Origin of the sequence: Methylophaga muralis, assembly GCF_001720165.1 — a bacterium.
GTDB lineage: Bacteria > Pseudomonadota > Gammaproteobacteria > Nitrosococcales > Methylophagaceae > Methylophaga > Methylophaga muralis.
Window position 1 is genome coordinate 1 of record NZ_MCRI01000019.1, and the last position, 47966, is coordinate 47966.

Annotated in this window: 48 protein-coding genes, 1 tRNA gene and 1 pseudogene; 27 read left to right on the forward strand and 23 right to left on the reverse strand. The window is 46.0% G+C overall.

What is annotated here, in order from left to right:
• Positions 1 to 147: 147 nt before the first annotated feature.
• The 3 genes from A9E74_RS08705 to A9E74_RS08715 form a co-directional block, all read right to left on the reverse strand.
• Complete coding sequence (locus A9E74_RS08705; RefSeq protein WP_069296243.1) at positions 148 to 999, reverse strand: OmpA family protein; 852 nt, start codon at positions 997 to 999, stop codon at positions 148 to 150.
• A 176-nt stretch (positions 1000 to 1175) separates the two neighbouring features.
• Positions 1176 to 2318, reverse strand: a complete 1143-nt coding sequence (locus tag A9E74_RS08710; protein ID WP_069296244.1) for a PilT/PilU family type 4a pilus ATPase — start codon at positions 2316 to 2318, stop codon at positions 1176 to 1178.
• 9 nt (positions 2319 to 2327) lie between these two features.
• The gene (locus tag A9E74_RS08715; protein ID WP_069296245.1) at positions 2328 to 3365 is read right to left on the reverse strand and encodes a type IV pilus twitching motility protein PilT; all 1038 of its coding nucleotides are present in this window, start codon (positions 3363 to 3365) and stop codon (positions 2328 to 2330) included.
• Positions 3366 to 3455: 90 nt separating this feature from the next.
• Here A9E74_RS08715 and A9E74_RS08720 point away from each other — a divergent pair, with 90 nt between their 5' ends.
• From A9E74_RS08720 to pyrE, 6 genes are read left to right on the forward strand one after another with little or no spacing between them, the layout of a single operon-like run.
• Complete coding sequence (locus tag A9E74_RS08720) at positions 3456 to 4151, forward strand: YggS family pyridoxal phosphate-dependent enzyme (protein WP_069296246.1); 696 nt, start codon at positions 3456 to 3458, stop codon at positions 4149 to 4151.
• A 50-nt stretch (positions 4152 to 4201) separates the two neighbouring features.
• Positions 4202 to 5038 (forward strand): pyrroline-5-carboxylate reductase, encoded by an 837-nt coding sequence (proC, locus tag A9E74_RS08725; RefSeq protein WP_069296247.1) that lies wholly within the window; start codon positions 4202 to 4204, stop codon positions 5036 to 5038.
• Complete coding sequence (locus A9E74_RS08730) at positions 5010 to 5606, forward strand: YggT family protein (RefSeq protein ID WP_245652122.1); 597 nt, start codon at positions 5010 to 5012, stop codon at positions 5604 to 5606. The genes proC and A9E74_RS08730 overlap by 29 nt, the downstream gene beginning before the upstream one ends.
• A gap of 24 nt (positions 5607 to 5630) precedes the next feature.
• Positions 5631 to 6779, forward strand: a complete 1149-nt coding sequence (gene metX, locus A9E74_RS08735) for a homoserine O-succinyltransferase MetX (protein WP_069296249.1) — start codon at positions 5631 to 5633, stop codon at positions 6777 to 6779.
• Positions 6779 to 7381: a methionine biosynthesis protein MetW gene (metW, locus tag A9E74_RS08740; RefSeq protein WP_069296250.1), complete on the forward strand. Its 603-nt coding sequence runs from the start codon at positions 6779 to 6781 to the stop codon at positions 7379 to 7381. Before metX ends, metW begins: the two co-directional genes overlap by 1 nt.
• On the forward strand, positions 7378 to 8019 hold the full coding sequence (gene pyrE, locus A9E74_RS08745) for an orotate phosphoribosyltransferase (protein WP_069296251.1): 642 nt from the start codon (positions 7378 to 7380) through the stop codon (positions 8017 to 8019). The genes metW and pyrE overlap by 4 nt, the downstream gene beginning before the upstream one ends.
• Positions 8020 to 8022: 3 nt before the next feature.
• Here pyrE and A9E74_RS08750 read toward each other — a convergent pair whose 3' ends face one another.
• Complete coding sequence (locus tag A9E74_RS08750; RefSeq protein WP_069296252.1) at positions 8023 to 8784, reverse strand: sulfite exporter TauE/SafE family protein; 762 nt, start codon at positions 8782 to 8784, stop codon at positions 8023 to 8025.
• Between the two features lie 24 nt (positions 8785 to 8808).
• Here A9E74_RS08750 and A9E74_RS08755 point away from each other — a divergent pair, with 24 nt between their 5' ends.
• Positions 8809 to 9483 carry a hypothetical protein gene (locus A9E74_RS08755; RefSeq protein ID WP_069296284.1) on the forward strand — a complete coding sequence of 225 codons (675 nt, stop codon included), beginning with the start codon at positions 8809 to 8811 and terminating at the stop codon, positions 9481 to 9483.
• Here the strand turns inward: A9E74_RS08755 and hisC are convergent.
• Genes hisC through A9E74_RS08805 form a run of 10 tightly spaced genes read right to left on the reverse strand, consistent with a single transcriptional unit; the run spans position 9480 to position 17003 of the window.
• A complete protein-coding gene (gene hisC, locus A9E74_RS08760) occupies positions 9480 to 10535 on the reverse strand; it encodes a histidinol-phosphate transaminase (RefSeq protein WP_069296253.1) in 1056 nt (351 codons plus the stop codon). The genes A9E74_RS08755 and hisC overlap by 4 nt on opposite strands.
• The gene (gene hisD, locus A9E74_RS08765) at positions 10535 to 11839 is read right to left on the reverse strand and encodes a histidinol dehydrogenase (protein ID WP_069296254.1); all 1305 of its coding nucleotides are present in this window, start codon (positions 11837 to 11839) and stop codon (positions 10535 to 10537) included. The genes hisC and hisD overlap by 1 nt, the downstream gene beginning before the upstream one ends.
• A complete protein-coding gene (gene hisG, locus A9E74_RS08770; protein WP_069296255.1) occupies positions 11836 to 12477 on the reverse strand; it encodes an ATP phosphoribosyltransferase in 642 nt (213 codons plus the stop codon). Before hisG ends, hisD begins: the two co-directional genes overlap by 4 nt.
• Entirely contained in the window at positions 12470 to 13756 is a 1287-nt protein-coding gene (murA, locus tag A9E74_RS08775) for a UDP-N-acetylglucosamine 1-carboxyvinyltransferase (RefSeq protein ID WP_069296256.1), read from the reverse strand. Before murA ends, hisG begins: the two co-directional genes overlap by 8 nt.
• 29 nt (positions 13757 to 13785) lie before the next feature.
• Positions 13786 to 14010 carry a BolA family protein gene (locus A9E74_RS08780; RefSeq protein WP_069296257.1) on the reverse strand — a complete coding sequence of 75 codons (225 nt, stop codon included), beginning with the start codon at positions 14008 to 14010 and terminating at the stop codon, positions 13786 to 13788.
• A gap of 21 nt (positions 14011 to 14031) precedes the next feature.
• Positions 14032 to 14325, reverse strand: coding sequence for an STAS domain-containing protein (locus A9E74_RS08785; protein WP_069296258.1), 294 nt, complete (start codon positions 14323 to 14325; stop codon positions 14032 to 14034).
• Positions 14325 to 14951 (reverse strand): MlaC/ttg2D family ABC transporter substrate-binding protein, encoded by a 627-nt coding sequence (locus A9E74_RS08790; protein ID WP_069296259.1) that lies wholly within the window; start codon positions 14949 to 14951, stop codon positions 14325 to 14327. Before A9E74_RS08790 ends, A9E74_RS08785 begins: the two co-directional genes overlap by 1 nt.
• Position 14952: 1 nt before the next feature.
• Complete coding sequence (gene mlaD, locus A9E74_RS08795) at positions 14953 to 15417, reverse strand: outer membrane lipid asymmetry maintenance protein MlaD (RefSeq protein WP_069296260.1); 465 nt, start codon at positions 15415 to 15417, stop codon at positions 14953 to 14955.
• Positions 15418 to 16200: a lipid asymmetry maintenance ABC transporter permease subunit MlaE gene (mlaE, locus tag A9E74_RS08800; RefSeq protein WP_069296261.1), complete on the reverse strand. Its 783-nt coding sequence runs from the start codon at positions 16198 to 16200 to the stop codon at positions 15418 to 15420.
• Positions 16197 to 17003: an ABC transporter ATP-binding protein gene (locus A9E74_RS08805; RefSeq protein ID WP_069296262.1), complete on the reverse strand. Its 807-nt coding sequence runs from the start codon at positions 17001 to 17003 to the stop codon at positions 16197 to 16199. The genes mlaE and A9E74_RS08805 overlap by 4 nt, the downstream gene beginning before the upstream one ends.
• A 201-nt stretch (positions 17004 to 17204) precedes the next feature.
• Here A9E74_RS08805 and A9E74_RS08810 point away from each other — a divergent pair, with 201 nt between their 5' ends.
• Genes A9E74_RS08810 through A9E74_RS08820 form a run of 4 tightly spaced genes read left to right on the forward strand, consistent with a single transcriptional unit; the run spans position 17205 to position 19521 of the window.
• A complete protein-coding gene (locus A9E74_RS08810) occupies positions 17205 to 17768 on the forward strand; it encodes an SRPBCC family protein (RefSeq protein ID WP_069296263.1) in 564 nt (187 codons plus the stop codon).
• Positions 17768 to 18517 (forward strand): YncE family protein, encoded by a 750-nt coding sequence (locus tag A9E74_RS08815; RefSeq protein WP_245652123.1) that lies wholly within the window; start codon positions 17768 to 17770, stop codon positions 18515 to 18517. The genes A9E74_RS08810 and A9E74_RS08815 overlap by 1 nt, the downstream gene beginning before the upstream one ends.
• On the forward strand, positions 18469 to 18759 hold the full coding sequence (locus A9E74_RS14765; protein ID WP_245652124.1) for a YncE family protein: 291 nt from the start codon (positions 18469 to 18471) through the stop codon (positions 18757 to 18759). The genes A9E74_RS08815 and A9E74_RS14765 overlap by 49 nt, the downstream gene beginning before the upstream one ends.
• Positions 18760 to 18786: 27 nt before the next feature.
• Positions 18787 to 19521 carry a class I SAM-dependent methyltransferase gene (locus A9E74_RS08820; protein ID WP_245652125.1) on the forward strand — a complete coding sequence of 245 codons (735 nt, stop codon included), beginning with the start codon at positions 18787 to 18789 and terminating at the stop codon, positions 19519 to 19521.
• 5 nt (positions 19522 to 19526) lie between these two features.
• On the opposite strand, the gene A9E74_RS08825 is transcribed toward A9E74_RS08820, so the two are convergent.
• The 3 genes from A9E74_RS08825 to A9E74_RS08835 are packed head-to-tail and all read right to left on the reverse strand — an operon-like array spanning position 19527 to position 23842.
• A complete protein-coding gene (locus A9E74_RS08825; RefSeq protein ID WP_069296264.1) occupies positions 19527 to 20849 on the reverse strand; it encodes a replication-associated recombination protein A in 1323 nt (440 codons plus the stop codon).
• Positions 20849 to 21481 (reverse strand): outer membrane lipoprotein periplasmic chaperone LolA, encoded by a 633-nt coding sequence (gene lolA, locus A9E74_RS08830; RefSeq protein ID WP_069296265.1) that lies wholly within the window; start codon positions 21479 to 21481, stop codon positions 20849 to 20851. Before lolA ends, A9E74_RS08825 begins: the two co-directional genes overlap by 1 nt.
• Positions 21482 to 21541: 60 nt before the next feature.
• Positions 21542 to 23842: a DNA translocase FtsK gene (locus tag A9E74_RS08835; RefSeq protein ID WP_069296266.1), complete on the reverse strand. Its 2301-nt coding sequence runs from the start codon at positions 23840 to 23842 to the stop codon at positions 21542 to 21544.
• A gap of 134 nt (positions 23843 to 23976) precedes the next feature.
• Here A9E74_RS08835 and trxB point away from each other — a divergent pair, with 134 nt between their 5' ends.
• The 3 genes from trxB (at position 23977) to A9E74_RS08850 (ending at position 26561) form a co-directional block, all read left to right on the forward strand.
• A complete protein-coding gene (gene trxB, locus A9E74_RS08840) occupies positions 23977 to 24915 on the forward strand; it encodes a thioredoxin-disulfide reductase (RefSeq protein WP_069296267.1) in 939 nt (312 codons plus the stop codon).
• 53 nt (positions 24916 to 24968) lie between these two features.
• Positions 24969 to 25418: a universal stress protein gene (locus tag A9E74_RS08845; RefSeq protein WP_069296268.1), complete on the forward strand. Its 450-nt coding sequence runs from the start codon at positions 24969 to 24971 to the stop codon at positions 25416 to 25418.
• A 105-nt stretch (positions 25419 to 25523) separates the two neighbouring features.
• Complete coding sequence (locus A9E74_RS08850) at positions 25524 to 26561, forward strand: GGDEF domain-containing protein (RefSeq protein ID WP_069296269.1); 1038 nt, start codon at positions 25524 to 25526, stop codon at positions 26559 to 26561.
• Here the strand turns inward: A9E74_RS08850 and A9E74_RS08855 are convergent, their stop codons facing one another.
• The gene (locus A9E74_RS08855) at positions 26562 to 26837 is read right to left on the reverse strand and encodes a c-type cytochrome (protein ID WP_069296270.1); all 276 of its coding nucleotides are present in this window, start codon (positions 26835 to 26837) and stop codon (positions 26562 to 26564) included.
• Between the two features lie 3 nt (positions 26838 to 26840).
• Complete coding sequence (locus A9E74_RS08860) at positions 26841 to 28088, reverse strand: M48 family metallopeptidase (RefSeq protein WP_069296271.1); 1248 nt, start codon at positions 28086 to 28088, stop codon at positions 26841 to 26843.
• A 109-nt stretch (positions 28089 to 28197) separates the two neighbouring features.
• Here A9E74_RS08860 and orn point away from each other — a divergent pair, with 109 nt between their 5' ends.
• The 7 genes and pseudogenes from orn (at position 28198) to A9E74_RS14775 (ending at position 33773) form a co-directional block, all read left to right on the forward strand.
• Entirely contained in the window at positions 28198 to 28749 is a 552-nt protein-coding gene (orn, locus tag A9E74_RS08865) for an oligoribonuclease (RefSeq protein WP_069296272.1), read from the forward strand.
• A gap of 85 nt (positions 28750 to 28834) precedes the next feature.
• Complete coding sequence (locus A9E74_RS14065; RefSeq protein WP_084003018.1) at positions 28835 to 28987, forward strand: DUF2256 domain-containing protein; 153 nt, start codon at positions 28835 to 28837, stop codon at positions 28985 to 28987.
• A complete protein-coding gene (locus A9E74_RS08870; protein WP_084003019.1) occupies positions 28984 to 30432 on the forward strand; it encodes an exonuclease domain-containing protein in 1449 nt (482 codons plus the stop codon). The genes A9E74_RS14065 and A9E74_RS08870 overlap by 4 nt, the downstream gene beginning before the upstream one ends.
• Positions 30429 to 30842, forward strand: a complete 414-nt coding sequence (locus A9E74_RS08875; protein WP_069296273.1) for a DUF3429 domain-containing protein — start codon at positions 30429 to 30431, stop codon at positions 30840 to 30842. The genes A9E74_RS08870 and A9E74_RS08875 overlap by 4 nt, the downstream gene beginning before the upstream one ends.
• Positions 30835 to 32367, forward strand: a complete 1533-nt coding sequence (locus A9E74_RS08880) for a cryptochrome/photolyase family protein (RefSeq protein WP_069296274.1) — start codon at positions 30835 to 30837, stop codon at positions 32365 to 32367. Before A9E74_RS08875 ends, A9E74_RS08880 begins: the two co-directional genes overlap by 8 nt.
• 9 nt (positions 32368 to 32376) lie before the next feature.
• Positions 32377 to 32813 (forward strand): annotated as a pseudogene (locus A9E74_RS14770) (deoxyribodipyrimidine photo-lyase); the annotation flags it as partial.
• A 408-nt stretch (positions 32814 to 33221) separates the two neighbouring features.
• The gene (locus A9E74_RS14775; protein ID WP_245652126.1) at positions 33222 to 33773 is read left to right on the forward strand and encodes an FAD-binding domain-containing protein; all 552 of its coding nucleotides are present in this window, start codon (positions 33222 to 33224) and stop codon (positions 33771 to 33773) included.
• 94 nt (positions 33774 to 33867) lie between these two features.
• On the opposite strand, the gene A9E74_RS08890 is transcribed toward A9E74_RS14775, so the two are convergent.
• Positions 33868 to 35751, reverse strand: coding sequence for a PhoX family protein (locus A9E74_RS08890; RefSeq protein ID WP_069296275.1), 1884 nt, complete (start codon positions 35749 to 35751; stop codon positions 33868 to 33870).
• 72 nt (positions 35752 to 35823) lie between these two features.
• A complete protein-coding gene (queG, locus tag A9E74_RS08895) occupies positions 35824 to 36888 on the reverse strand; it encodes a tRNA epoxyqueuosine(34) reductase QueG (protein ID WP_069296276.1) in 1065 nt (354 codons plus the stop codon).
• A 48-nt stretch (positions 36889 to 36936) separates the two neighbouring features.
• On the opposite strand from queG, the gene A9E74_RS08900 reads away from it, so the two are divergent.
• The 5 genes from A9E74_RS08900 to A9E74_RS08920 all read left to right on the forward strand — a co-directional run bounded on the left by A9E74_RS08900 (position 36937) and on the right by A9E74_RS08920 (position 43262).
• Entirely contained in the window at positions 36937 to 38427 is a 1491-nt protein-coding gene (locus A9E74_RS08900; protein ID WP_069296277.1) for a bifunctional ADP-dependent NAD(P)H-hydrate dehydratase/NAD(P)H-hydrate epimerase, read from the forward strand.
• Between the two features lies 1 nt (position 38428).
• A complete protein-coding gene (gene tsaE / locus A9E74_RS08905; RefSeq protein WP_069296278.1) occupies positions 38429 to 38881 on the forward strand; it encodes a tRNA (adenosine(37)-N6)-threonylcarbamoyltransferase complex ATPase subunit type 1 TsaE in 453 nt (150 codons plus the stop codon).
• A gap of 101 nt (positions 38882 to 38982) precedes the next feature.
• On the forward strand, positions 38983 to 40395 hold the full coding sequence (locus A9E74_RS08910; protein WP_069296279.1) for an N-acetylmuramoyl-L-alanine amidase: 1413 nt from the start codon (positions 38983 to 38985) through the stop codon (positions 40393 to 40395).
• 47 nt (positions 40396 to 40442) lie between these two features.
• The gene (mutL, locus tag A9E74_RS08915) at positions 40443 to 42116 is read left to right on the forward strand and encodes a DNA mismatch repair endonuclease MutL (RefSeq protein WP_069296280.1); all 1674 of its coding nucleotides are present in this window, start codon (positions 40443 to 40445) and stop codon (positions 42114 to 42116) included.
• Between the two features lie 27 nt (positions 42117 to 42143).
• Positions 42144 to 43262 carry a hypothetical protein gene (locus tag A9E74_RS08920; RefSeq protein WP_069296281.1) on the forward strand — a complete coding sequence of 373 codons (1119 nt, stop codon included), beginning with the start codon at positions 42144 to 42146 and terminating at the stop codon, positions 43260 to 43262.
• Positions 43263 to 43301: 39 nt separating this feature from the next.
• Here the strand turns inward: A9E74_RS08920 and A9E74_RS08925 are convergent, their stop codons facing one another.
• Both A9E74_RS08925 and A9E74_RS08930 read right to left on the reverse strand, forming a co-directional pair.
• Entirely contained in the window at positions 43302 to 46424 is a 3123-nt protein-coding gene (locus A9E74_RS08925) for an efflux RND transporter permease subunit (RefSeq protein ID WP_069296282.1), read from the reverse strand.
• A 46-nt stretch (positions 46425 to 46470) separates the two neighbouring features.
• The gene (locus tag A9E74_RS08930; RefSeq protein WP_069296283.1) at positions 46471 to 47544 is read right to left on the reverse strand and encodes an efflux RND transporter periplasmic adaptor subunit; all 1074 of its coding nucleotides are present in this window, start codon (positions 47542 to 47544) and stop codon (positions 46471 to 46473) included.
• 136 nt (positions 47545 to 47680) lie between these two features.
• Between A9E74_RS08930 and A9E74_RS08935 the strand changes: the two genes are divergently transcribed.
• Positions 47681 to 47756 (forward strand) — tRNA-Phe (locus A9E74_RS08935).
• Positions 47757 to 47966 lie beyond the last annotated feature (210 nt).

The window sequence follows — 47966 nt, forward strand, 5'->3', positions numbered from 1 at the left end:
TTTAAGTAGGTTAACTAAGTACTTTTATTTATGCTGGGATTAACGCCAAGAAAATTTTAACGGCTACTTGCCTGTTATAAATCAAAATCATCAGACACAAAAAAGGCCCGGTTAAGGGCCTTTTCCGTAACAACTTAAAAGATGCTGTTATTTTGTGTTAACAATAAAGTCAACGCGACGGTTTAATGCACGACCGGCGTCAGTATCATTGTTAGCAATTGGTGAGGTTTCACCCATACCAACTGGAATCAAGTTATTACCGTTAACACCTTTAGAAACAAGGTATTCAACAACTGATTCTGAACGACGTTGTGAAAGCTTTTGGTTGTACTCTTCAGAACCAATGCTATCAGTGTGACCTTCAACACGTACTTCAACCACTTCATCAGTGTTCAGTAACGCTGTAACAGCATCATCCAAGATAGTACGAGCTTCTGATGTCAGGTCAGCTTTATCAAACTCAAAGTTTACGCCTGTTAATGACAGAATAGTTTGACCAGCAATTGGGCAACCATCTTCATCAACAATCACACCTTGTGGAGTGTTAGGGCAAAGATCTCTGTAATCTGGCACGCCATCTTTGTCAGAATCAATCGGGCAACCGACTTCATCAACAGTTACACCAGCTGGAGTGTTTGCACACATATCGATGCCATCAACAACGCCATCGCCATCTGAGTCCATTGCACAACCACGAGCGTCAAGTAACGCACCTGGAACAGGTTCATGTTCACATACTGCTTTCTCTGCGGCTACTACTGTTTCTGCTTTAGCTTCATCAGTTGAGCAAAGTAATAATGCCAACGCTGCACCGACTGCTGCACCACCAACTGCACCTGAACCACCACTTGAAACGGCACCAACTGCGGCACCAGCTACAGCACCACCAAGAGCGGAACATAAAGTGTAGTTATCGTACGCACGCTGATTTGGGCCTGCACAACCAGCCAGCAAACCAATCGTCAGCAGTGCTGCGGTTAATTTTACTGAAATATTCATAGTTTTTATTCCTTTAGATTTATTGCTTAGTATTGTTAATCGCTTGCCGATGTCTAGGCTGACACCTTGAACACATTAGGGTTTCTGTACTTAGGAATCATAATATTACGATTTACAATTCAAGTGTAACATATTAAAAAAAGACATATTTACCTTTTTTTAAAATCCCTGAAAAACTAAAAACGCGTACCCATAGTTTCGGTTTCTGTTTCGAGGGATAAAGCTTGGGCACCGGCTTCTGCTGGGAGTTCACCACTATCGGAACCTAATTTTATCATTAGCCTGACTTCATTACTTGAGTCTGCATTTCGCAGCGCATCTTCGTAGGAAATTTCACCCGCTTTATATAAATCATACAATGATTGGTCAAAAGTCTGCATTCCCAACTCACGAGAACGCTTCATAACGTCCTTGATTTCAGCGACCTTGCCTTTTTCAATGAGATCCCCGACCAGCGGCGTGTTTAATAAAACCTCTACAGCCACCGCACGCCCTGATCCGTCTTTTTTGGGAATCAAGCGTTGTGCGACAACCGCTTTTAGATTGAGAGACAAATCCAAAAACAATTGCTGGTGCCGATCTTCTGGGAAAAAGTTAATTACCCGCTCCATAGCCTGATTGGCATTGTTAGCATGCAACGTGGAAAGACATAAATGACCTGTTTCAGCAAAGGAAATACCGTAATCCATCGTATCTCGGCTACGGATTTCACCGATCATAATGACATCAGGCGCTTGTCGTAATGAGTTCTTTAACGCAATTTCGTAGGAGTCAGTATCTACACCAACTTCACGTTGCGTAACTACACACCCGGCATGCTTGTGATCAAACTCTATCGGGTCTTCGATAGTTAAAATATGTCCGGTACTATTTTGATTACGATAGCCAATCATTGCAGCCAGCGTTGTTGATTTACCACTTCCCGTTGCACCGACAAACATCACTAGTCCGCGTTTTGTCATGGCAAGCTCTTTGATGATCTCAGGAACATGCAGTTCTTCAATAGTAGGTATCTCACCTTTAACCAGTCGCAGCACCATGGCAATCCGACTACGCTGATAAAGTGCGCTTACCCGGAAACGTCCGGCTCCTTTAGTATCTATCGCGTAATTGCATTCTTTATCACGTTCAAAAGTGCGTTTTTGTTCATCGTTCATGGTGCTTAACACCAGTTCACGCGCTTCTTCTTCAGTTAAAGGTTCCTGAGAAAGTGTAGCCATTCGGCCATTTACTTTTAATGTAGCTGGTCGGCCTGAGGTGATAAAGATATCAGAGGCCTCGTGTTTCACTGCCGCTTTAAGAATTGTGACAATTTCCATCATGTTCTCCTAACGGAACAAATCCTTATTCACGGCACGTGGTAAGGCTTCATGCTTGGTGATTTGTTGCCGGCGTATCAAATCCTGTAAACATTGATCCAAAGTCTGCATACCTAAAGCCCCTCCGGTTTGAATCGAAGAATACATCTGTGGAACCTTGTCTTCTCGAATTAAATTACGGATTGCCGGAGTGCCGATCATGATTTCATGCGCAGCGATTCGGCCACCACCTACTTTTTTTAATAGGGTTTGAGAGATAACAGCGCGTAACGATTCTGACAGCATCGAACGTACCATGTCTTTTTCAGCGGCCGGGAACACGTCGATAATGCGGTCAATGGTTTTTGCCGCCGAAGAAGTATGGAGAGTGCCAAACACCAAGTGACCAGTTTCTGCGGCGGTGAGCGCCAAGCGGATGGTTTCCAAATCACGTAACTCACCCACCAGGATGATATCGGGATCCTCCCGCAAAGCACTTCGTAACGCTTCACTGAAACCATGGGTATCGCGATGAACTTCACGCTGATTAATCAGACATTTTTTACTGCGATGAACGAATTCAATTGGATCTTCAATGGTCAGGATATGTTCGTTATCTTTTTCATTTCGATAATTAATCATCGCCGCTAACGTTGTTGACTTACCGGAACCGGTAGGACCGGTCACCAGCACAATGCCTCGATTATTATCCGAAATCTGTTTGAAAATCTCCGGTGCACCTAATTCTTCCAGCGTCAAAACAGTCGAGGGAATGGTCCGGAAAACCGCAGCAGCACCACGATTCTGGTTGAATACATTAACCCGGAAACGCGCCAGATTAGGGATCTCAAACGAAAAGTCAGCCTCGAGAAACTCTTCAAAATCCTTACGCTGACGATCATTCATGATGTCATATACCATGGCGTGGACTTCTTTATGGTCCATCGCTGGCAAATTGATGCGTTTAATATCACCATCAACACGAATCATCGGCGGTTCACCAGCGGAAATGTGCAAATCCGACGCATTGTTTTTTGCACTAAAGGTCAGCAATTCAGTAATATCCATGCACATTCCTTATTCAATAACGACAGCTACCTGTCCCTGACAACATAGCGAATACCGCTAAAGGTAGCGCGCTCCTGACTGGCTTGCAACATGACAAATTCAAAAACACGCCTGCAATCTGTGATGAACTTCATCAAATCGGCAGAACAACGTGCGAACCGTCCCGAAGGTTCCGTTAAATTACTGGCGGTCAGTAAAACCTGGCCAGCTTCTCGACTTCGTGAATTAGCTGAAGCAGGTCAATCACGCTTTGGTGAAAATTATTTGCAGGAAGCCTTGGAAAAAATCGCTGCGTTAGACGATTTAATTCTGGAGTGGCATTTTATTGGACCAGTACAATCTAACAAAACACGGGAAATCGCCGCACATTTTGATTGGGTGGAAAGTGTTGATCGATTGAAAATTGCCCAGAGGTTGTCTTCCCAGCGACCAGCGCAAAAGCCGGCACTGAATATTTGTCTGCAAGTGAATATTGATAACGAATCCAGCAAAGCAGGTGTAACTCCCGATAACTTAATGGAGCTCGCCGCAGCCGTGAGTCAGTTGGATAATCTTTGTCTGCGAGGTTTAATGGTTATTCCTGCTATTGCAGAAACAGAAGAGCAACAACTGGATGCTTTTGGTCGAGCGCAGCAACTGTTCTACCAATTGAAATCAGCCCATCCAGAAGTTGATACTTTGTCGATGGGTATGTCCGCAGATATGCAGGCAGCCATTATTCAAGGCAGTACCATGGTCAGGATTGGCACCGCCTTGTTTGGCGACAGACATACACCCAATAAATAATAACCAGTACACTACACCGCTAACAGCATATGCCAATGGAGAAAGCCTAAATGATACCTTGTAAGCTCGCCTTTATCGGCGGTGGAAATATGGCGCGGAGTTTAATTGGCGGCTTAATTGCCAATGGAATGTCTGCTGAAAACATCCATGTTGCTGATATGCAAACCGCAACACTTGAAACTCTGACGAATCGTTATCCGGTAACAACTTTTACTAGCAATCAACAAGCGATTGAAGGTGTTGATGTAGTTATTCTCGCTGTAAAACCGCAACAACTGCAGGATGTGGTACGAGAATTAAGCGCTGATTGGCAGCCAGACCAATTGATGATTTCAATTGCTGCCGGGATTCGTATCGAAGACATCAATCGCTGGTTGGGTAAGAGTCAATCGTCTATTGTCCGTGCCATGCCAAATACTCCCGCGTTGGTAGAAGCGGGGGCAACGGCTTTATTTGCCAATGAACATGTCACGCATCAGCAACATGAATTGGCTGAATCCATTCTACGTGCCTGTGGTTTGGCCATCTGGTTGCAGGATGAAAAACATATGGATGCGGTAACGGCCTTATCAGGTAGTGGTCCGGCCTATTTCTTTCTGGTAATGGAAGCCATGGAAAAAGCCGCCATCGAACTTGGATTGCCACAAGAAACTGCGCGATTATTATGTTTGGAAACAGCATTTGGAGCCGCTAAAATGGCTCTGGAAAGCGGTGAACCTGCAAGCACCTTGAGAAAACAGGTCACCTCTCCAGGCGGCACCACCGAAAGAGCCATTCATGAACTGGAAGATGGTGGTTTACACGGCTTATTTGAAAATGCATTAGTTGCGGCAGCATTACGGGCACGTGAGCTGGCCAATGAATTGGGACAAGATCATCATGCCTAACAGTTATTTTTCCAATCCATTGATGTTTCTGATAGAAACGCTATTTCAACTTTATATGTATATTGTTGCAGTACGTTTGCTGCTGCCACTTATCAGAACGCCGTTCACTCATCCTTTAATACAAACCATTATTCGTATTACCGAACCGTTATGTGCGCCATTGCGAAGCTTCATGCCACGCTCACGAAAATTTGATTCCGCTGTGTTTTTATTGTTGGTTCTGGTCACCCTGGTCAAACTGACTTTACTGTTAAGTCTGGCAGGTGCCTGGCCTGCAATAAGTGGATTGGTATTACTGACTGCTGCTGAATTATTTTCCTTGTTTATCAGCTTGTTTACCGTGACCATTATTATTGAAGTTCTACTCAGCTGGCTGGCACCACAAGGTTATAATCCGGTGGCCAGTTTGATTCAGGCAATCAATGCCCCTTTACTTGAACCAGTACGCCGCAGAATGCCATTACTGGGCGGTATTGATTTATCGCCGCTAGTAGTCATATTAGGTCTTCAGGTTTTGTCGATGCTGGTGATGCCGTTGCTGCTCGGCCCCGTATATCCACAATATTAATTTTGTTATAGGACACAGCACATTATGTCGGACTCCCTACCAGCTGACTCGGTCGGATTGGTAACCCCTTCTCATTTGCATGTTGAGACGCCATTAGATCTGGAATGCGGTCGAACGCTGCCACAGTTTGATTTAATTTATGAAACCTATGGCCAGTTAAATACTGATAAAAGCAATGCCGTATTGATTTGCCATGCGTTGTCGGGGGATCATCATGCTGCCGGGTTTAATTCTCTGGAAGAACGCAAACCAGGTTGGTGGGACAGTGCGATTGGTCCTGGTAAAGCTATCGATACCAATCATTTTTTTGTAGTTTGTCCCAATAATCTGGGTGGCTGTAAAGGCTCATCTGGCCCGAATACCATTAATCCGGAAACAGGCAAATTATACGGACCTGATTTTCCGATTGTGACAGTAACTGACTGGGTTAAAAGCCAGGCGATCCTCGCGGATTCATTAGCTATTCAGAAATGGGCTGCCGTTGTTGGCGGTAGTCTGGGTGGGATGCAGGCTTTGCATTGGGCTATATCGTTACCAGATCGGGTTGCCCATGTTCTGGTTATTGCTGCAGCACCCAAATTATCAGCACAGAATATTGCCTTTAATGAAGTCGCCCGCACCGCCATTAAATCTGATCCGGAATTTCACCAAGGTCGTTATCAGGAATTTAATACCGTGCCTCGGCAAGGATTAGGCCTCGCCCGAATGTTGGGACATATCACCTATCTTTCTGATGAAGCGATGGGAGAAAAATTTGGCCGCGAATTGCGTAGTGGCAAAATTCAATATGGTTATGATGTTGAATTCCAAATCGAAAGTTATTTGCGTTATCAAAGCATCAGCTTTGTCGAGCGCTTTGATGCCAATACCTATTTATTGATGACCAAGGCCTTGGATTATTTTGATCCGGCCAAGGAATTTAATGACGATCTGACCCAAGCCGTCAAAGCGATTCAGGCTAAATCGTTAATCATTTCATTTACCAGTGACTGGCGTTTTTCACCGTTACGCTCTTTGGAAATCGTCAATGCCCTGCTCAGTGCTGGCAAGTCTGTCAGTTATGCCGAGATTGAGGCGACTCAAGGCCATGATGCTTTTCTAATGCCGATCCCCCGTTATATGGAAATCTTTGCCAGCTATATGCAGCAAGTCGCGAAAGAGGTGAATGGCTGATGACCTTACGTGTTGATTTACAAATAATCAGTGATTGGATCCCCGATAACGCCCATGTTCTGGATCTGGGCTGTGGAAATGGTGCTTTGTTAAAGCATCTTCAGCAACGTAACGTTACCGGCTACGGGCTGGAAATTGATAACAGCAAATTTACCGAATGTATCCATAGCGGCGTCAATGTAATTCAGGCCGATTTGGATGTTGGCCTCGGGCAATTTGCCGATCAAAGTTTTGATTTTGTCATCTTGTCACAAACCCTGCAGGCGGTGAAAAGACCGGATTTTCTGCTGCGTGAAATCATGCGGGTTGGCAAGCAAGGCATTATCGGTTTTCCAAATTTCGGTCATTGGCAATGCCGTGTTCAACTCGGACTGGGTGGCAAAATGCCGGTATCTAAGAACTTGCCCAATGCCTGGTTTGATACACCAAACATCCATCTTTGTACTTTGAAAGATTTTGAGAAAATTTGTGACCAATACGGTTTTAGTGTGGTCAACCGCAGCGTGGTCAATCATGAACACAAAGATACTCTGGGTATACGTTTATTGCCCAACCTGTTCGGTCAGATTGCGGTGTATTTAATTCATAACGGAAAATCATGAAAGATTATCAACACGACTTTATTGAATTCGCACTGCAAACCGGTGTTTTGCGTTTTGGCGAGTTCACCCTCAAATCCGGACGGATCAGCCCGTATTTTTTTAATAGCGGTTTGTTTAACAGTGGTGCATCACTGGCACGCCTAGGCCGTTTTTATGCTCAGGCGATTAGTGAGTCCAGTCTCGACTATAACGTATTGTTTGGCCCGGCATACAAGGGCATTCCGCTGGCATCCACAACCGTTGTTGCTCTCGCTGATCAATATGATCGGGATGTACCCTATGTGTTTAACCGCAAAGAGAAAAAAGATCATGGTGAGGGCGGACAATTAGTTGGGGCCGAGCTGCAAGGTAAAGTACTGATTATTGATGATGTCATTTCCGCCGGCACTTCAGTAGGAGAGTCGGTTGAAATTATCCGCGCAGCGGGTGCTGAACCTGCCGGTGTCATCATTGCACTGGATCGTCAGGAACGCGGCCAAGGCGAGTTATCGGCGATTCAACAGGTCGAACAAACACATCATATTCCTGTGGTGAGCATTATCTGTTTGAATGACTTGCTCAGCTATCTGCAGGATAACCCTGAGTTGCAGCAACACTTGCCGGCTGTAAAAGCTTACCGGGAAAAATATGGGGTCTGAGATTTAGAATGGCCCCCAAATCAATCTGACTGCAATTAACAAAGTGACGATTTCAAAACTGCGTTTGATCCAGCGGTTGCCCCAGCGCAGTGCTAAATGCGATCCGAGATAACCACCTAAAAAAGATCCGAGTATTAAAGCTGGTAACCAATCCCAGCGGATCTCACCCAAAATACCCAAGGTAATTGCTCCGGCACCATTCCAGAAGACTCCAACCAGAATCAGTGTGTAGGCGACTGCACGCTGATAATCCATGCCAAACCATAATATCAACCACAGGGTGACAAACAATCCGGTTCCGGAAGTCAGCGAACCATTAAGAATGCCCAAAAAGAATAGAACTACCGCCCCCCATAGATAACCATGCCGTTCACGGTGCAGCGGTAAATAAATTTGTCCTAATGCCGGTTTAAACAACGAATAAATTCCCAATGAACCGGTTAATATGCCTAAGGCAATCTCTGCGATTCTGTCTGGCACCATTAAGATCACACTGCCGCCAATCACCACTCCCGGCAGCCCAGCCACTAACAGTAAAACGACAAAATGACGTTCCAGCCGACTGGTTGAGATATAACGTAAAGCTGCGCCTAATCCCAGAGCGACACTGGCCACTTTATGCGTTGCCAAGGCTACAGAGAAGGTTAGGCCTAGGAAAATCAGTACCGGAAACTGGATTAAACCTGCACCGCCGCCACTCAATGCCGAAAAAGTATTTGCCAGCAAAGAAATAACAAACAGAATAAAATGTTCAACAAAGCTCAAATTAACAAGGCTCTCTGGGAAATAATGATGATTTCAATACGCTTTGTACTGGCGTCGATGCTAAGCGCGACATTGTTTATTGCAACTACTGTATCCGCGGCACAACTTTACCGTTTTACTGATGAAAGTGGTATTCCAACTATAAGTAAAACCTTGCCGCCTGAAGTTGCCCAGCAAGGTTACGATATTCTGGATGAGAAATCGATGCGAGTTATTCAGCGGGTGCCGCCGGCCCTCACTGAGGCACAAATCATTGAGCGAGATAAGCAAAGAAAATTGGATTTAGAGGCGCAGAAACAAGCCGAGCAAGCCGCCAAAATGGCGGCGGAAGAACGTCGTAAACGTGCCATTTACGATCATAATCTATTGTCGGCCTATCAATCAGAACAGGATCTGCTGAATGAACGCGATAAAGATCTGCTATACCGTGAAAAACGTTTGGAAGTATTGAACGGCAAACGCAAAGGTTTACAACAGCGCTTACAGCAAGCACAACGACAAGCTGCGGATAATGAATTGAGCGGCGTTGGGCTTAGCGATAACCTGAAAAGTCGCCTGCAGGCAGCGCAGCAAGAACTGGACAACAATCAATCAACTATAGATCAATTACAAACAGAAATTACCACCCTTAAACAGCAATATGAATTGGATTTACAACGGCTGCGTGAACTATTAGGTTCATCGCCTGCTAGCGATTAAATCAGCAAATCCAGTTGACTCATTAACAACTGATTTTCAGTGTGGTTACCAATACTGATCCGTAAAAACTGATCAATTCTCGGCTTTTTAAAGTGCCGAACAATCACACCTTTATCGCGTAATCCGGCAGCCAAGGTAGCGGCATCATGCTGAGGATGACGGGTAAAGACAAAATTTGCTGCTGAGGGTAACACCTCAAAACCCAATTCCTGTAACGATTGCGTCAACCATTCGCGTTCAGTAATCACTTGCTGCTGGCATTGTTTAAAGTAAGCTTCATCCTGATACGCTGCAACGCCGGCAGCAATCGCCAGACTATCGAGTGGATAAGAATTAAAGCTGTCCTTAACTCTCACCAAGGCCTCAATCAACTCTGGATGTCCTATGGCAAAGCCGATACGCATTCCAGCCAGGGAGCGTGATTTAGACAATGTTTGAGTGACCAGCAGATTGGGGAATCGCTGGGTTAACGGGATTGCTGTTTCACCCCCAAAATCGATATAAGCTTCATCAATGACCACCACCGAATCTCGGTTCATTTCGACCATTCGCCGGATATCATCCAGTGATAACAAACAACCGGTTGGGGCATTGGGGTTAGGCAGAATAATGCCGCCGTTATCGCGTTGATAATCGGTGATATCGATTTCAAAATCAGCATTCAACGGCACGAGAACCGATTCTATCTCGTATAGCTGACAATACACTGGATAAAAGCTGTAGGTGACATCCGGAAACAACACCGGTTTGTCGTGTTTGAACAGGGCATTAAATACATGTGCCAGCACTTCATCTGAACCGTTACCGACAAACACGCTTTCCGCTGGCACATTATGATAATCGGCAATCGCCTGTTTGAGCGGGCCGCCATCAGGCACCGGATACAAGCGTAAACGTTCAGTAGTTGCCATGCGAATGGCTTCCAGCACTTTGGGTGACGGTCCAAACGGATTTTCGTTGGTATTGAGCTTCACCAGATTATGGCCGCGTGGTTGTTCACCCGGCACATAAGGTTCTAACGAATGAACAAAATCACTCCAGAAGCGGCTCATTATTTTTCCTGTAAACGATACTCAGCGCTGCGTGCATGCGCGGTCAGACTCTCACCGCGAGCCAACACTGATGCAATCTTACCCAGACTTTGTGCCCCTTGTGATGACACCTGAATCAAGCTGGAACGTTTTTGAAAATCATATACACCTAAAGGCGAACTGAAACGTGCGGTGCGTGACGTCGGCAAGACGTGATTTGGTCCGGCACAATAATCACCCAAAGCTTCAGGTGTATATCGGCCCATAAAAATCGCACCCGCATGGCGAATTTGTTTAGCCATTTCCATCGGTTCATCAACTGACAATTCCAAATGCTCTGGCGCAATGTAATTACAGACTTCAACCGCCTGCTGCATATCATCAACCAGAATCATTGCGCCACGATTTTTCAGCGAAGTTTCGATAATTGCTTTGCGTTCCATGGTGGGTAGCAAACGGGCAACCGATTCTTTCACTTTCTGCAAAAAATCTGCATCCGGTGAAATCAGAATCGACTGGGCATCTTCATCATGTTCAGCTTGAGAGAAAAGGTCCATGGCGATCCAGTCCGGATCGGTCTTGCCATCACAAATCACCAGAATTTCTGATGGTCCGGCGATCATATCAATGCCAACCGTACCAAAGACCATGCCTTTAGCAGTTGCAACAAAGATATTCCCCGGCCCTACAATTTTATCGACCTGTGGAATGGTTTCCGTACCATAAGCCAATGCTGCGACGGCCTGAGCGCCGCCAATGGCAAAAATACGATCTACACCAGCAATTGCAGCAGCCGCTAATACCAGATCATTCACTTCATCATCCGGGGTTGGTACTACCATGATCAATTCCTGCACCCCAGCAACTTTGGCTGGAATAGCATTCATCAATACCGATGAAGGATAAGCGGCTTTACCACCCGGTACGTATAAGCCGGCGCGATCCAATGGTGTGACTTGTTGTCCCAACAAGGTTCCATCAGCTTCTGTGTAATGCCAGGATTCCTGCTTTTGGTGTTCATGGTAGCGGCGCACTCGTTCTGCAGCCTGCTCCAGAGCCTGACGTTGTTCAGCTGGAATAGATTCCAATGCTGCTGCTGCGCGGGTTAATGGAATTTCCAGTTCAGCCATAGCGGTTGCTTTAACCCGATCAAAACGTTGACTGTATTCAACCACCGCTTGATCGCCACGCTGTTTCACATCTGCCAGGATATTTCTAACGGTCTCGGTAATTGCTGCATCAGACACACCTTCCCAGGCCAATAGCTCAGAGAGCTTGGACCAGAAATCGGCTTGCTGAAAATTCAATTCACTCATTTGGTTCATTTTTGCTGCTCTTTTACTGCGTTGCGAATCTGCTCAATAAATTGCTGGATCCGCGCATGCTTGGTTTTCATCGATGCCTTATTGACCACCAAACGCGAACTTATATCCGCAATATGTTCCATGGGAATTAACCCATTGGCTCGCAGGGTATTGCCAGTGTCAACCACATCGACAATCCGATCGGCCATACCGACTAACGGCGCGAGTTCCATTGAGCCATACAACTTAATGATCTCGACCTGTTGGCCCTGTTCCGCATAAAAACGTTTAGTGCTTTCGACAAACTTGGTGGCCACTTTCAAACGACCTTGAGGAGGCTCTGCATTTTGTTTACCGGCTGTCATCAATTTGCAGCAAGCAATCTTCAAATCAACCGGCTCATACAGCTCAGCAGTAGGATGCTCCATTAATACATCTTTGCCAGCCACACCCATATCCGCGCCACCATATTCAACATAGGTCGGTACATCGGACGCGCGCACAATAATCAATCGAACATCAGGCAGATTGGTTTCTAATATTAATTTGCGGCTTTTTTCCGGGTCATCAAGCGGTTCAATACCAGCCGCCTTTAATAGCGGTAAGGTTTCCTCAAAGATTCGTCCTTTAGAAAGCGCCAGCGTTAACATTTCAGCCATTGGACGCCGTCCTTGCCTGCGTCGGTATACGGCGAATCCGCGCTCCCAGTTGCTGCAGTTTTTCTTCAATACATTCGTAACCACGGTCAATATGGTAGATACGTTCTACCTGAGTTTCCCCTTCGGCAACCAAAGCCGCCAAAACCAGACAGGCTGATGCACGTAGATCTGTAGCCATTACTGGCGCTGCAGTCAGTTTATCCTGGCCTTTACAAACCACCGTATTACCTTCGATTTGAAGATTAGCGCCCATCCGTTGCATTTCCTGCACATGCATAAAGCGGTTTTCAAATACCGTTTCAACGATAGTTGCCTGACCTTCGGCAATACTGTTCAGCGCAGTAAACTGGGCCTGCATATCGGTCGGGAATGCAGGATATGGCGCTGTACGGATATTAACCGCCTTAGGCCTTCTGCCTTCCATATCCAAAGTAATCCAATCCTCTCCTACTTCGATTTTAGCACCGGCTTCTTCCAGCTTGAGCAGTACTGCTTCTAACTGATTGGCATCGGTGTCTTTGAGTTTGACTCGACCACGGGTTATCGCTGCAGCGACCAGATAGGTACCGGTTTCAATACGATCTGGCAAAATCGCATAATGCGTGCCATTAAGCTTTTCAACGCCTTCAATATGAATCGTTGTCGAGCCGGCGCCGGTAATTTTTGCGCCCATTTGATTTAGATATTTAGCTAAATCCACCACCTCGGGCTCACGGGCAGCATTTTCAATAATGGTGGTACCTGAAGCCAGTGTCGCAGCCATCATCAGGTTTTCTGTTCCGGTTACGGTGACTTGGTCCATAAAGATGTGAGCACCTTTAAGACCTTCACCACTGGTTGCGCGGATATAACCATTTTCAACTTTGATTTCAGCGCCCATCTGCTCCAGACCACGCAAATGTAAATCCACAGGACGTGAGCCGATGGCACAACCACCAGGTAATGAGACATCGGCTTTGCCAAATTTGGCTAACAGAGGCCCTAGCACCAAAATGGAGGCCCGCATGGTTTTCACCAAATCATAAGCGGCTTCAGTGATGGTTAATGTTGATGGATCAATTAACACACCGGAACGTTCATCAACCGTAAGGGTGACTCCCATCCGGCCTAACAGCTCCAAAGTGGTGGTTATGTCATGCAAGTGCGGGACATTGCCAATACGCACTGGCGAATCGGCTAATAAAGCCCCCATCAGTATTGGCAGGGCCGCATTCTTGGCACCTGAAATCCGGATCTCGCCATCAAGCGCGACACCACCTCTAATAATTAATTTGTCCATGAGTTTGCTCTGGAAGAAAAAGGATTGGTTTAGCGAGAGACACCGGTTTTCAGTGACAATGCATGTACAGCGCCACTGGTAAAACTGTCACCTAATGTGGCTTTGACAGCGCGATGTTGTTCTATCAAGCTTTTTCCAGAGAATGACGGACTAAAAACCCGTGCATCAAAATGCTGGCCATCTTCACCAAACACTTCGACATCAGCATCAGGTAAGCCTGCTTCAATCATTGCTTTGATATCTGCTGCTTTCATGTATCACCACTTTTAGTAAATTTATTGCAGGGGAAGAAGTTCTTCCAAGCCGCTTGCTTCAGCCATCGCTAGCATCTGTGCAGGCATATTAAAAAAACGAATCGGTTTATTGAGTTGCTGTGCCTGACGCATCCATTCAATCAGTAAAGCCAGGCCAGCACTATCGCTATGAGTAACCTCACCGAGGTCTACATCAAGAAGAGCTGTTTCCGCAAACAGCTCTTTTGTCATATCAATGCCGCTAACCGCTGTATCAAAAGACAGCTCACCGGCAACCAGAATGCGTTTTGACGTTTCATCAAAGATCAGCTTCATTATCTGGCTCGATCATTACGTTTTGATAGGTTTTCAATCAGTGCATCCATGCCGCTGGTGCGAATATCACGATTAAATGATGAACGGTAGTTGGTGACCAGACTGATACCTTCAATTCTAACGTCGTAAACTTTCCACTCATCCTTGTTGTTTTTATACAGCGACAACGCCATCGGAATTGAGGGGCCATTTGGCTGAACAACTTCCATCGGCACATTTACCCGGCCTTTTTCAACATCATCACGGAATGGTAAAAAGCGGATTTCTTCATTGGTGTATTCCAGCATAGCCGTAGCATAGGTTCTAACCAGCAACAGGCGGAACTCCTCAACAAACTTTGTCTGTTGTTCCGCTGAAGCATCACGCCAGCTGCGACCCAGAGCCAATCTTGCCATACGTTCAAAGTCAAAATGTGGAATTAGAATTTCCTGAACCAGCGAAAAAATCTTCTGAGGATCCTGGTCCAGTTCAGCTTCGTGATCCTTAAGTGCTTTCAGCATATTGTCTGATGCTTCTTTCACTAAAGCTTGTGGCTCTGGCATAGCTTGGGCTGAAGCGCTGAAAGCCATTAACGCCAAAAAGCCTGCCGCCACCAACTGTATTGAAAATTGTTTGATATTAATCATCTTAATCACCTTCTGCGGTGCTGTATAAGAATTGGCCAATCACCTGTTCCAATACAACTGCGGGTTGAGTCAAATCAATGACGTCGCCATCTTCCAGGTAAAAATCATCCGCACCTGGAGACAAACTTATGTATTGCTCACCTAATAAGCCAGCCGTAAAAATACTGGCTGAGGTGTCTACCGGAATATTGTCATATTGACGGTAAATATTAATCGTGACCTTGGCATCGTAAGTGTCTGGATCAAGAGAGATAGAGGTAACCCGTCCAACTCTGACTCCGGCCATTGTTACTGGCGAACGCGGTTTTAGACCACCAATATTCTGAAAGTTTGCGACAACCTCATAGCCTTTATCATCGGTAAAATCACCTAAGTTGCTTACCTTCATTGCCAGGACGAATAAGGCAGCAATACCGGCAGCAACAAACAAGCCAACCAGGATTTCGGTACTTCTTTTTGAATTCATTTAAATATCTCCAAACATCAACGCAGTCAGAACAAAGTCCAGGCCGAGAATTGCAAAAGCGGAATGGACAACTGTCCGCGTTGTGGCACGCCCCACACCTTCCGAAGTAGGTGTTGCGTCATAACCTTCAAATAAAGCGATCCAGGTCACTACAAAACCAAACACAATACTTTTAATCACACCGTTCAGTATGTCTTCGTACCAATCCGTTTTTGCCTGCATTTGAGACCAGAAAGCGCCATCATCAACACCTAACAAGCCATGACCTATAAGAAAAGCACCGAAAATGCCAACAGCACTGAAAATGGCTGCCAACAAAGGCATGGAAATCAGGCCTGCCAAAAATCTTGGAGCAATGATACGTTTCATCGGATCAACAGCCATCATTTCCATACCTGACAACTGTTCCGTGCTTTTCATCAAACCAATTTCAGCAGTTAAGGCAGAACCAGCCCGCCCGGCGAATAATAAGGCGGTGACAACAGGACCCAGCTCTCTTACCAGCGATAATGAGACCAGTACACCAAGTGATTCTTCGGCCCCAAAGTCAACCAGCGTATTATAACCTTGAAGTCCTAAGACCATGCCGACAAACAGACCGGATATGAGTATTATCAGAACCGATAAAACACCAACATAAAACAGTTGCTGAATGACCAGCGAGAAACGAAATGTCAGGCTGGGCATGCCTGCCATCATCTGCACCAGGAACATATGGCCCCGACCAAGTCGCTGAAAGGTATTCAACCCCCAACGGCCAAGGCTGCGTAAAAACTCAATCATCGTTGTTCCTCTGCATTCAACAGGTCTTTACTAAAGTCATTACCGGGATAATGAAATGGAACCGGTCCATCTGGTAAACCTTGTAAAAACTGTTTCACCCACTCTGAACCAGAGGTTTTAAGGGTTTCTGGTGTTCCTTTTTCGATTACTTTGCCGCCCGATAACAGATATATTTCATCTGCAATCTGCGTCGTCTCAGCCACATCATGTGAAACGATAATACTGGTCAGGCCCATCGCATCATTTAGACGTCGAATCAGATTGACTAGCGTACCCATTGAAATCGGATCCTGACCAGTGAATGGCTCATCATACATAATCATCATCGGGTCCAGCGTCACCGCCCGCGCCAACGCTACCCGTCGAGCCATACCACCTGACAATTCTGCGGGCATCATATCCCGCGCATTTCGCAGTCCAACGGCTTGTAATTTCATCAACACCAAATCACGGATCATCGACTCCGGAAATTTTGTGTGTTCTCGCAGAGGAAAAGCGACATTTTCAAAAACATTTATATCGGTCAGCAAAGCACCACTTTGAAACAGCATTCCCATTCGCTTGCGCAACTCATAAAGTTTTGAGTGCGACAGTTTATGAACATTCTGCCCATCAACTTCAACAGTGCCACTATCCGGTTTCAGCTGACCGCCGATCAGTTTCAACAAAGTCGTTTTGCCGGTGCCGCTCGGCCCCATGATTGCGGTTACCTTACCTTGATAGATATCAATATCTATGCCATTAAAGATAACTTTGTCGCCACGGTTAAAATGCAAATCCCTGATTTTGATCAGTGGTGCCATTATTTTTTGCCGATATCAAATATAAAGACCGCTAATTTTCTTGAATCGCTGATGTTAAGTCAAATCGCTGTGTGGAAAAACCAGTGTTTATCGGCTAAAGTGTTGTCGCCATTTCAAGTATCGGGAACTTGTTCTGTTAATGCTGACTCAAAGTTCCTGCAGATATTGTGGTAAAACTACCGATACAAACGGAGAATCTTAATGAAGAAATTTTTACAAATAGTTGCTGCATCAGTTATTGCTCTACCCTTAGTGGCAACCGCACATGGCCCTACTCGCCAACAAGTTGAAGAAAAGGTTGTTATCAATGCTGCCCCAGAAAAAGTCTGGGAAATGTTGAAAGACTTTAGTGCTATTGATCAATGGCATCCTGCTGTTGAAAGCGTGGAAATGGAAGCTGACAATGTTCGCGTTCTGACGCTTAAAAGTGAAGGCAACCCAACTATCACTGAAGAACTTGAAAAAGTTGATGATGAGAGAATGTCTCTTATCTATAAAATCACTGGTATGAGTGTTGTTAAAACCATCACTTTCAACAGTAAAGACACACCTTATTACACACTTCCAGTTTCAACTTATAAATCATGGATGTTTGTAAAAGAAGTTGATGGCGGTACAGAAGTTATGTGGCGTGCAAAATTCTACCGTTCATTCATGGACAATCCTCCTGTACCAGAAGGTCAGGCTGATGCGGATGCAGTTGCGGCTGTGACCGAAGTTTATAAAGCCGGTCTGGAAAATCTGAAAAACATCATGGAGAAATAATGCTTTTTTCTATTAACGAAAATGCATTTTTTAAAGCGACCCTTAACCGGGTCGCTTTTTTTGTGTTTGCAAGTTTTAGCCTGTCAGCATGTGCAGAGCCTGCCAACTATGCGTTTATCAGCAATCAGCTGAGTAATGACATCAGTGTGATTGATATTGATAAAAAAACGGTCGTCAGTACTATCACCGTGGGAACAGCTCCCGCTGGTGTGGCATTAAGTCCGAATGGTCAACGTGTTTTAATTAGCAATCCGGACAGCCAGAATATTTCGGTATTAGATGCTCGCCAATTAACTGAAATCAGTCAGATCCCCGTTGGTCAAGGACCGGTCGGTATTGCCACCAACCATGATGGCAGTCTGGCCTATGTGGCAGACTGGTATGAGCATAAAATCAGCGTTGTTGAAGTGGATAAACAACTTATCCGTAAACGTATTGATGTGGGTAATTCCCCCGCTGGCGTGATCCTTAACGAATCACAAAACCGTTTATATGTCGCCAATCGTGATGATAATTCGGTGAGCATTATTGATACGGTCACAGAGCAAGTTGTTGATACTGTCGAAGTGGGTCAAGCCCCGTTTGGCCTGGCATTAACGGCTGACGGCAAACGACTTTTCAGCGTCAATGTGCAGGATAATAGCGTCAGCATGATCGACACCGATAGTCTTACGGTAATCGCGACTATTGAAGTTGGAGAATGGCCTTACTGCGCAGTAAGCAGCCTGATGGCAAATTTCTTTATGTAACCAATCAGGATGAAAACACCGTTTCTGTAATTGATATTGCAGCTGCAGAGACCATTAACACCATTGAGGTGGATGACAGTCCTGAAGGTATTGATATTACGGCCAATGGCAAACATCTTTATGTTTCAAACTGGGGAAGCGGCAGTGTTTCCATCATTGATACTGAAACCGGTAAACGCATTGAAGATATTAAAACCGGAGATGGCAGCCGCGCCTTTGGCGATTTTATTATCAGTCAATAATATTCTGTGACCGTGCAGATCCTTTCTTTGGCAGTAACTGACGCAGGGCTTGATGATAAAGCGGTCCTGCTTGCTAATGCTTTAGGTTTGCCAGTCACCCCGCTCGATAGTCAGAGCGCTCAGTTGGTGCTTTCGCCTTTACGACTTGAACTTCGCGTCCCGGAAATTGGCGGCCCGATTTTTATTGATTTCACCGCAGGTAAATACCAACATCGCCGACAGTTCGGTGGTGGGCGTGGCCAACCACTGGCCAAAGCTGTTGGGCTTAAAAAAGGGGCTACCCCTTATATTATTGATGCAACAGCCGGTTTTGGCAGAGATGCTTTTGTATTTGCCAGTTTAGGCTGTCGGGTCACATTGATTGAGCAGAATCCTGTCATGGCGGCCTTACTGGCTGATGCGCTACAACGAGCTGTTGATGATAATGCAGTCACAGAAATCATTTCACGGATGCAATTACATCAAGGAAATGCCGTCGACTACCTAGCAGGCCTTCCCGAAACCGACAGACCAGATGTGGTTTATCTGGATCCGATGTATCCCTCAAGAGATAAATCCGCTTTGGTGAAAAAAGAAATGCAGCTTTTGCATAAGCTGGTGGGGCCTGACAACAATAGCTCTGATTTACTTAATGTGTCGCGAGAAGTTGCTTTGAAACGCGTTGCTGTCAAACGACCGAAAGGTGCTGAGCTTTTTGCCAATCAACCACCGCATGTCAGTATCGAAAGCAAAAATACCCGTTACGATATTTACACCCGATAAATTCGCTAACGGCGTTGTTTATCGAGCTCTCTAAGGTGTGCCAGCTTTTCGGCAATCTTGATTTCCAGACCACGATTAACCGGCTGATAATATTGCCGCTGCGGCATGCTTTCCGGGAAATAATTTTCCCCCGCCGCATAGGCATCTGGCTCATCATGGGCGTAACGGTATTCCTTACCGTAATCGAGATCTTTCATTAATTTGGTCGGTGCATTACGTAAATGTAATGGTACCTCGGCTGAACCAAAGTTTTTAGCATCCTGCATCGCCGCTTTAAAGGCGGTATAAACAGCGTTACTTTTCGGTGCGCTGGCCAGATAAACCACCGCTTGAGCAATCGCCAGCTCACCTTCTGGGCGGCCCAACTTATCAAAGCTCTCCCAAGCATCTAAAGCGATACGTAAGCCACGGGGATCAGCATTACCAATATCTTCAACCGCCATTCTGACGATACGACGCATCAGATACACCGGATCACAGCCACCATCCAGCATTCGGCAAAGCCAATATAAGGCTCCGTCAGGTGAAGAACCGCGAACTGATTTATGTAATGCCGATATCTGATCGTAAAACGCTTCACCGCCCTTATCAAAGCGTCGTAAGGTGCCAGATAACACTTCGGCCAGATCGATTTCATCTACTTCGGTTTGCTGTTTGCTATCAGCCAGATCAATGGCGATTTCCAGCAGATTCAGTACTCGCCTTCCATCACCATCAGCAGCTTGTGCCAGTTGTTCACGTAACCGGTCATCCAGTTTGATATCACGGCCAGCCAAACCTCGAATGCCATCCTGCATTGCACGATCAATGATCAGCTTTAAATCATTCACTTCCAGGGATTTGAGCACATACACCCGCGCCCGTGATAACAACGCGTTGTTTAATTCAAATGAGGGGTTTTCGGTGGTAGCGCCAATAAAAGTAAAGGTGCCGTCTTCAACGTAAGGCAAAAAAGCATCTTGCTGAGACTTGTTAAAACGATGCACTTCATCAACAAATAACATAGTACGTCGACCACGTTCCTGTTGCAGTTGCTTGGCTCGGGTAACAGCCTCACGAACTTCTTTAACACCCGCTAATACGGCAGAAATACTGATAAATTCTGCATCACAATATCCGGCAATTAGTCTCGCTAAGGTAGTTTTTCCGGTACCAGGCGGTCCCCAGAAGATCATTGAGTGTGGCTGGCCGGTGGCTATCGCCTGTCTTAATGGTTTACCTTCAGCTAATAGATGTTGCTGACCGATATAGTCATCCAATGTCTGCGGCCGCATCCGGTCAGCCAATGGACGGCCAACCTGTGGATGCAGATTATCAAACAGGCTCATCAGGGAATATCGCCCACCACATCAACACCTTCAGGTGCAGTAAATTGAAATCTTGAATCAGGTAAATTGTGATTGATTTGGACATTGCTGAATACCAGTCGTGTACGCTGATCAAAACTATCTACCATCAACATTTCCCGGATACCATTCACATCGAATGCCAAGGCAACGGTTTGATAGGTATTGTCATTTTCTTTTGGCATCAACCGAACCCATTGCAGTTCATCTTCTGATTCCAGTTCAACAATAGTGTATTCCGCCTCCGGCAAGGTATTTCCCGATAGCAATCCAGCAGGGGTTTCAGCTAAGGCTTCATCTTGCAGTTTGACGGTAATTTGTTCTAAATCGACATCGTAAAACCAGATCCGCTCACCATCAGCAACGATTTGTTGTGGAAAAGGCGTGTCGTAATCCCAGCGAAATTTACCGGGTCTGGATAATAAAAACTGTCCAGTGGCTTCTTCTACCACCTGTCCATCGGTATCAATGACCGTTTGCTGGAAGTCGGCTTCAAGCTGTGAAACTTGCTTTACAAAACTATTGAGCCTGTCTATAGCTGATTCGGCAAAAGCCAATGAAGGCAGGATCAAGCTACCTAACAGCAACCACTGTGTTGCACAGCGTTTTATCATTATTTCTACTCCAAATCGTTTCAGAACAACTAAGACAGCAATTACAGTCAACTAATTGCATTAGTTGCGTGGCGGTGGAGCCAATACTTCGCGACTACCATTAGTTTGCATCGCGGATACCACACCAGCAGCCTCCATTGCTTCAACAATTCGAGCTGCACGGTTATAACCGATTTTCAACCGGCGCTGCACTCCGGAAACAGATGCACGGCGGCTTTCAGTGACAATTTGCACCGCTTGATCGTAAAGCGGATCGGTCTCACCATCACTGGCATCACCAACTCCGGCGCTTTCACCATCATCATCGTTATTATCCTGGGTAATTTCTTCCAGATAATTGGGCCCGCCTTGCGATTTCAGGAAGTTCACTACTGCATGCACTTCATGGTCATCCACAAAGGCACCATGCACACGTTCAGGCAAGCCGCTGCCGGGAGGTAGATACAACATATCGCCCTGCCCTAATAATTGCTCGGCGCCCATCTGATCCAGAATAGTCCTCGAATCGATTCTTGAAGAGACCTGAAACGCCATACGGGTCGGGATATTCGCTTTAATCAAGCCAGTAATAACATCCACCGAAGGTCTTTGGGTTGCCAGAATTAAATGAATACCGGCAGCACGAGCCTTTTGTGCCAAACGAGCAATCAGCTCTTCAACTTGCTTGCCAACGACCATCATCATATCGGCTAATTCGTCGATGATGACCACGATAAACGGTAAGGTGTCCAAAGTCGGGATCGGCTCACCGGGCAACACTTCTGCCATGGGGTCTGGAATCGGCTCACCACTATCGATAGCATCTTGCACTTTCTTGTTATAACCAGCGATATTGCGCACGCCCAATGCGGCCATTAATGGATAACGTCTTTCCATTTCTGCAACACACCAACGCAAGGCATTGGCAGCCTCTTTCATATCGGTCACCACAGGGGTCAGCAAATGCGGAATATCTTCGTAAATCGATAATTCCAACATTTTCGGATCAACCATGATCAGGCGAACGTCTTTAGGTGTAGCTTTGTATAACAGGCTCAAGATCATTGCGTTAACGGCAACGGATTTCCCAGAACCGGTAGTACCCGCCACTAATAAATGCGGCATTTTTTCGAGGTTAGCAACCACAGGTCTGCCAGCAATATCTTTACCCAAAGCCATAACCAAAGGTGATTTGCTGTTTTCGTAATCACTGCAAGCGAGAATTTCGCGTAATCGAACCACTTCCCGAATTTCATTGGGGATTTCCAGGCCCACAAACGGCTTGCCCGGAATAATTTCAACAATACGTACACTGGTAATTGATAAGGCTCGGGCCAAATCTTTGGCCAGACCACTGATGCGACTGACTTTAATGCCCGCTGCTGGTTGTAATTCAAAACGGGTGACGACTGGACCGGGCTGAACCTCAACTACCTGAACTTCCACACCGAAATCTTTTAGTTTTAATTCCACAAGACGCGATAATGCTTCTAACACTTCTTCGCTATATCCCGTGGTGACTGCTTTTGGCATGTCCAATAAAGACAAGGTTGGCATTCCTGGTGCATCAGGTGTTTCAAACAAGGGTTGCTGGCGTTCTTTTTCTTCACGCTTGCTAGGTTCTTTCACCACTATCTGGGGTTCAACGCGGACTTTAGGCTTACTTTGCATTTTTTCTTTCTGTGCGATAAAGCTTTCTTCGCGTTGCTGACGGGTGCGTCTAATTTGCAAATTACCCTGCAATTCACGGCTCCAGCGGGAAACATGGATTAACACCACCATCGCCATAGCACCCAACCGGTCAATCACCATTAACCAGGATAAACCGGTAAATAATGTTACCCCGGTCAGCAATAACGCTAACAACAACAAACTGGTGCCTGAAGCACCAAAGACTGATTCAAATCCCTGACCAACTGATTGCCCAAGAACACCACCAGCACCTTCAGGTAAATATTTTGCATATTCAACTAAACTGAGGGATGACAAGCCACTGGCAGCAGCCAAAGCCATAATCAGCCCGACAGATTTTAATACCCAGAAATGCAACTCATCATCGCCATCGGCCCGCTTGCCCCAGCTGAATAACAGCCAGCCACTGAATCCCAACATGAGTGGTGCCAGATAAGCAGGTAAACCAAAAGCAAACAGCAAAGTATCTGCAAGCCATGCGCCGACAATACCACCCCGGTTAGCGATGAGATCATCCGTTCCGGTGGTTGACCAGCCAGGATCAGTAGGTTCGTAAGTGATTAAAGACAACAATAGATATGCCGCTAATGCCAGCGCCAGGATCAGTGCTGCTTCACGAAGTCTGAACCCGACTGCGCCAGCGGAGACATCTGGTTTATTTTTGTCGTTTGCCCGTGTCGCTTGTGCCAATGTGATATTTCCAATGAAGCCAATTGATTAAACGCAGATTCTAACACAGGTTTTAGCAGCTGATGCTTGTCCAAAGGCAAAGCAATGGGTACTCTAATCTATTAGATTTTTATTCGATACTGGGAGACACACTTATGGCGGACAGCAAACACTGCCGACTACTGATTTTGGGTTCAGGCCCTGCGGGTTATACCGCCGCGGTTTATGCTGCTCGAGCTGCTTTGGAGCCTGTGTTAATAACCGGTATTGAACAAGGTGGCCAATTGACTACCACCACCGATGTCGATAACTGGCCGGGTGATGCCGAGGGTGTGCAAGGTCCTGAATTAATGCAACGTATGCAAAAACATGCAGAGCGTTTCGGAACTGACATCATCTTTGATCATATTCACACTGCTGATTTAAGCCAGCGTCCATTTAGATTAATCGGTGATGCCGGTGAATACACAGCTGATGCATTAATCATTGCCACTGGCGCGTCAGCTAAATATTTGGGTATGGACTCTGAAGAAGCCTTTAAAGGCCGTGGCGTATCTGCCTGTGCGACCTGCGATGGATTTTTCTATAAAAATCAGCCTGTTGCCGTTATTGGTGGCGGCAACACAGCGGTTGAAGAAGCATTATATTTATCTAATATAGCTTCGAAAGTCACAGTGATTCACCGTCGTGATAGCTTCCGCAGTGAAAAAATTCTCAGCAATCATTTATTGAAAAAGGCCGAAACCGGCAATGTTGAAATTTTGTGGAATCACACGCTAGACGAAGTTTTGGGTGATAACGCTGGTGTGACGGGTATTCGAGTTAAAAACACCGAAACAGGTGATACCCAGGAAGTCCCTGTACAAGGCGTGTTTATTGCCATCGGTCATCAGCCAAACACATCTATGTTTAAGGGCCAGCTGGAAATGCAACACGATTACATCATTCTGAAAAAAGGCACACAAACCAGTATTCCTGGCGTGTTTGCAGCAGGTGATGTGTCCGATCCTATTTATCGTCAGGCAATCACTTCAGCTGGAGCTGGCTGTATGGCAGCACTGGATGCTGAACGTTTTCTGGAAAGTGAAAAATAATAACTCATAAGGCAGGGGCTCCCCTGCCTTATTTATTCCAAGGAGAGACTTTAATGGCCCTTTATCAACATATTCTGATTGCAGCGGATTTTTCCAACCATACGGATATGGTGATTCATCGTGCCAAAGCGTTGGCAGCCGCCAACAACAATACAAGGCTGAGCTTGTGTCATATCGTAGAGGATTTCCCACTGACTGATTTTGCCTATGAACCGATGATCAGTGTTGATGCCGATATGCGTGATGCGCTACTCAATGCCGGTGAAAAACAACTATCTCTATTGGGAGAAAAATTCGGTATCGATACAGATAGCCAATGGATAGAGTTTGGTAGCCCGGGCCGTGATATCGTACGCATCGCCGAAGAAAATAATGTTGATCTAATCGTCGTTGGTTCGCATGGTCGCAAGGGCATCAAAATGTTACTTGGTTCAACAGCTAATGCCATATTGCATCATGCCAGTTGTGATGTATTAGCCGTCAGGTTAAAGGACGAAAGTTAAGCTGCAGATGGTATCTAATTGTTGTGGTTATAGTAGCCAGGATTATTGATTCATTTCATATCTGCCATATCTGAATAGATATATTTCATAAACTAAGGATATTTTGTGTCAACGTCCTCTTCATTTCCTCCCGTCTATACTGAAGCATTTCATCAGGCATCGGAAAACCTGCGTCGCACATTACCGTTTATCAATCAGCACCAAACTCCTGTCAACCCGGTCAATTATGCCGTTTGGTATGAATATGTGGCGGGCAATAATCAACAATTAAAAAAAGCCATTGACACTCGTCTGCAAAAACAGCAGAAAATCACACCTGAACTGACCCAAAAGCTGTATGAAAAATATGTATTAATGGGCTTACCAGAAAAGCTTGAAGCCACTAATAACGGGCTTAGACTGGTGGTCGACAACACGATGAATCAGATCAATAAGGTTGAATTGGCCGCTGGTGATTTTTCTGACGATCTGGCCATTCAGCAAACCAAACTGGAACAAACCGAAGACATCACAGAAATTAAAAGCGTTTTGTCAGAAATTCTGCAAAACACTCGTAAACTAGGTCAATCCAGCAGTGATTTGAAGCAGGAATTAGCAGTAACCACTCAAGAAATACTTCGATTGAGAGCTGAATTAGAGATCGTTAAACAACAGGCAAAAACCGACGGTTTAACCGGGTTATTAAATCGTAGCTGCCTGAATAAAAAATTAACTGAGCTTTGTCATGAGGGCGAAAAGACTTTCACGCTAGGCTTATTTGATATTGATCATTTTAAGCAGGTCAACGATAAATTCGGTCATTTGCTTGGTGATCGAGTCTTGCAATATTTTGCCAGTCTGTTGAAAAAACACTGTCACAACCAATCGCATATAGCAGCGCGTTTTGGTGGCGAGGAGATGGCAGTCATCTTTATCGACACCCCAGCCCACCAAGCATTAGAAATTGCAGACATAATTCGCCAACAGCTTGCCAGCAGTAATCTAAAGAAAAAAGACAGTGATGAAACAATAGGTACAGTTACGGTTTCTGTTGGTCTAAGCCAATACCAGCCTGGTGACACCACATTGAATATTATTGAACGTGCCGATGTTGCTTTGTATGAATCAAAAGCTGCAGGCAGAAATTGCATTACGCTACGTTAATCAGAACTTATAAAACTGACTGTTAAGATAATCTACTACTTGTTTTTGCTGTGCCGGTGTCCAATTGACATCAGCAGCAATCGCACAATTCGCCACGCGTTTTTCCAAGCCATCCAACGTTTTTACCCCCCGATCTGCACGAGAATAAATCGAATTCGGCTGACCACCGGTTAAAGAAGCGTGACATTGCATACAATTGGCATCATGCAATTGTTTTCCCTGTGCCAGCGACGTAGCGCTGACACTAAGGAAAAGCATGGCCAATAAATAACGCATCAATCAGACAACCGCTCGTGTTTGCAGTGCAGCAATTCGTAGCGATGCCGGTGGATGTGAGTCATAAATAGCTGAAACCAGTGGATCCGGTGTCAGCGTGCTGGCATTTTCTTTGTATAAAGCGACCAGCGCAGTAATCAAATCATCCGCATTGGAAACCGACGCCGCATACGCATCTGCTTCAAATTCATATTTGCGTGACATGGAAGTCATCAATGGATGCAGAAAGAAACTGAATACCGGAATAACCAGCATAAACAGAATCAGTGCAATCGCATTGTTTTGTGTGTCCACCCCAAGGCCAGTGTAGAACCAGGTTTGTGTTGATGCCCAACCAAGCAGTGCCAGCCCAATCAAACTCAATACCGCCATCATCATCATATTTTTAATAACATGTTTACGACGAAAATGTCCCAGTTCATGGGCCAATACCGCTTCAATCTGATCTTCATTCAAGGTATTGAGCAAAGTATCAAAAAATACGATGCGTTTGTTATTTCCTAAACCGGTGAAATAAGCATTTCCGTGTCCACTGCGACGTGATCCATCCATCACATAAATGCCCTGGCTTTTGAAACCACAACGTTGCAACAGGTTTTCCACTTTTTGTTTCAGATCGGCATCATCTAATGGGGTGAATTTGTTAAACAGTGGCGCAATAAAGGCCGGATATGCCCACATCATAACGACGGCAAAGCCCATCCAGGCTGCCCAAAGGTATAACCACCAGAATTCTCCAGTACTATTCATCAGCCATAAGGTTACCCAAGCAATCGGCGCGCCCAACACCAGCATCAACAGTAACTGCTTGGCAAAATCGCCCATAAACAAAACTGGTGTATTACGGTTAAAACCGAATTTTTCTTCCATCACAAAGGTGCGATACCAGGACAATGGCAATTCGAGTAAAGAACCAATCACCAGAAAACTCAGAATCAAAACCACTCCGGTTGTCATGGCTGACCAGCCCAGACTTTCCCATGCACCAGACAAAAGCGCCAAACCACCGCCCAACGTCCAAAGGATTAAGACAATTGCACCAAACCAGCTTTCGCGACGCATTTGAACGCCTTTGGCCACCGTATAATCAGCAGCCTTTTGGTGTGCGGCTAAACCAATCTGCTCACGAAATGCGGCAGGCACTTCATCGCGATTCGCCAGTACATGGCGACGTTGACGCAATGACAACCAGATCTCAATCCCCGTCATCAGGGCCAACGCAATTAAAAATATCCAGCTAAATTCGTTCATAATTTTTTAAACCAGTTAGAATCGTATAAGGTGTCGTGTACATTAGCCTTTGATACAATCAATGGCAACATAGTTCACCTAAATCTGTAGTAATAAAAAGACGGAGCCCATGGCCAAAAGCAAACATAACCTGATCTGGATTGACCTGGAAATGACCGGTCTCGATACCAACAACGACTATATTATCGAAATCGCCACCATTGTCACTGACAGCGAACTGAACATTTTGGCAGAAGGCCCAATTATCGCAATTCATCAACCTGACAGCATTCTGGCCGGTATGGATGAATGGAATACCAAACAACACGGTGGCTCTGGACTAGCTGAGCGGGTTCGCAACAGTTTAGTTACAGTTGAACAGGCTGAACAAGAAACGTTGGAATTTCTAAAAAAATACGTACCTGCCGGCATATCCCCCATGTGTGGCAACAGTATTTGTCAGGATCGCCGCTTTATGGCGCGGTTGATGCCGGAACTGGAAGCCTATTTCCATTACCGTAATCTTGACGTCAGCAGCTTCAAGGAAATCGCGCGGCGCTGGGCACCCAAAGTCGAAAAATCCTTCAAGAAAAAATCGTCACATCTGGCGATGGATGATATCAAAGACTCTATTCGCGAACTGCAGCACTATCGCGAGCATATGATTAAAGTGCCTGAGTAAAGTCACGATTTATAACAAATTCAATTCACGGTAATTTCACGACAACCGCAGGATGATCATTACACTCAATTAAATTGTGATTGTAATGGCGCATCTCAAACCACACTTACCGTCAAAGCAGTGCCTTATCTGCAACCGTCCGTTTAGCTGGCGAAAAAAATGGCGTGAGTGTTGGGAGCAGGTTTTATATTGTTCCGAGAGATGCCGTCGTCAGCGTAAGCAGGTCAATCGCATATGAAACCCTTATCTGGGTTCCCGGAAAAAATGATATTGCTCGATTGTGAGACCACGGGTGGTAATGCCATTCGTGATCGTCTCACCGAAATTGCTCTGATCGAAATCACTGATGGGGTTGAAACTGACCGCTGGCAGACATTGATTAATCCGGGCATCAGTATTCCACCATGGATCAGCAAATTAACCGGTATTACCGATTCAATGGTGGCAAACCAACCGTCGTTTGCCGATATTGCTGAAGAATTGCAGCAACGTCTAGCTGACAAAGTCTTTGTTGCCCATCATGTGCGCTTTGATTATGGTTTTATCCGCGAATCGTTTCGTCGCATTGGCATTACCTTTTCTGCCAAAACACTATGTTCAGTCAAAATCAGTCGGTTGTTATACCCTGAGCAACGTCGTCACGGTATTGATGCGATTGTTGCCCGGCTGGGCCTGACCGTTAATCAACGGCATCGGGCAATGGATGATGCTCAGGTTATTCTTGAATTATTCCAACAGACCCAACACGATTTTGATGAATCCACTATCCAGCAAGCCTGTAAGCAATTATCACAACAAACCCGAGTGCCCAGTCATCTGGATATTGCTGAAATCAACAAATTGCCCGAACGTCCCGGCATCTATCAGTTTTTTGATGAACATGGCGCGCTGTTATATATCGGTAAATCCGTCAATATCAAACAACGTGTGCTCAGTCATTTTGTACAGAATGGCAAACTACGTAACACCGAAATGCAGCAACAGCTGCAGCATATTGATTTTATCGAAACCCCTTCCGATTTTGGTGCCCAACTACTGGAAAACCAGTTAATCAAAAGCAAAACGCCACGCTATAACCGGCGTCAGACCAAAACCAAGCGACTGTATCAAATCGCTTTAACGGTCAATGATAAGGGTTACCACCGCACCACGATTGAAATGGCCGATTTAAATCAGCCACCCGATATCAGTCAGCGTTATGGATTGTTTCGTAGTCAGAAACAGGCGGAAAAAAAACTGCTCGATCTAATTAATGAACATCAGCTGTGTCAGAAACTTTGTGGCCTGGAAAAAACTAAAAACGGCTGTTTTGGTTTTCAGTTAAAAAAATGTCTGGGTGCCTGCTGCGGTGAAGAACCGGCAATACGGTACAACCTGCGATTGCAAACTGCGTTATCGGGTATTAAAAATCAGGCCTGGCCATGGCCAGGCCCGATAGTCATTACTGAACTACCGGCAGATGGCGATTATGAGGCAGCGCATTTTCATCTGGTCGATCAATGGCTTTATCTCGGCATCGTAAAAAACCAACACGATGCCTTTGAACGATTACAGCAGCAATATGCTGAACCACAATATTTTGATCTGGATGCCTACAAAATCCAGCTACGCTTTTTGTTAAAACTTCGCCCTAAACAGTTATTGATTGAAAGCTTACGTTTACCTGCAGAGGAGGCTTCATGATCTCCAATAGTCACCGAGTTTTAGGTTATGCCGGACTGCTGCCTTTTTTAGGATTAGCGATTATGAGCTGGCTGGGTTATTTGTATGCTATCGACTGGTTGCTCAGTTATGCGGCATTAATTTTCAGCTTTCTGGGTGGTCTGCTCTGGTATGTAAGTAGCGTTGAAAAGCTTCCACGACATGTAGTGATTGTCAGTGTCTCCACCATGTTATGGGCCTGGTGCTGGTTATTATCCCCGACACATTACTGGCTATGGCTGGCTGCTTTATCATTTATTGGCTTGCACTTATATGAACGGCAGCAACTCAGCGAAATCTACTCTGCCGAGTTGATGCGCTTGCGGGGTCATCTATCTTATGGCGCTGCCTTTTTATTGTGGCTGGCGGCACTTTCGACATTAAATGCCTAAGCTGCGTTATCTCAATCTGATCCTCGGTGATCAACTTGATGCTGAGAGTCTATTGTTCGATGACTTTGATCCTCAGCATGATCGACTGTGGATGGCTGAAGTGTCGGCTGAGTCCACAGAGTATTTATCAAGTAAACAGCGTACTGTTTTATTTTTATCGGCGATGCGGCACTTTGCTGAACAACTCAAAACCGATAGCTATCCGCTGAATTACTGGACGTTAAAAGATAAAAAATCCAGTTTTTATAACGCTTTATCTGCCACGTTAAAACACGATTCGTTTGAAAAAATCCGCTGCGTCTTGCCTGGTGATGTCAGAGTCATGAACGAAATACAGCAATGCGCCAATGATGTTGATATCGAGATTGAGTGGCTGGCTGATCAGCATTTCATCAGCCATAAAGGCGAATTTAAAGCCTGGCTTGCCGACCGCAAACAACCGCGAATGGAATTCTGGTATCGCCAATTACGTAAAAGCCGGCAAATCCTGATGGAAGATGACCAGCCGCTTGGTGGTCAATGGAATTTTGATAAGGACAACCGCAAAAGCTTTGGCAAAAAAGGTCCATCCAAATTGTCTGAGCCTCTATTGTTTGAAGCGGATGACATCACCAAACAAGTCATAACGGATGTTGAAAACTTTCTGCCGGATCTCTACGGCGATATTGAAACCTTTAACTGGCCGGTCAGCCGTGAACAAGCATTGGCAGCATTAAAGGATTTTATTCAGCACCGCCTGAAACATTTCGGCGATTATCAGGATGCGATGTGGACCGATGAACCATGGCTTTATCATTCACGCTTATCGACCTGTCTGAATCTCAAACTACTTTCCCCCGCAGAAGTTATTGAAGCGGCTGAAAAAGCCTATATCGATAATGACGCGCCGTTAAATGCAGTGGAGGGTTTTATCCGGCAAATCCTCGGCTGGCGTGAATATGTGCGTGGTTTGTATTGGAGCTATCGCGAAGACTGGCTGCAGATGAATGCACTCAATGCCAGTCGCAATCTGCCAGCATTATATTGGAATGCTGAAACCGAAATGACCTGCCTGCATCACAGCGTCAAACAGGTGTTGAATCATGGATACGGGCATCATATTCAACGGCTGATGGTCACAGGTTTGTTTGCTTTGTTATGGGGGGTTAAACCCAAGGCCATTCATGAGTGGTATCTGGCAATGTACGTCGATGCCGTTGCCTGGGTGGAGATCCCGAATACATTGGGTATGAGCCAATACGCCGATGGCGGCATCGTCGGTTCCAAACCCTATATTGCCAGCGGTGCTTATATCGATCGCATGTCCAATTATTGCAAGTCTTGCCCATTTAATCCCAATCAAGCCAGTGGCGATAACGCCTGTCCATTTACCACGTTGTACTGGCATTTTGTCGACCGACATCAGGACTTTCTGAGTAAAAACCCTCGTCTTGGTATGCAGGTCAAAAACTGGCACAACAAATCTCAAGATGAACAACAGGCCATCAGCCAGCGTGCTGAATACCTGTTCAGAAATTTACCGTAAGGAAACACTATGCAAGCAACGCAACTGGTCTGGTTACGCAATGATTTACGCCTCGATGATCATCCAGGATTGGCACTCGCAGCCGAACAAGGTCCCATTCAAGTAGTGTTCTGCGCCACGCCTGAACAATGGAAACAACATGATGAATCCCCGGCAAGATTAGGCTTCGCGCTGCAGCTTTGCAGGATATCGCTGATCGACTTGCCCAGCTTGGCATACCGTTTCATTTATTAGAAGTTGATTTTTTTGCTGATGTGCCCGATGAATTATTGAAATTTTGCCAGCAGCAAAATATCAGTGATATCTGGTTTCAGGCTGAAACACCGCTTGATGAACAATGTCGAGATCAGGCGGTTAATGAGGCATTAACTAAAGCCAATATAAAAGTACATTTGCTCGCCGAAGATTTACTGGTCGCCTTACCGGTAAAAACCCAGCAGGATGATCCTTTTAAAGTATTCACGCCCTATTACCGTCGCTGGCTGCAAATCCTCGAAGATATTCAACAAGCCCCATATACCGAGCCAAAATCACAGGGTAAAGCATTAAAACCGGAGCTATTGAGATGTGATTGGGCCGGAGAATTTCGAGATGATTTATGGCCCGGCAACGAACAAAAAGCGTTGGAACGGCTTTCGGCATTTTGTGAAATCAAACTCGATGATTACAAAAGCCAACGCGATTTTCCCAGTAAACCGGCCACCAGCACTTTGTCACCGTATCTGGCCAACGGCCAGTTAGGCCCAAGAAGATTACTGGCCACCATTCAGTTTTATTGCGGTGAAGCCAACCGTGACTGGCGTCATGATGACTGGCTACGTGAACTTGCCTGGCGAGATTTTTACAAACAATTATTGCTGTATTTTCCACGCCTGAGTATGGGTAAAGCATTTAAACCGGAAACCGAAAAAGTTATCTGGCGCGATGATGAAGCCGGTTTCAAAGCCTGGTGCGAAGGCAAAACCGGCTTCCCGATTGTCGATGCCGCAATGCGCCAACTTAATCAAACCGGCTGGATGCATAATCGACTCAGAATGATCACCGCCAGCTTCCTCAGCAAACTGCTACTGCTCGACTGGCGTCGTGGTGAACAGTATTTTATGCAGACATTGATTGATGGTGAATTCGCTGCCAACAATGGGGGTTGGCAATGGAGTGCTTCAACGGGTGTCGACGCCGCGCCCTACTTTCGGGTATTCAATCCCACCCTGCAATCCGAACGCTATGATCCACAGGGCTTGTTTATCAAACGCTTTATCCCGGAGTTAAAAGACGTATCGAGCAAGCAACTGCATAATCCACCAGCAGAACTCCGTGAACAATGCGGCTACCCGCAACCGGTTGTGGATTATAAACAAGCCAGAAAAGATGCGATTGCGGCGTTTAAGGATTTGCCGAAAGATTAACTTTCAATTGTATCCAGAGCTTTTGGTGCCAGCACTCTAAAGCTTTAATCTGCGGATAAATATCTTTTAAACCCCTGAGGTTAATTACTAAAAATCAAGTCCCAATCACCCCACCATCCTCTTTGGTGATAAGCACTGTGGCAGAACGTGGTCGGCCATTAGGTTGATGATCAGGCCAGTTGCTTGCAGCAGTAGGATTTTGAGGAGATTTCACGATGCCACGTTTTTCCAGCACCTCAGGCATTTCGCCGGGATGTTGAATATTGACCCACATGGTTTTCATATCCGGTGTCATGATAACGCCGGTGACTTCACAACCAATTGGTCCCGTCAGAAAACGGCGGATTTCGCCGGTCTCAGGATCAGCTGCCAGCATCTGGTTATTACCAAAATCTTTGAACGGCCCGTCATTCATCACACTGGAACTGACATCTGTCTGAATCCATAACACACCACGATCATCGACATATAAGCCATCTGGATTAGCGAACTGTTCGCCCTCGCCTTCCCCCCCCAGCACAAACACCTGCCAGTTGAATTCCGTAGCAGTAGCATCGGTTTCACTGAATTTAATGATATGACCGAATAGATTCTGATTACGTGGATTAGCTGCATCTTTGCCGGGATAGCCTTCACTACCCCGCTCGCTGTTATTGGTTAGCGAAACAAACACATCATCGGTGTGGGGATGAACTGTAATCCATTCCGGGCGATCCATTTTAGTGGCCCCAACAATATCGGCTGCTGCACGGGCATGAATCAACACATCAGCCTGATCGACAAAACCATTTTCAGCAATTAAGCCATTTTCACCAAATACCAGTGGCAACCAGCGGGCGCTGCCATCTTCTTCAAAGCGGGCAGCATAGAGAATTCCGTCATCCAGCAGACGACCATGACGTGCCCCTAAGGTGCCATCCCAGGCATCGCGAGTAATGAATTTATAGATGTATTCAAACCTGGAATCATCACCCGAATAAAATGCAAGGCGACCATCTTTACCGATTTTGTGAGCCACATTTTCATGAGCAAAACGGCCCAACGCGGTGCGTTTAACCGGCATGCTTTGCGGATCATAAGGATCAAATTCCACCACCCAGCCAAAGCGATTAACTTCATTGGGCTCTTTATCCAGATCAAAACGTGGATCAAACTGCTGCCAACCGTAATAACTGAAGCCTAATCTGTAACGCTTCCAACGGCGTTCGGTATCGGCGTCTCTAGGCTGTTTTTGATCATAAACAAAGTAGTAATGAAAATTCTCTTCGCAGGTCAGATAAGTGCCCCACGGGGTTTTGCCATTCGCACAATTGTTGAATGTACCCAATACTTTTTTGCCTTGAGGATCGGCTTGAGTTTTCATCAATTCATGTCCTGCTGCCGGACCACTAACGGTCATTTCGGTATTTGCAGTCAGCCGTCTTGCATAACTTGATGGACGGATGATTTGCCATTGACCATCAACATGCTTGACCTCAATTAGCGATACGCCGTGCGCATTTTGCTCTTTGGCGACTTTGTCGGCGTTGTAGGTTTCCGGTGAATGGTCATGGCTGCCATCAGTATGAATTAGGTCGAGATCCAGATATTCATGATTCATCACCAACAGGCCATGATCATTACTGTTTGAGCCTTTGGGTAGCGGAAAATACTGCAAAGCATCATGGTGCATGCCGGCTTGTTGCAATTGATCGGCAGCACTGTTGCTGGCATCCATGTTAAATGCCGGACCATCTGAAATCGGATCACCCCAGCGGTAAAACACTTCCGCCCGATAACCTTCCGGTACTACGACTTCATCCAGTAAATCAGCAGCTGGAATCGGCTTAAAGCCAAGCAGTTCAGTGTGATTGCGAAGCATCGTGTTAGCAGAAGACAATGGCATAGCGGATGCGAGCATCGCGCCAAGACTGAATTGCAATACTGAACGTCTACTCAGTTGCTTTTGCAGAAGGTGATCGAAGTGATTTCCTGACATGTTGGTTCCTGAGAGTTTGGGTACTTCGCTATTTGGCTATTTTCAGCGGATTCCATGACCAGACGATGACAGTTAGCAATGCTGTTCTAATGCCCACAAAACATGCTCGCGAATTAATTCCGAATGATACTCAAGCCGGGCGTTCAATGCCGAAAGTACCTCATCTGAGGTTTCGGCATTACCTAAAGCGATCGCAATATTTCTCAACCAGCATTCATAACCAATGCGTCGGATCGGGCTGCCTTCAAGTCGTTGGAGAAATTCTGCTTCGGTCCAGCTAAATAAATCTACCAGCTTTGGTGCATCCAGCCCTTCGCGTGGCAAATAGGCTGATTCAGTAGTCATCTGGGCGAATTTGTTCCATGGACATACCAGCTGACAATCATCACAGCCATAGATACGGTTGCCCATCATTGGGCGGAATTCCACAGGGATACTACCGCGAAGTTCGATAGTAAGATAAGAAATACAACGTCGAGCATCGAGCTCATAAGGTGCAACGATTGCCTGCGTCGGACAGATATCAATACACGCTGTACAACTGCCGCAATGCTCGGTGACTGGCTCAGTCAGCGGCAACGGCAAATCGGTATAAATCTCGCCAAGAAAAAAATAAGAACCGTTGTCTCGATTGAGAACATTGGTGTGCTTGCCAATCCAGCCCAGGCCGGATTTCTGTGCCAAGGCTTTCTCCAACACAGGAGCACTATCGGTGAATACACGATAGCCCATTGCACCAACTGCCTCTTCAATTCTTTGTGATAGGCGAAGTAAACGCTTACGCATCACCTTATGATAATCACGTCCAAGTGCATATCGAGAAACAAAACCAAGATCGCTATCACCCATCACCTGCCAAGCATCGGCTGCGGTTTCCGGCCAATAGTCCATTCGGGCAGTGATAACACGGATAGTGCCCGGCACCAGTTGTTCGGGATGTGACCGCAAACTGCCATGGCGCTCCATAAACTCCATCTCACCATGAAAGCCCTTCGCCAGCCATTGCTGTAATTGTTCTTCTGCTGCAGACAAGTCAATATCGCTGACGCCGAGCTGCTGAAAACCCAGCGATCGCGCCCAGACTTGCATATCTGCAAGAAGCGCACGGGAGGACTGCACTGTATTTGGATCGGCCATGCAGGCTATTATAGTGAACTGAATTAATTCCTCCGGACTATTATTTTTATGTCGAACTTGCCGCACGAGCTCTATACAGCAGTACAGACCCGTGAATTGGAACGAATCGTCACGCAGCAGCACAATATTTCCTCAGCAAAATTAATGTCTTGTGCGGGGACAGCGGCATTGGAGGCCATCAGAAATCACTTCCCTCTAGCCAGACATATTCTTATCGTTTGCGGTACCGGCAATAATGGCGGCGATGGCTTCGAGCTGGCAACACAGGCATTAGCTAAAGACTATCGCGTCAGCATTTTTCAGCTTGGCGATGAGCGTGGAATGAGTGAAGAGACCACTACAGCACGCAAAGCCTTACTTGCCACCGGCACAGAAATTCAACGTGTTGCAGACAAATTACCCACCGCGGACGTTATTGTTGATGCACTTTTTGGCACTGGTCTTAACCGTGAAGTAAGTGGTGACTACGCTTTAGTCATTGAAGATATCAATCAACATTCGAAACATACTCCAGTTTTGGCTTTAGATATCCCATCAGGTATTCATGCTGATACAGGACAGGAATTGGGCACCGCCGTTCGGGCCACTATCACGCTGAGTTTTCTTGGATTAAATACCGGTTTATTTACCGGTGACGGCCCGAGTTTTTGTGGCAAAGTCATTTTTGATTCATTAAAAGTACCGCCCTCCATTTATAACGTTTTCCCCCCCACTGCTCGTCGAGTCAGTCTGGAAAAAGATGCAGCAGGACTGAAGCCTCGTGAGCGTACAGGCCATAAAGGTTTGTATGGTCATTTATTAATTATTGGCGGCGATCACGGTATGTCAGGTGCAGCCCGACTTGCTGCGGAAGCAGGTGGCCGTGTTGGTGCAGGTTTAATCAGTGTTGCTACACGCAGTGCACACAGCGCTTTTTTCAATCTGACTCGTCCGGAACTTATGTGCCATGGCGTGGAAGATGCTGGAGATCTGGAAGCATTATTAAGCTCGGCCAATGCGTTAACTATTGGACCGGGTTTAGGACAGGGTGAATGGGGAGCGGCATTATTTCAGAAAGCGCTCGAAGCAAAATTGCCTATGGTTGTTGATGCTGATGCACTAAATCTGTTGAGTAAAAATCCGCAACATCGTGATAACTGGGTACTCACTCCGCATCCTGGTGAAGCAGCGCGTTTATTAGGTTGTAGCTCTAAAGAAGTCCAGTCAGATCGTTTTGCTGCAATTGGTGAATTACAAAAACGTTATGGCGGTGTAGTGGTTTTAAAAGGTTCCGGTACATTAATTTCCAATGGCGAAACACCTATCCGTCTTTCAACATATGGAAATCCGGGTATGGGAAGTGGTGGTATGGGAGATGTATTGGCCGGGGTAATTGGCGGTTTACTGGCTCAACATTTCAAAGTAATGGATGCGGCTTGTGTTGGTGTGACAATGCACGGCATGGCTGCTGATAAAACCGCTGAACAGGATGGCGAGCGTGGTACTCTGGCAATGGATTTAATGCCGCATCTTCGTAAATTAGCTAACCTGAATTACTAATATGATTTTTCTCGCCGACGAACAAGCAACTTTGGATTTGGCCGCTAAACTGGCGGTTTTATTACCTGTATCGGCCTTTTCAATTCATTTGAAAGGAGATCTGGGTGCCGGAAAAACTACCTTTGTTCGAGGCCTGCTTCAGGCTTTAGGCCACTCTGGCAAAGTCAAAAGTCCTACCTATACACTGGTCGAACATTATCAACTCAATGAGCGGGATGTTTATCATTTTGATCTTTATCGCCTCGCTGATCCTGAAGAACTGCTTTATCTCGGTATTGAAGATTATTTTTCCACAAACGCCCTGTCATTAATCGAATGGCCTGAACAAGGCAAAGGTGTGCTGCCGGAACCGGATCTGCTTATCTCATTGAATTATCAGACTTCTGGACGACAAGTGACTTTTACCCCTTATTCGGCAATGGCTGAGCAGATCTGCGAAAAACTTCACAATTAATTCAGCTTTACTCTGTATCTCATTTAAAAATATAGAAAAAAGTCTTGATTTTTTATTCCGTCAAACACAAACTAGGGCTGTGTAAATTGCAGGAACCGACTATGTCTCGTGTATTTTTGGGATTGATTATGCTGATGTTAACTGCCACTGCGCATAGCGCATCGGTAGAAAATATCCGTGTGTCCCAAAATGACAACATGACAAGAGTCGTGCTGGATCTGGACCAAGCTCTGGAATATCAAAGCTTTACTCTCACCAATCCGCATCGTTTAGTGGTTGATATCAAAGCTGCCAAAGTTAATAAGGCCCTTATCGCTCCTACTTTCAATAGCGCTGTCGTCGATAAAATCCGCCATGCCCAACATGATCAAACTACTTATCGGCTGGTTTTTGATCTAAAACAAGCCACAGATTATGAAATCCAGGCGCTGGCACCGGAAGGTCAATATTCCCATCGACTGCTGGTTGATTTAAAACACGGACCGGCAACTGCCGTAGCCAGCAATAAACCTGTGCAGCAGACAGCAGACAAACCTGCTGAAAAAGCCCAGACTCCTGCACCAACTCAACAAGCAGCTGCAGAAGAACCTCCACAGTTGGTGCAAACGGCTACCGCACCTCAACAAACACAAATGGATTCATCCGTTGTAAGAAGCCGACCGGTCTTGCCACGTCGGGATATCGTTATCGCAATTGATCCAGGTCATGGTGGTCGAGATCCCGGTGCTATTGGCCGCAACGGCACCCGAGAAAAAGATGTGGTATTGGCGATTTCACGAAGACTGGCAAAACTGGTCAATGATGAACCCGGCATGCGCGCCTATATGACACGTGATCGCGATGAATTTATCACCTTGAGACAACGTATTCAGCGCGCCAAACAGAACGGTGCGGATATGTTTATTTCCATCCATGCAGATGCATTTCAACGTACTAGTGCCAGAGGTTCATCGGTCTATGTGTTATCGCCTCGCGGAGCCAGTAGTGAGGCCGCGCAGATCTTGGCTGATCGTGAAAATGCGGCCGATCTGGCGGGTGGTATAAGCCTTGAAGATAAAGATGATTTGCTGGCCTCGGTGTTACTTGATTTATCGCAAACCGCCAGTCTGGAAGCCAGTTTGGAGGTCGGAAACAGTGTTTTAAGCGGTTTGAAACGTGTTGGTCCGGTCCATAAAAAACAGGTTGAGTCAGCCGCGTTCGTGGTACTTAAATCTCCAGATATTCCTTCGGTTCTGGTGGAAACAGCTTTTATTTCCAACCCGGAAGAAGAACGCAAACTGAATGATGTGAATCATCAAAACAAACTTGCTCAAGCCATGTTGACCGGGATCCGCAGCTATTTCCAACGTAATCCAATTACTCAGCAAGTCAAACCGCAGCAGCATATTGTCAGCCGCGGCGATACGTTAAGCACCATTGCACAGCGTTACCGGGTGAATATGATGGAGCTTAAATCCACCAATAATCTGCAAACCAGCACCTTGCATGTCGGTGACATATTAAAGATCCCTTGATCATTTCCGACTGCGGATTTCCTGTTCGCAACTGTTAAACTGTGTCGATGCTGACACCTAAACGAATCCATGCCCTGCCCTTACAACTTGCTAACCAGATTGCGGCTGGCGAAGTTATCGAACGACCGGCTTCGGTCATCAAAGAACTGGTGGAGAATAGCCTTGATGCTGCCGCCACCGAAATCGAAGTCACTATTGAAGGATCCGGCAGCCAATTAATCCAGGTTCGGGATAACGGTTTCGGCATTCATCCTGATGATCTCGGTTTAGCGTTAAGCCGTCATGCCACCAGCAAAATTTCATCCAGTGACCAGTTGAGTCAGATTGCCAGTTTGGGGTTTCGTGGCGAAGCCTTGCCAAGTATTAGCTCAGTTTCCAATTTAAGTCTGGTTTCCAGACAGCATGACAGTGAGTGTGGCTGGCTAATTCATCATGAAGAAGATAGTGCAGCACCGGTGGCACATCCTCCCGGAACAACCGTTGCCGTGCGTGATTTGTTTTTTAATCTACCGGCTCGACGCCGCTTTCTTCGTAGTGCTCGTACCGAACAGCAACAAATCCTAACTACATTGCAACGTCTGGCATTAAGTCGGTTTGATGTACGTTTTCAATGTGATTTAAATGGCCAACAAAAATTAAATCTGCCGATTGCTGAAACGCAGGCACAACAATTGGTCCGAGTCGGCAAGATCTGTGGTCAAGCTTTTGTCAAACAGGCATTGGTCATTGATCAACAGTTTGATTTTATCGACATCAAAGGCTGGTTGGGGCATACCGAAACGCACCGACCACAGGCCGATCAGCAATACTTCTTTATTAACGGTCGTGTTATTCGTGATCGCCTGATCAGCCAGGTAATTCGCCAAGCCTATGCAGAGTTGATTCCACCGGGTCGGCATCCGGTCTATGTTTTATACATGACTATTCCACTGGATCGGGTTGACGTGAATGTTCATCCAACCAAACACGAAGTGCGCTTTCGGGAGACCCGACTGATTCATGGATTAATTCATCGTGCTGTGAGTGATGAATTACATCAGCAAATCAACACCAAGTTGTCTCCAACATCATCACCAGTGGAGCAGCAGATTGCAGAATCTTCTTCCAGCTATCAGCGACATAATTTATCAAGCGTAAACGCTGCATCCCCCATTCAGACCTTGTTTCCAGTAAATCACGCTGCTCCAACAGATGCATTTCAGTTAGTTCAGCTGCTACATCAACGCTTCGCCTGGGTGCGTTTTCGGCAGCAAAATTATCTGATTGATTTACCCAAGGCCCTAGCAAATTCGCGCCAACAGCAATTTGCCAGTGAGTTGCAACAACTGCCATTAAAAAGCAGACCGATATTGGTACCACTGAATATCGCTTGTACTGCTGCTCAGCAAAAAGCTGTTACTGAACATCAAAGTTTGCTCAATGAATTTGGCTTTGAGTTACAACCCCAAGACATGTCCCTGACCATTAAAAAAATACCGATTGTGTTGGCACAATTGGATTTGAATACTATGTTGAGCAGCGTGATTGATGCGCTTAACCAAAAAAATATCGACGCCATCTCGCTTGGCCAACATCTGTTGAACTTGTTACATACGACTGACCAACTTCAACTCCAACAAGCTGAACAATGGCTGCAAAATGCCTCACCACAAAAATCTATTGAACAGCCTTGGTGCCGGGAACTTGATTTGCTAACACTTGGTAGCTTATTCTCGGACTGATTAAACATGCACTGAGGCGGTTTTCACATGGATCGAGCCCGTACTGGTTCCACAATAGTTGCAGCGATTTTGGCTGTTATCGTGATATTCCTGTTTGGTTATTTGTTATGGAGTGACGCGCCGCCCAATCGCAGTGAACTCACTGTCGATCCTCCGATTGAAGTGATCGAGCCGGATTTACCGCTGGAAATTATCCGCTCCGCCGAACAAGAATTACCTGACAGTGACGCCATCCGTGAACGGGAAGCAGCAGAATTTGTGGATCAATTGGCTGGCGCTGATGACAGCACCATTATTGTTAATGAATATCAGGATATGTTTGTCCGCCCGGATAGCATTATTGCCCTGCCAGAACTCGAGCAACGCACCACAACATTAAAAAGCCTTATGGATGATAAATCCCTTAGCGCCGATACTCCGCTGACACTGCGTTATACCGAAGAAATCAGAGAGCAAACCACCCTGCAACAACTGGAAACCGAAGAAGAGGATCATATTGCGCCTATCACCATTGTGACTGAACAAGGCGAGACCATTACGGCACCATTGGTCGAATTGCTGCAACGTGAAGATATCGATCAATCTGCCCCTGTAACCCAGATCCGCGAACAACAGCAAATCAAACAAATCAAAGCCAGCGAACTGGCAGATGCTGATATTGCAGAAGATCAACAAATGTCGGTCACCATCAGCCGTGGTGTACAAAAACTGGATATCGCTGATTTAATTGATAGTGATAGTGCAGATATGCAGGACAGCCTGTTTTATCTGCATCGGGTAACTGAAGAAGATATTCAAGGACTTTGGGGAATCATTCAAACCGGTTTGATCCGTAATTTCCGTCAGGGGATCCGGCTGCAACGAAATGGTACTGAGCAGAAAGTCAGTGTGCTTATTCCAGCGGATGCCGATGAACCCTTACCCGATGGCCTAAGTTCTTTTTTAGGATTAATCCTGCATAAGAAAGTCTCAACCAGTTATGTGTATAACTTCAATACCCATACCATGGGACATGATCCTAATCTGATTCATCCCGGTCAGGAATTGATTCTAATCCGCTTTTCCGCTGAAGAATTAAAAGATATTTACCAGTTCTTTGCCGAGCAACGCAGTAACGATTCGCAAACCTTTGCTATTGGTCGTTGATGATAGTTGAGATCATCTTGATTGTGTTTGTGCTGGGCATTATTGCCTTTGCATGGTGGTTTCCATTTGAGTGATACGGCGTTTGTTGAACTTGCCGTAACGTAACATCACACTTGGTAACACTAATAAGGTAAGCAAAGTAGACGAAATCAACCCCCCGATAATAATGGCGGCCATCGGCCCCATAATTTCGCGTCCCGGACTGTCCGCGTTTATGGCTATCGGAAGCATGGCCAATGCTGTAACCAGCGCAGTGATCAAAATGGATGGCAGACGCTCAAGCGCACCTTGAATAGCGGTTTCCATAACCCAGGATTTACCTTCGACTTCAATCAGATGTTGATAGTGTGACACCAGCATAATGGCATTACGTAAGGTAATACCGAACAGCGTCACAAACCCCACCAGTGAACCGATGGATAACACGCCTCCGGTTAACCATGCAGCTACTACACCACCCAATAATGAGAACGGTAGGTTAAGTAAAACCAGCCAGGTATTTCGCACACTTTTAAGTGCCATATACAATAAAATCAACACCACTAGTCCCACCAGAATGGAATGCACTAACAAATCCTTACGTGATTCCGCTTCCGCCACAGCCGTACCAGTAAACTCAGGATAGGTGTCTGCATCAAACTGTACTTCCTGATGCACTCGCTGCTGTAATTCGTTAAAAAACGATCGTAAATCACGACCACTGACATTACAGGTGATGGTTTGCAAGCGTTGTGCACCATGATGCAAAATCGCATGACGGCCGGAAACTTGCTGTATGTCGGCAACATCACCTAACGTCAGCATGCGCCCATCCATAGTTCGTAATGGCAGATCTAATAAATGATGTGGCTGCTCACGTAATTGCGGTGGCAATACCACAAAAATATCGAATAACCGATTACCTTCAGCAATTTGCCCAACCTTGATGCCATCAAAAGCGGCTTTAATGTTTTGCATCACCGTGGCAGGTTGCAGGCCCCATTTCGGTAACTCTTCGAGCTTTATACGCACCTGCAATTGTGGCTCACCTGGAGGTGCACGTAATTGAATATCGGTTGCGCCCTCAATATCGGCCATCACTGCAGCGACTTCACGCGCCTTGTAATCCAGCGCATCGAGATCATTACCATAAATATTCACAACTACTGGCGAAGTGTAGCCGGATATGGTCTCGTCGATACGCTCGGTCAGGAAGGTATTAACCTCTGAACTAATGCCGGGAAAGGTTTCCAATATCTCGCGAATTTCATCCAGAATCGCTTGCTGCTCCGGGCCTGAAAGCGGTTCAAGATCCACTTCGTATTCGCTGTAGTGAGTGCCAAACGTGTCAGCACCACGCTCTGCTCGTCCCGCCCATTGGGATGTTGCTCGCACCCCAGGAATAGCAGCAACCTGTTGCTCAATCAAACCACCAATGCGCAAAGATTCCTGCAATGATGTGCCAGGCACACTGGCAGTATGGATAATGTAATGACCTTCTCGCAGTTCAGGTAAAAACCGACCACCAAAAAAAGGCAACAAACTGGCTCCTGCCACACAAAATATCAGCACCGCCAACATCATTAATTTGGGAAACTGACAAGTCACTCGCAATATCCGGCCGTAACCGATTTGTAACCAGTGAATCAATGGCGGCTCGGTAGTGCGTGTTACACCAATCCGGCTTAACAAGGTGTGACAAAGCGCCGGGGTAACAGTTAACGCTACGAGTAGGGATGCCAGAATCGCCAGAATATAAGCCTGGCCTAATGGCTCGAACATTCGTCCCGCCACGCCGCCAAGCGTTAATAACGGCACGAACACCAGCATTACAATCAAACTGGCATAGACCACCGAACCTCGCACCTCCATAGAGGCTTCATAGACGATTTGAATAACTGGCCGTGGTTCTTTTAACGCGGCGTTTTCCCGCAATCGACGAAAGATATTTTCGGTATCAATAATGGCATCATCGACCACTTCACCAAGGGCAATCGCCAAACCGCCCAGCACCATAATATTAATATTGACGCCAAATTCGAGCAGCACGATTAAGGCCGCAAACAACGACAACGGAATCGCTGTCATCGAAATAATGGCGGTGCGTAAATTAAACAGAAATAAAAACAGCACCAATAACACCAAAGCGCCCCCGACCAGCAAGTGGTGACGAATATTAGCCAGTGAAGTTTGAATGTAGTTGGCCGGGCGGAATAGATCCGCATGCAACTCAATACCATCAACCTCAAAGCCATCGCGAAACTCGTTCAAAGCAGTTTCAATACCTTGCGTTACCGCCAGCGTATTGGCTTTATATTGGCCGATAACCATCAACACAATGCCTGCCTTACCGCCAATGGCTGCACCGCCGATTGCAGGGGCAGCGCCATATTCAATCGTAGCGACATCCCCTAGATATAAAACCGACTGGCCTTGCTGACGAATCACCACTTTTTCCATCGCTTTGGCAGTGACGGGCTGACCGATAACTTGAAGCATCATGCGTTGGTTGGCGTTTTCAATAAAACCGCTGCCCTGCAATGCTGTGGCTTCACGCGCAGCGGCAATAATGTCTAATGCGGATAATTGATACATAGCCAGCTTTTGCGGATCCAGCTGAATTTGCATTTGTCGTTCAGCACCACCAAACACATTGATATCGGCCACACCATCTACCGCAAGCAACCTCGGTGTTAAAGTCCAATCCACCATTTCGCGCAGCCGCATCAAGCTCTGCTGATCAGATGTCAAACCGATGGTCATGATGGTGCCGGAAGAGGACTCAAGCGGCACCATCAAGGCTGGTCCGACGCCTTGCGGCAACTGGCCTTGCGCTGGCATTAAGCGTTCAGAGACTAGTTGACGGTTAAGATAAATATCAGTGCGATCTTCAAAGGTAATAATGACCACTGATAAACCGGGCGTTGATGAGGAGCGGACAAACATCACATCCGGTAAGCCTCCCAGCGCATTCTCAATAGGCTGGGTAACCAGTGTTTCCACCTGTTCGGCGGTAAAGCCCGACGCTTCCGTTTGAATAATCACTTGTTTAGGCGCGAACTCAGGAAATACATCCAGACTGGCTTTATAAATCTGATAACAGCCATAACCCAGCATCAACAAAGCTAATGCCAGCACCACTCCTCGTGCCCGAACCGAAAAAGCAACCAAATGAGAGAGCATCCGTGTTCCTGTTTAGTTAGCGTATATGGGCTTACAAGTATGGCGACTAGTCATCATCATCGTCTTCATCATGAATTTGCCATTTGAATTCTTCCGATAACAACGTCTGAGCGCCGGTAGTTACGATTTCATCTCCCGGATAAATGCCATGTTGCAGAAAAACCCCTGCAACTGATTCAATGCCATCGATCAATGAAATCCGCTGAAAACGCTCTTTGTCGAGTTGCAAATAAGCCCAAGGCTGGCCCGCGTACCAGATAACTGATTGATACGGGATGATAACGCCTGACAATGCTGTGTCAGAATTTGGCACCCAGACTTGTAACTGGCTCCCCTCTCTTAAATGCGCTGTTTTATTCAGGAAATACCATGTTTCGCCACTCAACACCGGATCAGCGGCAAATGCTGCAGCGACTAACTGAGCCTGGCCAACCGTGTCGGGTTGATTATTTTGCTGCCAACGGATGGTGCTTACCTTTTGGTTCAGACTTTGATTCACTGGAAGCGTAAGTTTTAATAAAGTATGTTCCCGAGCCATCAAAAGATTAAATTCATCACTGCCTTTGATCACCCAATCAGCGATAGGCTGCGGCCATTGATGGCGTATTTCAGCGTGACAATTTTTGACCAGTTGTTGTTTTGATTCTACTTCGGCTTGCGCTTGAGTCAGATTGGTTTGGGCGAAGTGAACTTCTTTTGATGCCACGCTGCCGGTGGCTTGTTGCAGGGTTTTCAGTCGCGCTAATTCTTTATTCATACCCTGTTCGTTCACCTGAGCGAGGCGCTGGGTCATTTCAAGCTCTGTACAACGGGAACGAGCCAATCTCATATCTTGAGTGGGCAACACCACAGCAACCGCCCGCATCTCAGGAGTAAAGAAACTCACCATCAGTTTTTGGCTTTTAATCGCGGCCATTTCCTGCGCCGCTTCAGACAGCTCAACCGACAGCGCAGAATGATGCGTTAAAGTATTATCTTCATCATCATCGCCCTCAGAATTTTCAGCAGCGTCGAAAGCAGTCTGGTTTCGCTCAACAATGAAAGGCAAAACAAAATATAGCGCTACAATTACCGCTAAAACACTGATGACCCACAACAAAACACGTCTATTGGACTTCATTATCTATTTGCTGCCCTGCTGCAAAAATCACACGGCATTACAGCATGACTACATAATTGTCACAAGGAGAACTTCCTACATCCACTCACAGGACTTGACAGCTAGTTAAGGGACGGGTTTAATACCGCACCTTGTTGGCTCGATAGCTCAGTTGGTAGAGCAAGGGATTGAAAATCCCTGTGTCCCTGGTTCGATTCCAGGTCGAGCCACCATCGAATTCAAAGCCTGATATGTTTTCATATCAGGCTTTTTCGTTTCTAACGATCGAGCGTTGCAATTTAACAACATTCACATATTTCCTTAATATATACGCAAGAGTGGTTACCTAAAAAGTACTTCTCTGCCGCATAAATCCCAAAATCCAAGTAAGTTAGCAAAACTTTACACTCTGCTATCAAAGAACCTTTGATACGAGAATTTCG

What these genes read in the sequence shown, in the direction of transcription:
- A9E74_RS08705 (WP_069296243.1), bottom strand. Translation starts at nt 999, where the DNA reads ATGAATATTTCAGTAAAATTAACCGCAGCACTGCTGACGATTGGTTTG.
- A9E74_RS08710 (WP_069296244.1), bottom strand. Translation starts at nt 2,318, where the DNA reads ATGGAAATTGTCACAATTCTTAAAGCGGCAGTGAAACACGAGGCCTCT.
- A9E74_RS08715 (WP_069296245.1), bottom strand. Translation starts at nt 3,365, where the DNA reads ATGGATATTACTGAATTGCTGACCTTTAGTGCAAAAAACAATGCGTCG.
- A9E74_RS08720 (WP_069296246.1), top strand. Translation starts at nt 3,456, where the DNA reads ATGACAAATTCAAAAACACGCCTGCAATCTGTGATGAACTTCATCAAA.
- proC (WP_069296247.1), top strand. Translation starts at nt 4,202, where the DNA reads ATGATACCTTGTAAGCTCGCCTTTATCGGCGGTGGAAATATGGCGCGG.
- A9E74_RS08730 (WP_245652122.1), top strand. Translation starts at nt 5,010, where the DNA reads ATGAATTGGGACAAGATCATCATGCCTAACAGTTATTTTTCCAATCCA.
- metX (WP_069296249.1), top strand. Translation starts at nt 5,631, where the DNA reads ATGTCGGACTCCCTACCAGCTGACTCGGTCGGATTGGTAACCCCTTCT.
- metW (WP_069296250.1), top strand. Translation starts at nt 6,779, where the DNA reads ATGACCTTACGTGTTGATTTACAAATAATCAGTGATTGGATCCCCGAT.
- pyrE (WP_069296251.1), top strand. Translation starts at nt 7,378, where the DNA reads ATGAAAGATTATCAACACGACTTTATTGAATTCGCACTGCAAACCGGT.
- A9E74_RS08755 (WP_069296284.1), top strand. Translation starts at nt 8,809, where the DNA reads ATGATGATTTCAATACGCTTTGTACTGGCGTCGATGCTAAGCGCGACA.
- hisC (WP_069296253.1), bottom strand. Translation starts at nt 10,535, where the DNA reads ATGAGCCGCTTCTGGAGTGATTTTGTTCATTCGTTAGAACCTTATGTG.
- hisD (WP_069296254.1), bottom strand. Translation starts at nt 11,839, where the DNA reads ATGAACCAAATGAGTGAATTGAATTTTCAGCAAGCCGATTTCTGGTCC.
- hisG (WP_069296255.1), bottom strand. Translation starts at nt 12,477, where the DNA reads ATGGCTGAAATGTTAACGCTGGCGCTTTCTAAAGGACGAATCTTTGAG.
- murA (WP_069296256.1), bottom strand. Translation starts at nt 13,756, where the DNA reads ATGGACAAATTAATTATTAGAGGTGGTGTCGCGCTTGATGGCGAGATC.
- A9E74_RS08780 (WP_069296257.1), bottom strand. Translation starts at nt 14,010, where the DNA reads ATGAAAGCAGCAGATATCAAAGCAATGATTGAAGCAGGCTTACCTGAT.
- A9E74_RS08785 (WP_069296258.1), bottom strand. Translation starts at nt 14,325, where the DNA reads ATGAAGCTGATCTTTGATGAAACGTCAAAACGCATTCTGGTTGCCGGT.
- A9E74_RS08790 (WP_069296259.1), bottom strand. Translation starts at nt 14,951, where the DNA reads ATGATTAATATCAAACAATTTTCAATACAGTTGGTGGCGGCAGGCTTT.
- mlaD (WP_069296260.1), bottom strand. Translation starts at nt 15,417, where the DNA reads ATGAATTCAAAAAGAAGTACCGAAATCCTGGTTGGCTTGTTTGTTGCT.
- mlaE (WP_069296261.1), bottom strand. Translation starts at nt 16,200, where the DNA reads ATGATTGAGTTTTTACGCAGCCTTGGCCGTTGGGGGTTGAATACCTTT.
- A9E74_RS08805 (WP_069296262.1), bottom strand. Translation starts at nt 17,003, where the DNA reads ATGGCACCACTGATCAAAATCAGGGATTTGCATTTTAACCGTGGCGAC.
- A9E74_RS08810 (WP_069296263.1), top strand. Translation starts at nt 17,205, where the DNA reads ATGAAGAAATTTTTACAAATAGTTGCTGCATCAGTTATTGCTCTACCC.
- A9E74_RS08815 (WP_245652123.1), top strand. Translation starts at nt 17,768, where the DNA reads ATGCTTTTTTCTATTAACGAAAATGCATTTTTTAAAGCGACCCTTAAC.
- A9E74_RS14765 (WP_245652124.1), top strand. Translation starts at nt 18,469, where the DNA reads ATGGCCTTACTGCGCAGTAAGCAGCCTGATGGCAAATTTCTTTATGTA.
- A9E74_RS08825 (WP_069296264.1), bottom strand. Translation starts at nt 20,849, where the DNA reads ATGAGCCTGTTTGATAATCTGCATCCACAGGTTGGCCGTCCATTGGCT.
- lolA (WP_069296265.1), bottom strand. Translation starts at nt 21,481, where the DNA reads ATGATAAAACGCTGTGCAACACAGTGGTTGCTGTTAGGTAGCTTGATC.
- trxB (WP_069296267.1), top strand. Translation starts at nt 23,977, where the DNA reads ATGGCGGACAGCAAACACTGCCGACTACTGATTTTGGGTTCAGGCCCT.
- A9E74_RS08845 (WP_069296268.1), top strand. Translation starts at nt 24,969, where the DNA reads ATGGCCCTTTATCAACATATTCTGATTGCAGCGGATTTTTCCAACCAT.
- A9E74_RS08855 (WP_069296270.1), bottom strand. Translation starts at nt 26,837, where the DNA reads ATGCGTTATTTATTGGCCATGCTTTTCCTTAGTGTCAGCGCTACGTCG.
- A9E74_RS08860 (WP_069296271.1), bottom strand. Translation starts at nt 28,088, where the DNA reads ATGAACGAATTTAGCTGGATATTTTTAATTGCGTTGGCCCTGATGACG.
- orn (WP_069296272.1), top strand. Translation starts at nt 28,198, where the DNA reads ATGGCCAAAAGCAAACATAACCTGATCTGGATTGACCTGGAAATGACC.
- A9E74_RS14065 (WP_084003018.1), top strand. Translation starts at nt 28,835, where the DNA reads ATGGCGCATCTCAAACCACACTTACCGTCAAAGCAGTGCCTTATCTGC.
- A9E74_RS08870 (WP_084003019.1), top strand. Translation starts at nt 28,984, where the DNA reads ATGAAACCCTTATCTGGGTTCCCGGAAAAAATGATATTGCTCGATTGT.
- A9E74_RS08875 (WP_069296273.1), top strand. Translation starts at nt 30,429, where the DNA reads ATGATCTCCAATAGTCACCGAGTTTTAGGTTATGCCGGACTGCTGCCT.
- A9E74_RS08880 (WP_069296274.1), top strand. Translation starts at nt 30,835, where the DNA reads ATGCCTAAGCTGCGTTATCTCAATCTGATCCTCGGTGATCAACTTGAT.
- A9E74_RS08890 (WP_069296275.1), bottom strand. Translation starts at nt 35,751, where the DNA reads ATGTCAGGAAATCACTTCGATCACCTTCTGCAAAAGCAACTGAGTAGA.
- queG (WP_069296276.1), bottom strand. Translation starts at nt 36,888, where the DNA reads ATGGCCGATCCAAATACAGTGCAGTCCTCCCGTGCGCTTCTTGCAGAT.
- A9E74_RS08900 (WP_069296277.1), top strand. Translation starts at nt 36,937, where the DNA reads ATGTCGAACTTGCCGCACGAGCTCTATACAGCAGTACAGACCCGTGAA.
- tsaE (WP_069296278.1), top strand. Translation starts at nt 38,429, where the DNA reads ATGATTTTTCTCGCCGACGAACAAGCAACTTTGGATTTGGCCGCTAAA.
- A9E74_RS08910 (WP_069296279.1), top strand. Translation starts at nt 38,983, where the DNA reads ATGTCTCGTGTATTTTTGGGATTGATTATGCTGATGTTAACTGCCACT.
- mutL (WP_069296280.1), top strand. Translation starts at nt 40,443, where the DNA reads ATGCTGACACCTAAACGAATCCATGCCCTGCCCTTACAACTTGCTAAC.
- A9E74_RS08920 (WP_069296281.1), top strand. Translation starts at nt 42,144, where the DNA reads ATGGATCGAGCCCGTACTGGTTCCACAATAGTTGCAGCGATTTTGGCT.
- A9E74_RS08925 (WP_069296282.1), bottom strand. Translation starts at nt 46,424, where the DNA reads ATGCTCTCTCATTTGGTTGCTTTTTCGGTTCGGGCACGAGGAGTGGTG.
- A9E74_RS08930 (WP_069296283.1), bottom strand. Translation starts at nt 47,544, where the DNA reads ATGAAGTCCAATAGACGTGTTTTGTTGTGGGTCATCAGTGTTTTAGCG.